General features: G+C 56.7%; 52 protein-coding genes (1 of these 52 cut by a window edge). 28 read left to right on the top strand and 24 right to left on the bottom strand.

Features of this window, described 5'->3' with window-relative positions; translation table 11 throughout:
* Together dnaG and rpsU are read right to left on the bottom strand one after the other, a co-directional pair.
* Positions 1-1,521, bottom strand: partial view of a DNA primase gene (gene dnaG / locus ACYASS_RS25760; RefSeq protein WP_463588181.1) — the 5' portion only. It extends 438 nt beyond the left edge of the window; the window shows 1,521 of its 1,959 coding nt (coding positions 1-1,521); its start codon is at positions 1,519-1,521; its stop codon lies off the left edge, out of view.
* 526 nt (positions 1,522-2,047) lie between these two features.
* The gene (rpsU, locus tag ACYASS_RS25755; protein ID WP_002551877.1) at positions 2,048-2,263 is read right to left on the bottom strand and encodes a 30S ribosomal protein S21; all 216 of its coding nucleotides are present in this window, start codon (positions 2,261-2,263) and stop codon (positions 2,048-2,050) included.
* A gap of 198 nt (positions 2,264-2,461) precedes the next feature.
* On the opposite strand from rpsU, the gene tsaD reads away from it, so the two are divergent.
* Complete coding sequence (tsaD, locus tag ACYASS_RS25750) at positions 2,462-3,487, top strand: tRNA (adenosine(37)-N6)-threonylcarbamoyltransferase complex transferase subunit TsaD (RefSeq protein ID WP_463588180.1); 1,026 nt, start codon at positions 2,462-2,464, stop codon at positions 3,485-3,487.
* A 32-nt stretch (positions 3,488-3,519) separates the two neighbouring features.
* Here tsaD and plsY read toward each other — a convergent pair whose 3' ends face one another.
* Positions 3,520-4,089: a glycerol-3-phosphate 1-O-acyltransferase PlsY gene (plsY, locus tag ACYASS_RS25745; RefSeq protein WP_463588179.1), complete on the bottom strand. Its 570-nt coding sequence runs from the start codon at positions 4,087-4,089 to the stop codon at positions 3,520-3,522.
* A 74-nt stretch (positions 4,090-4,163) separates the two neighbouring features.
* On the opposite strand from plsY, the gene folB reads away from it, so the two are divergent.
* Both folB and folK read left to right on the top strand, forming a co-directional pair.
* Positions 4,164-4,517: a dihydroneopterin aldolase gene (folB, locus tag ACYASS_RS25740; RefSeq protein ID WP_463588178.1), complete on the top strand. Its 354-nt coding sequence runs from the start codon at positions 4,164-4,166 to the stop codon at positions 4,515-4,517.
* Positions 4,508-5,035 carry a 2-amino-4-hydroxy-6-hydroxymethyldihydropteridine diphosphokinase gene (gene folK, locus ACYASS_RS25735; protein ID WP_463588177.1) on the top strand — a complete coding sequence of 176 codons (528 nt, stop codon included), beginning with the start codon at positions 4,508-4,510 and terminating at the stop codon, positions 5,033-5,035. The genes folB and folK overlap by 10 nt, the downstream gene beginning before the upstream one ends.
* A gap of 162 nt (positions 5,036-5,197) precedes the next feature.
* On the opposite strand, the gene ACYASS_RS25730 is transcribed toward folK, so the two are convergent.
* From ACYASS_RS25730 to ACYASS_RS25680, 11 genes are all read right to left on the bottom strand, one after another.
* Complete coding sequence (locus tag ACYASS_RS25730) at positions 5,198-6,427, bottom strand: multifunctional CCA addition/repair protein (protein WP_463588176.1); 1,230 nt, start codon at positions 6,425-6,427, stop codon at positions 5,198-5,200.
* 108 nt (positions 6,428-6,535) lie between these two features.
* Positions 6,536-8,098, bottom strand: a complete 1,563-nt coding sequence (locus ACYASS_RS25725; RefSeq protein ID WP_243244376.1) for a SpoVR family protein — start codon at positions 8,096-8,098, stop codon at positions 6,536-6,538.
* The gene (locus tag ACYASS_RS25720; protein WP_463588175.1) at positions 8,095-9,366 is read right to left on the bottom strand and encodes a YeaH/YhbH family protein; all 1,272 of its coding nucleotides are present in this window, start codon (positions 9,364-9,366) and stop codon (positions 8,095-8,097) included. The genes ACYASS_RS25725 and ACYASS_RS25720 overlap by 4 nt, the downstream gene beginning before the upstream one ends.
* Positions 9,367-9,484: 118 nt before the next feature.
* Positions 9,485-11,407, bottom strand: coding sequence for a PrkA family serine protein kinase (locus ACYASS_RS25715; RefSeq protein WP_122666914.1), 1,923 nt, complete (start codon positions 11,405-11,407; stop codon positions 9,485-9,487).
* A 286-nt stretch (positions 11,408-11,693) separates the two neighbouring features.
* Positions 11,694-12,014: a thiosulfate sulfurtransferase GlpE gene (gene glpE / locus ACYASS_RS25710; protein ID WP_122666913.1), complete on the bottom strand. Its 321-nt coding sequence runs from the start codon at positions 12,012-12,014 to the stop codon at positions 11,694-11,696.
* Positions 12,015-12,142: 128 nt separating this feature from the next.
* A complete protein-coding gene (locus tag ACYASS_RS25705) occupies positions 12,143-13,024 on the bottom strand; it encodes a symmetrical bis(5'-nucleosyl)-tetraphosphatase (protein WP_463588174.1) in 882 nt (293 codons plus the stop codon).
* Complete coding sequence (gene apaG / locus ACYASS_RS25700; protein ID WP_463588173.1) at positions 13,024-13,404, bottom strand: Co2+/Mg2+ efflux protein ApaG; 381 nt, start codon at positions 13,402-13,404, stop codon at positions 13,024-13,026. Before apaG ends, ACYASS_RS25705 begins: the two co-directional genes overlap by 1 nt.
* A 114-nt stretch (positions 13,405-13,518) precedes the next feature.
* Positions 13,519-14,325: a 16S rRNA (adenine(1518)-N(6)/adenine(1519)-N(6))-dimethyltransferase RsmA gene (gene rsmA, locus ACYASS_RS25695; RefSeq protein WP_463588172.1), complete on the bottom strand. Its 807-nt coding sequence runs from the start codon at positions 14,323-14,325 to the stop codon at positions 13,519-13,521.
* Entirely contained in the window at positions 14,322-15,311 is a 990-nt protein-coding gene (pdxA, locus tag ACYASS_RS25690; RefSeq protein WP_463588171.1) for a 4-hydroxythreonine-4-phosphate dehydrogenase PdxA, read from the bottom strand. Before pdxA ends, rsmA begins: the two co-directional genes overlap by 4 nt.
* Entirely contained in the window at positions 15,308-16,630 is a 1,323-nt protein-coding gene (gene surA / locus ACYASS_RS25685) for a peptidylprolyl isomerase SurA (RefSeq protein ID WP_162873895.1), read from the bottom strand. Before surA ends, pdxA begins: the two co-directional genes overlap by 4 nt.
* Positions 16,611-19,388, bottom strand: a complete 2,778-nt coding sequence (locus ACYASS_RS25680) for an LPS-assembly protein LptD (protein ID WP_463588170.1) — start codon at positions 19,386-19,388, stop codon at positions 16,611-16,613. Before ACYASS_RS25680 ends, surA begins: the two co-directional genes overlap by 20 nt.
* A 129-nt stretch (positions 19,389-19,517) precedes the next feature.
* Between ACYASS_RS25680 and ACYASS_RS25675 the strand changes: the two genes are divergently transcribed.
* From ACYASS_RS25675 to ACYASS_RS25665, 3 genes are all read left to right on the top strand, one after another.
* Positions 19,518-20,543 (top strand): aminoglycoside phosphotransferase family protein, encoded by a 1,026-nt coding sequence (locus ACYASS_RS25675; RefSeq protein WP_463588169.1) that lies wholly within the window; start codon positions 19,518-19,520, stop codon positions 20,541-20,543.
* Positions 20,544-20,606: 63 nt separating this feature from the next.
* On the top strand, positions 20,607-21,278 hold the full coding sequence (murU, locus tag ACYASS_RS25670; RefSeq protein WP_463588168.1) for an N-acetylmuramate alpha-1-phosphate uridylyltransferase MurU: 672 nt from the start codon (positions 20,607-20,609) through the stop codon (positions 21,276-21,278).
* Positions 21,279-22,043, top strand: coding sequence for a TerB family tellurite resistance protein (locus ACYASS_RS25665; RefSeq protein ID WP_463588167.1), 765 nt, complete (start codon positions 21,279-21,281; stop codon positions 22,041-22,043).
* Positions 22,044-22,186: 143 nt separating this feature from the next.
* Here the strand turns inward: ACYASS_RS25665 and ACYASS_RS25660 are convergent, their stop codons facing one another.
* On the bottom strand, positions 22,187-23,152 hold the full coding sequence (locus tag ACYASS_RS25660; protein WP_463588166.1) for an alpha/beta hydrolase family protein: 966 nt from the start codon (positions 23,150-23,152) through the stop codon (positions 22,187-22,189).
* Between the two features lie 120 nt (positions 23,153-23,272).
* Between ACYASS_RS25660 and ACYASS_RS25655 the strand changes: the two genes are divergently transcribed.
* The 13 genes from ACYASS_RS25655 (at position 23,273) to ACYASS_RS25595 (ending at position 39,283) form a co-directional block, all read left to right on the top strand.
* Entirely contained in the window at positions 23,273-25,282 is a 2,010-nt protein-coding gene (locus tag ACYASS_RS25655) for a PAS domain-containing sensor histidine kinase (RefSeq protein ID WP_463588165.1), read from the top strand.
* A complete protein-coding gene (locus ACYASS_RS25650) occupies positions 25,279-25,908 on the top strand; it encodes a response regulator (protein ID WP_463588164.1) in 630 nt (209 codons plus the stop codon). The genes ACYASS_RS25655 and ACYASS_RS25650 overlap by 4 nt, the downstream gene beginning before the upstream one ends.
* Before the next feature lie 258 nt (positions 25,909-26,166).
* A complete protein-coding gene (locus ACYASS_RS25645) occupies positions 26,167-27,291 on the top strand; it encodes an ABC transporter ATP-binding protein (protein ID WP_122666900.1) in 1,125 nt (374 codons plus the stop codon).
* Positions 27,292-27,375: 84 nt separating this feature from the next.
* On the top strand, positions 27,376-28,410 hold the full coding sequence (locus ACYASS_RS25640) for an ABC transporter substrate-binding protein (RefSeq protein WP_463588163.1): 1,035 nt from the start codon (positions 27,376-27,378) through the stop codon (positions 28,408-28,410).
* A gap of 80 nt (positions 28,411-28,490) precedes the next feature.
* A complete protein-coding gene (locus tag ACYASS_RS25635; RefSeq protein ID WP_463588162.1) occupies positions 28,491-29,738 on the top strand; it encodes an ABC transporter permease in 1,248 nt (415 codons plus the stop codon).
* A gap of 11 nt (positions 29,739-29,749) precedes the next feature.
* Positions 29,750-30,574, top strand: a complete 825-nt coding sequence (locus ACYASS_RS25630; RefSeq protein ID WP_122666897.1) for an ABC transporter permease — start codon at positions 29,750-29,752, stop codon at positions 30,572-30,574.
* A gap of 232 nt (positions 30,575-30,806) precedes the next feature.
* A complete protein-coding gene (locus tag ACYASS_RS25625; RefSeq protein WP_463588161.1) occupies positions 30,807-31,955 on the top strand; it encodes an iron-containing alcohol dehydrogenase in 1,149 nt (382 codons plus the stop codon).
* A gap of 167 nt (positions 31,956-32,122) precedes the next feature.
* Positions 32,123-32,797: a ribulose-phosphate 3-epimerase gene (gene rpe / locus ACYASS_RS25620; protein WP_463588160.1), complete on the top strand. Its 675-nt coding sequence runs from the start codon at positions 32,123-32,125 to the stop codon at positions 32,795-32,797.
* Positions 32,794-33,612, top strand: coding sequence for a phosphoglycolate phosphatase (locus ACYASS_RS25615; protein ID WP_463588159.1), 819 nt, complete (start codon positions 32,794-32,796; stop codon positions 33,610-33,612). Before rpe ends, ACYASS_RS25615 begins: the two co-directional genes overlap by 4 nt.
* A gap of 74 nt (positions 33,613-33,686) precedes the next feature.
* Positions 33,687-35,162 (top strand): anthranilate synthase component I, encoded by a 1,476-nt coding sequence (gene trpE / locus ACYASS_RS25610; protein WP_463588158.1) that lies wholly within the window; start codon positions 33,687-33,689, stop codon positions 35,160-35,162.
* A 126-nt stretch (positions 35,163-35,288) separates the two neighbouring features.
* Positions 35,289-35,789: a sigma-70 family RNA polymerase sigma factor gene (locus tag ACYASS_RS25605; RefSeq protein ID WP_463588157.1), complete on the top strand. Its 501-nt coding sequence runs from the start codon at positions 35,289-35,291 to the stop codon at positions 35,787-35,789.
* Positions 35,789-36,733, top strand: a complete 945-nt coding sequence (locus ACYASS_RS25600) for a FecR domain-containing protein (RefSeq protein ID WP_463588156.1) — start codon at positions 35,789-35,791, stop codon at positions 36,731-36,733. Before ACYASS_RS25605 ends, ACYASS_RS25600 begins: the two co-directional genes overlap by 1 nt.
* Before the next feature lie 111 nt (positions 36,734-36,844).
* Positions 36,845-39,283, top strand: coding sequence for a TonB-dependent siderophore receptor (locus ACYASS_RS25595; protein WP_463588155.1), 2,439 nt, complete (start codon positions 36,845-36,847; stop codon positions 39,281-39,283).
* Here ACYASS_RS25595 and estP read toward each other — a convergent pair.
* Positions 39,280-41,208: an esterase EstP gene (gene estP / locus ACYASS_RS25590; protein WP_463588154.1), complete on the bottom strand. Its 1,929-nt coding sequence runs from the start codon at positions 41,206-41,208 to the stop codon at positions 39,280-39,282. The genes ACYASS_RS25595 and estP overlap by 4 nt on opposite strands.
* 476 nt (positions 41,209-41,684) lie before the next feature.
* On the opposite strand from estP, the gene ACYASS_RS25585 reads away from it, so the two are divergent.
* From ACYASS_RS25585 to ACYASS_RS25570, 4 genes are read left to right on the top strand one after another with little or no spacing between them, the layout of a single operon-like run.
* Positions 41,685-42,284, top strand: coding sequence for an aminodeoxychorismate/anthranilate synthase component II (locus ACYASS_RS25585; protein WP_243244358.1), 600 nt, complete (start codon positions 41,685-41,687; stop codon positions 42,282-42,284).
* Positions 42,285-42,306: 22 nt separating this feature from the next.
* Positions 42,307-43,356 (top strand): anthranilate phosphoribosyltransferase, encoded by a 1,050-nt coding sequence (gene trpD, locus ACYASS_RS25580; RefSeq protein ID WP_463588284.1) that lies wholly within the window; start codon positions 42,307-42,309, stop codon positions 43,354-43,356.
* Positions 43,353-44,189, top strand: coding sequence for an indole-3-glycerol phosphate synthase TrpC (trpC, locus tag ACYASS_RS25575; protein ID WP_463588153.1), 837 nt, complete (start codon positions 43,353-43,355; stop codon positions 44,187-44,189). The genes trpD and trpC overlap by 4 nt, the downstream gene beginning before the upstream one ends.
* A 44-nt stretch (positions 44,190-44,233) precedes the next feature.
* On the top strand, positions 44,234-44,941 hold the full coding sequence (locus ACYASS_RS25570; protein ID WP_463588152.1) for a lipoate--protein ligase family protein: 708 nt from the start codon (positions 44,234-44,236) through the stop codon (positions 44,939-44,941).
* A 146-nt stretch (positions 44,942-45,087) separates the two neighbouring features.
* On the opposite strand, the gene crp is transcribed toward ACYASS_RS25570, so the two are convergent.
* A complete protein-coding gene (gene crp, locus ACYASS_RS25565; protein WP_463588151.1) occupies positions 45,088-45,732 on the bottom strand; it encodes a cAMP-activated global transcriptional regulator CRP in 645 nt (214 codons plus the stop codon).
* A 203-nt stretch (positions 45,733-45,935) separates the two neighbouring features.
* Between crp and ACYASS_RS25560 the strand changes: the two genes are divergently transcribed.
* Positions 45,936-46,358 (top strand): OsmC family protein, encoded by a 423-nt coding sequence (locus tag ACYASS_RS25560; RefSeq protein WP_122666888.1) that lies wholly within the window; start codon positions 45,936-45,938, stop codon positions 46,356-46,358.
* Positions 46,359-46,596: 238 nt separating this feature from the next.
* Positions 46,597-47,397, top strand: coding sequence for an adenosylmethionine decarboxylase (gene speD, locus ACYASS_RS25555; RefSeq protein WP_087268748.1), 801 nt, complete (start codon positions 46,597-46,599; stop codon positions 47,395-47,397).
* Between the two features lie 64 nt (positions 47,398-47,461).
* Here the strand turns inward: speD and coq7 are convergent, their stop codons facing one another.
* From coq7 to hemJ, 5 genes are all read right to left on the bottom strand, one after another.
* Entirely contained in the window at positions 47,462-48,109 is a 648-nt protein-coding gene (gene coq7 / locus ACYASS_RS25550; RefSeq protein WP_463588150.1) for a 2-polyprenyl-3-methyl-6-methoxy-1,4-benzoquinone monooxygenase, read from the bottom strand.
* A 123-nt stretch (positions 48,110-48,232) separates the two neighbouring features.
* A complete protein-coding gene (locus ACYASS_RS25545; RefSeq protein WP_027900662.1) occupies positions 48,233-48,571 on the bottom strand; it encodes a histidine triad nucleotide-binding protein in 339 nt (112 codons plus the stop codon).
* 92 nt (positions 48,572-48,663) lie between these two features.
* Complete coding sequence (locus ACYASS_RS25540; RefSeq protein WP_243244353.1) at positions 48,664-49,452, bottom strand: SDR family NAD(P)-dependent oxidoreductase; 789 nt, start codon at positions 49,450-49,452, stop codon at positions 48,664-48,666.
* Positions 49,453-49,512: 60 nt separating this feature from the next.
* On the bottom strand, positions 49,513-50,364 hold the full coding sequence (locus tag ACYASS_RS25535) for a DUF805 domain-containing protein (RefSeq protein ID WP_463588149.1): 852 nt from the start codon (positions 50,362-50,364) through the stop codon (positions 49,513-49,515).
* 69 nt (positions 50,365-50,433) lie between these two features.
* Positions 50,434-50,856, bottom strand: coding sequence for a protoporphyrinogen oxidase HemJ (gene hemJ / locus ACYASS_RS25530; protein WP_463588148.1), 423 nt, complete (start codon positions 50,854-50,856; stop codon positions 50,434-50,436).
* Positions 50,857-50,989: 133 nt separating this feature from the next.
* Here hemJ and argC point away from each other — a divergent pair, with 133 nt between their 5' ends.
* Positions 50,990-52,024: an N-acetyl-gamma-glutamyl-phosphate reductase gene (argC, locus tag ACYASS_RS25525; RefSeq protein ID WP_095101166.1), complete on the top strand. Its 1,035-nt coding sequence runs from the start codon at positions 50,990-50,992 to the stop codon at positions 52,022-52,024.
* A gap of 168 nt (positions 52,025-52,192) precedes the next feature.
* The gene (gene erpA / locus ACYASS_RS25520) at positions 52,193-52,543 is read left to right on the top strand and encodes an iron-sulfur cluster insertion protein ErpA (protein ID WP_027900658.1); all 351 of its coding nucleotides are present in this window, start codon (positions 52,193-52,195) and stop codon (positions 52,541-52,543) included.
* Between the two features lie 55 nt (positions 52,544-52,598).
* Here erpA and ACYASS_RS25515 read toward each other — a convergent pair whose 3' ends face one another.
* A complete protein-coding gene (locus ACYASS_RS25515; protein WP_463588147.1) occupies positions 52,599-53,693 on the bottom strand; it encodes an anhydro-N-acetylmuramic acid kinase in 1,095 nt (364 codons plus the stop codon).
* Between the two features lie 3 nt (positions 53,694-53,696).
* On the bottom strand, positions 53,697-55,121 hold the full coding sequence (locus tag ACYASS_RS25510; protein WP_463588146.1) for a peptidoglycan DD-metalloendopeptidase family protein: 1,425 nt from the start codon (positions 55,119-55,121) through the stop codon (positions 53,697-53,699).
* Between the two features lie 214 nt (positions 55,122-55,335).
* Between ACYASS_RS25510 and tyrS the strand changes: the two genes are divergently transcribed.
* Positions 55,336-56,535 (top strand): tyrosine--tRNA ligase, encoded by a 1,200-nt coding sequence (tyrS, locus tag ACYASS_RS25505; RefSeq protein ID WP_463588145.1) that lies wholly within the window; start codon positions 55,336-55,338, stop codon positions 56,533-56,535.
* The last annotated feature ends 244 nt before the right edge of the window (positions 56,536-56,779 follow it).

The raw sequence follows: 56,779 nt of genomic DNA, 5'->3' as shown, positions 1-56,779 counted from the left end.
CGGCGTGCGCGGGGCACGTGGTTCATCATCTCCGCGCTTACCTTTTTTGTCCCACGGCTTCTTTTCCCACTTTTTCTGGCCCTGACCACCGGATTTTTTCGGCGTCCATTCTTGCTGGGGCGCTTCGTATCCGCCCTGTGGCTGGTAGTCAGCGTAGTCGGGCATGGCGTCATAATCGAAACCGGGGTCGTAGCTCGGGGGCGCTTCTGCTGGTGCGTTTTGCACCAGCTGGCTGACGTTTTCGTTGGTCAGGCCGGTTATTTGTGTCAATCGTTGGCGCATCAGCGTGCGCAAGTTGGCGCCGGGTACCTTGTCGATCAGCGGTGCGGCGAGGGTGGCCATGTGGGCCTTGCCCTCCAGCGAGCGCGGGTCGGCTTCTTTGGTCAACTGCTCGAAGAAGTAGTCGGCCAGTGGCTGGGCATGCTGATGAATGCGTGCCTTGAACGCGTCAGTGCCTTCGGCGCGAACCAGGGTGTCCGGGTCTTCGCCTTCAGGCAGAAACAGAAATCGTGCGCGGCGCCCGTCCTGCAGGCTGGAAAGTGTTGCTTCCAGCGCGCGCCATGCTGCATTACGACCCGCTTGGTCTCCGTCGAAACAGAACAGTACGTTGGGTACGACCCTGAACAGGCGTTTCAAGTGCTCTTCGCTGGTCGCGGTGCCCAGTGTGGCGACGGCATTGCGCAGGCCTTGCTGAGCAAGGGCAATGACGTCCATATAGCCTTCAACAACGATGATTTCATCGAGGCTTCGATTGAATTTTCGCGCTTCAAAAAGACCGTAGAGCTCTTGGCCTTTATGGAAGACCGGTGTTTCCGGCGAGTTCAGGTACTTGGGTTTGTCGTCGCCCAGTACTCGTCCGCCAAAGGCGATGACGCGGCCACGGCTGTCACGGATCGGAAACATCACCCGATCACGGAAGCGGTCGTAGCGCTTGCCGGTTTCGGCGTTTTCGATCAGCAGCCCTGCATCAATCATCGCTTTCTGCTGGAGCGTGTCGCTGCTCAGATGTTTGTGCAGGTTGTCCCAGCCGGGTGGCGCAAAGCCAAGACCGAAGTCCCGGGCTATTTCGCCGGAAAGGCCGCGACCTTTCAGGTATTCCACTGCTGCTTTGCGCGTGGGATGGTTTTTCAATGCCAGGCGGTAAAACTCGGCGGCAGCGGTGAGCAGCGGGTAGAGTGGCGAATCCACAGGCTGTCGTGGCTTTTGCCCTTTTACACCCTGCTCTCGAGGGACTTCCATGCCCGCAGACTTCGCCAGATCCTCGACGGCCTGGACGAAGTCCAGATTGTCATGGTCCATGATGAAGCCGAGGGCATTGCCACCTGCGCCGCAGCCAAAGCAGTAATAGAACTGTTTATCGGGGCTGACGCTGAAGGACGGAGTTTTCTCTTTATGGAACGGGCAGCAGGCACTGAAGTTCTTCCCGGTTTTCTTCAGTTGCAGACGTGAGCTGACAACATCGACGATGTCGGTGCGGTTCAGTAGGTCGTCAATGAAGCCTTGGGGAATCAGCCCGGCCATATCGTTCTCATATCAAGCGTTCCGCCATGCAGATCGTGGCGAATCCAGAATGTAACGGCTGCCGCTGACCTTTCTGTAATGCCATTGAGGCATGCACAACCTAGTCTCAGCGCGGCTGCTTATCATCATCTGGAATGGTAGCTGCCAGCAATCTACCCGTGGCCTGCTGTAAACATCAGGCAATTGAAATCAGGCAGTGGCGGCTTTGAAGCGTGTTGCTGTTTGTAGCAAATCGAATACCGTTTTGCGGACTATTCGCGATGCTCAGCGTGTCGAGGGCGACGCAGCCTTGGCTGAACTTCTTGCGAAGATCATCAAGGCATACTCGTCATTCACCTTGATGCGTTCGTCATGATGACGTGATCAACGTGGCCTGAATCTCAGGCTGGACGTGCTTCGAGGAAGTGGCTGGTGCGCATGTGCGTGCCAGTGTTCTTCTTCAATGTAGCTTTATGCTTTGCCTTAACTGCCGCTAGCCCGGCTTTGAGGCCGGGCATTGCAGAAGCTTGCGACAGACGTCTGTAAATTAATACAGACGAACGGCGCGGCGCTGTTCGCGCTGTACTTTCTTGGCGTGACGCTTAACAGCGGCTGCTGCTTTACGCTTACGCTCAGAAGTAGGCTTCTCGTAAAATTCGCGGCTACGAACTTCAGCCAGAACACCGGCTTTTTCGCAGGAGCGCTTGAAACGACGCAGAGCTACGTCGAAGGGTTCGTTCTCTTTAACTTTGACGGCTGGCATCCAGAGCTACCTTCATTCATTACCGGGGTCAACGTCTCGTGCAAAGACTGCACATAAGTACGTCGGTTTTTAAGGGTTGCGGATGTTAACCCCTCATTGAGAGGAATGCAAAGCCTCTGATCGAAAACCGCTGGTCGGCATAGCGGGTGGCGACTATTATGCGCGCCTTCGAATTCAGCCTCTACAAGGCGCAAACCCATGCTAGTACTGGGATTAGAAACCTCTTGCGACGAAACCGGCGTCGCGCTCTACGACAGTGAGCGTGGGCTGCTGGCCGACGCTTTGTTCAGTCAGATCGACCTGCATCGCGCTTATGGCGGTGTGGTGCCGGAGCTTGCTTCGCGTGATCACGTCAAACGCATGCTGCCCCTGATCCGTCAGGTCATGACCGATGCGGGCACGGTGGCGACCGATATAGATGCCATTGCATACACAGCAGGGCCGGGCCTTGTAGGCGCATTGCTGGTCGGCGCGTCGTGCGCTCAGGCGTTGGCGTTTGCGTGGGACATTCCGGCACTGGGTGTGCATCATATGGAAGGCCACCTGTTGGCGCCGATGCTTGAAGCGCAGCCTCCCGAGTTCCCGTTCGTCGCTTTGTTGGTTTCTGGTGGTCATACGCAATTGGTCAGGGTCGACGGTATCGGCTTGTATGAGCTGTTGGGCGAGACACTGGATGACGCCGCTGGTGAGGCATTCGACAAAACCGCAAAAATGATGGGCATGCAGTATCCAGGCGGGCCTGAAATTGCGGCACGTGCAATCAAAGGTGTCGCGGGGCGTTTCGTGTTCCCGCGTCCCATGACTGACCGTCCCGGTCTGGATTTCAGCTTCAGTGGCTTGAAAACTTCCGCGCTGACGACCTGGCAGCAATGCCAGAGCGCTGGGGACGACGGCGAGCAGACTCGTTGCGACATCTCTCTGGCCTTCCAGCAGGCGGTGGTAGAGACTCTGACCATCAAGTGCAAGCGGGCATTGAAACAGACCGGGATGAAGCGTTTGGTGATTGCGGGCGGTGTGAGCGCCAACAAGTCCCTGCGCACCTCGCTGGAGAAGATGCTGGGCGAGCTAAACGGCCATGTTTTCTATGCTCGTCCCGAGTTCTGCACCGACAATGGCGCAATGATCGCTTTCGCGGGATGCCAGCGGTTGCAGGCAGGTCAGAAAGAGGACTTGAGCATCAGTGTCCAGGCGCGTTGGCCGATGGAGCTGTTGCAGGGTTTGTAGGCTGCAACGTGAGGTGGATTCACCTGTGTGATTCAAAAATGCCGTTCGCGCCCCGCAAACAGGTCGCGTAGATTGCCCCGGTGACGCCAGACGATCAGCAGTGTGAGCAGGGTCATCGGCAGTAATGCCCGAGGCTCTTGCCAGGCGAGCAGCGGCAGGGTCATCGGCGTTGCGATCAGCGCCGCGATCGAGCTGGTACGGGTCAGGTAGAACACCAGTGCCCAGACGCAGATTGCCAGAGCGGCTGCGGGGGGGTAAAGCCCAAGTAACATACCCGCAGCGGTGGCAACACCCTTGCCGCCCCGGAAGCGAAAGTAGAGCGGAAACAGATGGCCCAGTACCGCGCAGAGCCCGATCCAGGCCTGCTCCCGCGGGTCCATCCCTGCGAGACTGGCGATCAGTACGGGCAGCAAGCCTTTGCACAGGTCGCCAAGCAGAGTCAGGATCGCGAGCTTTTTGCCGGCCAGACGCAACATGTTGGTCGCGCCTGCATTGCCAGAGCCGCTGGCGCGCGGGTCCGGGCTGCCAGTGAGGCGGCTCAAGAGTATGGCGAAGGACAGTGAGCCAAGCAGGTAGGCGAAAATCGCCAGTAACCAAAACATGCTAACTATTCCGGGCTGGGAAGCCCTGATTCTAACGGCGCATCGCGCCCTTGTCGTGCAGTGGAGAGTGGTGCTTGGACAGAGTGTTCATTGAGGGTCTGGAAGTCGATACCGTTATCGGTGCTTACGACTGGGAGCGGGGCATTCGCCAGTGCCTGCGCCTGGACCTGAGTTTTGCCTGGGATAACCGGCCCGCTGCGGCAGGCGATGACCTGAGCAAGGCGCTCGACTACGCGAGCGTGTCCACGCGCATCCTGGACTTTGCCGACAAGGCGCAGTTTCAGTTGGTGGAAACCTTTGCTGAGCGTCTGGCTGAAGTCCTGATGAGCGAGTTTCAGATTCCCTGGCTGCACCTGAAACTGACCAAGCCCGGTGCCGTTGCGGCCGCCAAGGGTGTGGGTGTGGAGATCGAGCGCGGATGTCGCTGACACGGGTTTATCTCGGCCTGGGCAGCAACATAGAGCGCGAAAAGCATCTGGTTGCCGGGCTCGAAGCGCTGGACGGGTTTGTCAGTGAAATGACCTGCTCGGCGGTGTTCGAGAGCCAGCCGGTCGGGATCAAGAGTGGCCTGTTCTTCAATCTGGTGGTGACCGGTTTTACCGAGCTGCCGTTGATGGAACTGGACCGCCGACTGAAATTCATCGAGGCCGACAACGGTCGCTACGCACCGGACCGCAAGGGCTTGCCGCTGGATATCGACGTGCTGTTGTATGGCGATCAGGTGGGTAACTTCGACGGATTGATTCTGCCTCGCGCCGAAATTCTCAAAAACGCGTTTGTGCTTTGGCCGCTGTCGCTGATTGCGCCGGATCGTGTGCACCCTGAGGCTGGCGCTTCTTTCGAGCAGCTTTGGGCGCGCGCGCAGATTGAGCAACAGCTGTGGCCGGTTGCGTTTGAGTGGCGGGGCAACCAGCTGACCCCGCAGAGTTTGCTAGGCAAGAGCTGAGAAATTGCGGGAGCGACCGGGGTGGCGCCCCACCTTGTTCGCGAGAGAGCAATGACGCGGCTTGCCTGAGAGATCACATCGAACGCATTCGCGGGCACGCCTCGCTCCAACGGTTCACCAAAACCTGTGGGAGCGAATTCAATCCGGTTCAAGTCCTGCTGCTCAGTTGTTGTACTGCGCCTTGTAAACCTTCAACGCGTCCAGGCGCTCGGCTTTGAGTGCTTCGCCCAACTCCTGACCCTTGAAGCCCTTCTCGATCAGCGGTTGCACCGAGACCGCTCGCGCCGCTTCAGCCGCGCCGCGCAGGTACTCGGCTTGCGGGTAATCGCGCTGCTCAAAACCGAGTCGGCCTCGGGCGTCCATTTCGCACGCAATGATGAAGTCTTCAAAGCGCTGTGGCCGACGATATACATCGAAGCTTTGCAGCAGATCAAGCACGGTTGAAGGCTTCAGCTCCAGAGCCCGGTGGCCATGGGTGTGGTATTGGCCAACCAGCAGTGCCAGTTCCTGGCAGTCGCGTGGCACTTTAAAGCGGATATTTACGGCTTTGATCAGGCGCAGGCCAGTGTGTTCGTGGGCAATATGCTTTGGCCAGTCGGCCTCAGGCGTCAGGCCTTTTCCCAGGTCGTGTAACAGGCACGCCCAGCGTACGCTCAGTGGTTGCTCGTGAATGGCCGCTTGCTGCAGCACACTCAATACATGCTCGCCGGTGTCTATTTCCGGGTGGTGGGCAGCGGGTTGCGGAACGCCAAACAGCGCATCCACTTCCGGCAGAAGCTCCTTGAGGGCGCCGCAGTCGCGCAATGTGCGAATGAACACCTGCGGCTGCTTTTCCATGAGGGCCCGAGAAATTTCTTTCCAGCTGCGCTCCGGCGTCAGCGCATCCAGCTCGCCCGACTCACTGAGCTGGCGCATCAGCTCCAGCGTCTCAGGTGCGACGCTGAAACCATCCGGTGCGTATCGTGCGGCGAAGCGTGCAACACGCAGAACACGGAGTGGATCTTCGGCGAACGCGGGTGAAACATGGCGTAAAACCCGAGCTTCAAGGTCGTGCTGGCCACCGTAGGGGTCGGTCAGATTGCCTTCCTTGTCTTCGGCTATGGCGTTGATCGTCAGGTCGCGACGAATCAAGTCATCTTCGAGAGTAACGTCAGGGCTGGCATGAAAAACGAAGCCGCCGTAACCGCGTCCGCTTTTGCGTTCGGTACGGGCCAAAGCGTATTCCTCGCCCGTCAGCGGATGAAGGAAAACCGGGAAGTCCGTGCCGACCGGGCGATAGCCTTTGATCAGCATATCTTCAGTGGTCGCGCCGACCACTACCCAATCAACGTCGGTAACCGGTTTGCCCAGCAGACGGTCGCGCACGGCGCCACCGACTTTATAAATTTGCATAAAAAACCTCCGTAAGCGCGACAGGATAAACCTTGTGCCGCTCCTGCGGAGGTAAAACCGAATCAATAGTCATGGGGTGCTAAACAATTACCTCATGAGGCCATGCTGTTAAAGATGCACTACCGCCAGATCAAGCCTGGGATATTCACTGTCGGCATGCTCGCTTTTAGGGGGAACGTGATGAGTTTTCATTACCTGATCGCCTTGTAGCGTTTCCAGATGGATATCAAAGCCCCATAGCCTATGCAGATGCTTGAGGACTTCATCAGTGGAGTCGCCGAGAGGTTTGCGGTCGTGTTGTTGATGGCGCAGAGTCAGCGAGCGATCACCTCGGCGATCAATGCTGTAAATCTGCACGTTGGGTTCGCGATTACCCAGGTTGTACTGCGCCGCCAGGGTTTCGCGAATGATGCGGTAGCCGGGCTCATCGTGAATGGCAGGTACCAGCAGGTCGTCTTTCTGATCGTCGTCCATGATGCTGAACAGCTTCAGATCCCGAATGACTTTGGGTGACAGGTATTGCAGGATGAAACTCTCGTCTTTAAAGCTGCTCATGGCGAATTTCACCGCCGTCAGCCAGTCAGTGCCGGCCAGTTCGGGGAACCAGCGGTAATCTTCTTCCGTGGGTTCTTCGCACATCCGCCGGATATCGCGGTACATGGCGAAACCCAACGTATAAGGGTTGATGCCGCTGTAGTAGGGGCTATCGAAGCCCGGTTGATAAATGACGCTGGTGTGCGACGTCAGAAACTCCATCATGAAACCGTCAGTGACCAGGCCTTCGTCATACAGGTCGTTCATCAAGGTGTAATGCCAGAACGTTGCCCAGCCTTCGTTCATGACCTGAGTCTGGCGCTGAGGATAAAAGTACTGGGCAATCTTGCGCACGATGCGCACCACTTCTCGTTGCCATGGCTCCAGCAGCGGGGCATGTTTTTCAATGAAGTAAAGGATGTTCTCCTGCGGTTCAGCGGGGAAACGAGCGTTATCTTCCTTGCTGTTTTTGTCGGCGTTTTTCGGGATGGTGCGCCACAAGTCATTGATCTGTTTCTGCAGATGCTCTTCCCGGTCTTTCTGGCGACGACGTTCCTCTTCGGCAGAGATGGGGTAAGGGCGCTTGTAACGGTCGACGCCATAGTTCATCAGCGCGTGACAGGAGTCGAGCAGGTCTTCGACCGCATCGATACCATGGCGCTCTTCGCATTGCATGATGTACTGCTTGGCAAACACCAGGTAATCAATGATCGAGCTGGCGTCGGTCCAGGTGCGGAACAGGTAGTTACCTTTGAAAAAGCTGTTGTGCCCATAGCAAGCGTGGGCAACTACCAGTGCCTGCATACAGATGGTGTTCTCTTCCATCAGGTAAGCGATACAAGGATCGGAGTTGATGACGATCTCGTATGCCAGACCCATCTGGCCGCGAGTGTAGGATTTCTCGGTGCTCAGGAAGTGTTTACCGTAGGACCAATGGTGATAGCCCAGCGGCATCCCCACTGACGCATAGGCGTCCATCATCTGTTCAGCCGTGATCACTTCAATCTGGTTGGGATAGGTATCCAGCGCATAGCGCTCCGCGATACGGCTGATCTCGCGGTCGTAGGCCTGAATGAGTTCGAACGTCCACTCTGAACCCGTGGAGAGGGGTTGGCGCTTCTGCTCTCTAGCGGTCATGTCACTAACCTGCGCTGGAAGAGTTCACGGAATACCGGATAGATATCACCGGCAGAGACCAGCTGCTGCTGGGCAAACGTGTCGGCGAATGCTTCACCGATACGTTCGTATTCGAACCATAAGGCTTGATGTTCACGTGGGGTAATTTCCACGTACGTGTAGTACTGCACAAACGGCATGATCTGTTTGATCAGGATGTCGCGGCAGATGGGAGAGTCGTCATTCCAGTTGTCGCCGTCCGATGCCTGAGCGGCGTAGATATTCCATTCGTTAGTGGGGTAGCGCTCAGCCATGATTTCCTGCATCAACTTCAAGGCGCTGGACACGATGGTGCCGCCGGTTTCTCTTGAGTAGAAGAACTCTTCCTCGTCGACTTCCCGAGCACTGGTGTGGTGACGGATGAAGACCACTTCGATCTTGTCGTAGTTACGCTTGAGGAACAGGTACAACAGGATGAAGAAGCGTTTGGCGATGTCTTTGGTGGCTTGAGTCATGGAGCCCGACACGTCCATGAGGCAGAACATCACTGCTTTGGAGCTGGGGTTGGGCTGTTTGACCAGCAGGTTGTATTTGAGGTCGAAGGTGTCGAGATACGGCACTCGTCGGATGCGGGCTTTCAAGCGATCGACTTCGACTTCCAGCTCCTGAATATCGCCGAAGTTATCCGGCTCCTCACGTTTGAGGCGATCCAGCTCGCGGATCGCTTCTTTGAGTTTGGCGCGGCTGCTGCCGGACAGGGCAATGCGACGCGCGTGAGCGGAACGCAGGGTGCGGATGATATTGATGCGCGAGGGGTTGCCCTCGTTGCTGATGCCCGCGCGTACGGTTTTGAAGGTGTCTGTGCCGGTCAGGTTGCGTTTGACCAGATTGGGGAGTTCGAGGTCTTCGAACATGAATTCCAGAAACTCTTCCTGAGTGATCTGAAATACGAACTCATCCATGCCTTCGCCGGAGTTACTGGCTTTGCCCGGCCCTTTGCCCCCGCCGCCACCTTGTGGTCGGGCGATGTGCTCCCCCGAGGTGAATTCTTTATTGCCGGGATGGACCACGGTCTGTTTGCCGCCCCGACCATGGTGAAGCACCGGTTCGTCTATATCGCGACCGGGAATGCTGATTTGTTCGCCGTGTTCCATGTCGGTAATGGAGCGGCGGCTGACCGCTTCTTCGACTGCTTTTTTGATGTGATCACGGTAACGCCGTAAAAACCGCTGGCGGTTTACCGTGCTCTTGTTCTTGCCATTGAGACGTCGGTCGATCACATAGCTCATAGGCCCCTCCGGGGAGCTTCAAGTTGTGAGCTGCAAGCTGCAAGTAGAAGCGATTACCCGGATGTCAGATGTCACGTGCTTCGTTCTTGCAGCTTGTAGCTTGACGCTTGCAGCTGCCTTACTGCGACTTGCGGACCCGTAGGTACCATTCGGAAAGAAGCCGTACCTGTTTGTCGGTGTAGCCCCGCTCGACCATTCTGGTAACGAAGTCGTTGTGTTTCTGTTGATCCTCTTTGCTGGCTTTTGCGTTGAAGCTGATGACAGGAAGCAGGTCCTCGGTGTTGGAGAACATTTTCTTCTCGATCACCACGCGCAGCTTCTCGTAGCTGAGCCAGGTCGGGTTCTTGCCGTTGTTGTTGGCGCGGGCACGCAATACGAAATTGACGATCTCGTTACGGAAATCCTTCGGATTGCTGATGCCTGCAGGTTTTTCGATCTTCTCCAGTTCTTCATTCAAGGCTACGCGGTTGAGGATTTCTCCTGTTTCCGGGTCGCGGTATTCCTGATCCTGAATCCAGAAGTCTGCGTACAGCACGTAGCGGTCGAAGATGTTTTGCCCGTATTCGCTGTAGGACTCCAGATACGCGGTCTGGATTTCCTTGCCAATGAACTCGATGTAGCGCGGCGCCAAGTACTCTTTGATGAACCGCAGGTAACGCTCGCGGGTTTCAGCCTGGAACTGCTCCTGTTCGATCTGCTGTTCCAGCACGTAGAGCAAGTGCACCGGGTTGGCGGCGATTTCGTGTGGATCGAAGTTGAACACCTTGGAAAGAATCTTGAACGCGAAACGTGTCGAAAGACCATTCATGCCTTCATCGACGCCCGCGCTGTCGCGGTATTCCTGAATCGACTTCGCCTTTGGATCGGTATCCTTGAGGTTTTCGCCGTCATAGACGCGCATCTTGGAATAGATGTTGGAGTTTTCCGGCTCTTTCAGGCGAGAGAGAGTGGTGAACTGCGCCAGCATTTTCAGGGTGTCGGGCGCGCAATGGGCCTTGGACAGAGAGCTGTTGAACAGCAGTTTGTCGTAGATCTTGATCTCATCGCTGATGCGCAGGCAATACGGCACTTTGACGATATAGATCCGGTCGATGAAAGCTTCGTTGTTCTTGTTGTTACGGAAGCTGTGCCATTCCGACTCGTTGGAGTGGGCCAGCAAAATACCGGTAAAGGGAATCGCGCCCAGGCCTTCGGTACTGTTGTAGTTACCTTCCTGGGTGGCGGTGAGCAATGGGTGCAGCACCTTGATAGGTGCCTTGAACATCTCGACGAATTCCATCAGGCCCTGGTTGGCCCGGCACAGCGCGCCAGAATAGCTGTAAGCGTCGGCGTCGTTCTGTGGGTACTCCTCAAGTTTGCGGATATCGACCTTACCGACCAGTGCTGAAATGTCCTGGTTGTTTTCGTCGCCAGGCTCGGTTTTGGCCACAGCAATCTGGTTAAGGATCGATGGATAGAGTTTGACTACTTTGAACTGGCTGATGTCGCCCCCGAACTCAGCCAGACGTTTGGTCGCCCAAGGCGACATGATGGTGCTCAGATAACGACGCGGGATACCGAAGTCTTCTTCGAGAATTGCACCGTCTTCGGTTGCATTGAACAAACCGAGCGGAGACTCGAAAACCGGCGAACCCTTGATCGCGTAAAACGGGACTTTTTCGATCAGTTGTTTGAGTTTTTCAGCCAGCGATGACTTACCGCCACCAACCGGGCCGAGCAGGTAAAGGATCTGTTTCTTCTCTTCCAGGCCCTGAGCGGCATGGCGGAAGTACGAGACGATCTGATCAATGCATTCTTCCATCCCATGGAAGTCGGCAAAGGCTGGGTAGCGGCGGATGACCTTGTTGGAAAAGATCCTCGATAGCCTGGAGTTGGTTGAGGTATCAACCAGCTCTGGCTCGCCAATAGCAAGCAACAGTCTTTCTGCCGCAGACGCATAAGCGCTGCGATCCTGCTTACAGAGCTCTAGATACTCCTGTAAGGAGAGCTCCTCCTGCCGTGTCGATTCAAAGCGTTGTTGGAAGTGGCTAAAAATACTCATGACGTCACCTCGCTCGATACGTAGAGCCGGCGGCGGATCGTCAGTCGATGTTGGCAGCAGCTGAGAATCCAGATGCCGTTTACCCCCCAAACACCATAAAAGTAGCTACCGATGACCCGCGCGCCGGTGTACCGGCTCTCCCCTGATTACGGATGGCCTGAGGCTAAGGATAGTTCGGAATCGGAAAGATAAAGAAGGGATGAACAGAAAGACTGCCTGACCGTCCGTCAGTTAGGACGCGAACCCGCGCAGGACGCGGGATCAACTGAAATAAAAATATTTTCTGTCAGCTCTGAGCGGTTTCAGCAGGAAAGGTACTGCGCCATAGCTCGAATCCGCCATCCAGGCTGTAGACGTCGGAAAAACCCTGGTTCACCAGATAGGCTGCTGCACTCTGGCTAGAGTTGCCGTGGTAGCAGACTACGACTACTGGTTTATCCAGATCGGCATTGCGAATGAAATCGGCAATGGAGTGGTTATCCAGATGCTGGGAGTCGGGAATGTGGTTGCTGGCGAAAGTCTGTGGATCACGAACATCTACCAGCACTGCGCCTTGCTCGCGCAGCGCTTGAGCCTGTTCTGGCGGGATGCGTTTGAACTCGGTCATGGTTGGCTCCTTTGAATTTATCCGGGATTGATTCTGTAGGAGCTGCCGAAGGCTGCAAATAAAGGCGTAGTAGATATACCCTTCGCAGCCTTCGGCAGCTCCTACAGTTGCATTGTATTGTGCTGAGTTTAACGCCTGATCACGCCTGCCGGGTCATGCAGGATTGTCCGGGTCGCCCCTGATTCGGCATTGCCATGGTCATCGCAGTCGCACAGATACCGCTCAAAGGTATCAACGTTGAGCATGGTCATCGCCGAACCCCATACGCAGCCGGTGTCTAGCGCGTAGACGTCTGGTTCATCGCAGCGGCCCTCCAGCGCAGCCCAGTGACCGAAGATGATTTTCACATCGCGGGTTTTTCTCTCAGGATGTTTGAACCATGGCTGATAACCGGGCAGGGCGGTGTCGACACCTTCCTTGCCCTTCAGGTCCAGCTTGCCCTCGCTCGTGCAGAAACGCATGCGCGTGAAGTAGTTGGTGATCACCCGTAGCCGCGTGACGCCCTGCAGGTCGCTGTCCCACTTGCTGGGTTCGTTGCCGTACATGCCTTCCAGATAAGACTGATACAAGCCGTCGTCCTGCAAGGCGGTTTCTACTTCTGCGGCGCACTTGATCGCTTTTTTCAGTGACCATTGCGGTGGTATGCCTGCATGGACCATGGCAACGTTGCGGCCAGCGTCGTAATGCAGCAGCTTTTGTCGACGAACCCATTGCAACAGGTTGTCGCGGTCCGGTGCCTCAAGGATCTCGCGCAGGGTGTCGCCTTTCTTCAGGCGTTCCATATTGCGCGAGGCGGCGAGCAAATGCAGGTCATGGTTGCCCAATACGCAAGTGACCGAATCGCGGATGCTGTAGAGAAAACGCAGCGTTTCAAGGGACTGAGGGCCGCGGTTCACCAGATCGCCCACCAGCCAGAGCTGGTCTCTGGCCGGGTCGAAGTTCACATGTTCCAGGAGGCATTGCAGCGGTTCGAGGCAGCCTTGGAGGTCGCCGACGGCATACACCGGCATCAGTGCAGGGACCCGGGTACCGCCAGGCGAAACGGCGCGATTACTGCGTCGAAGCGCTTGCCGTCCTGGGCGAGCATTTGATAGGTGCCCTGCATATTGCCCACTTTGGTGGTCATGACGGTGCCACTGCTGTAGGTGTGGCTTTGCCCTGCATCGATGAGAGGTTGTTGTCCCACAACCCCTTCACCGCGAACTTCTTCGACTTGACCGTCACCATCGGTGATCACCCAATGCCGGGACAGCAGCTTTGCGGGCAACTCGCCGCTGTTGTGGACGGTAACCGTGTAGGCAAAGGCAAAGCGATTGTGTTCGGGTTGGGACTGCTCTGCCAGGAAACGTGTGACGACGCTGACGTCGACCTGGTATCGGGAATCGGGCATGCGGTAGGCCTTGGAAGCGAATGCGGATAGAACCGGAAAGCCGGTGGAATCAGTCTAGGACATGTAAACGATAAATGACCAATCAGTCTTCGATCATCTACATGCCCTGTACGCTCAAGCCTGAGCTGATTTCTCGCTCAGCTTGTCCGCGAGACGAACGAACGCAGCCAGATCCAACTGCTCGGGGCGCAAGCTGCCATCTACGCCAGCGGCGGTAATGTCATCACTGCTGAGCAGTAGTTTGAGCGTGTTGCGCAGTGTCTTGCGGCGCTGGTTGAACGCCTCACGCACCACGCGCTCCAGCAGGCGATGATCCTTGGCTGGATGTGGCAGGGTTTCATGAGGCACCAGACGCACGATCGCTGAGTCGACTTTCGGTGGCGGGTTGAAAGCGCCTGGACCTACGTTGAACAGGTGTTCAACCCGGCAGTGGTATTGGACCATGATCGAGAGGCGACCGTAATCACCGCCACCAGGAACCGCCGCCATCCGCTCAACCACTTCCTTCTGCAACATGAAGTGCATATCGCGGATCAGATTGGCGTTGTTCAGCAGATGGAAAATCAACGGCGTGGAGATGTTGTAAGGCAGGTTGCCGACCACCCGCAGGCTGTTGTCTGGGGCGTTGAGGCTGGTAAAGTCAAACTTCAGTGCATCGCCCTGATGCAGGTTGAAGTTGGGCTTATTGCCAAACTGATGCATCAGGATAGGAATCAGATCCTTGTCCAGCTCGACTACATCCAACTGAGCGCCGCTGCCGAGTATGCCTTGGGTCAAGGCTCCCTGGCCGGGCCCGATTTCGAGCAGACGCTCTTGCGGGCGCGCGTGGATGGCTCGCAGGATCTTGTCGATCACGCCTGCGTCATGCAGGAAGTTTTGTCCGAAGCGCTTGCGCGCCTTGTGTTGGAATTGCTCGGTCATGAATGGGTCTCGGCCATCTGATAGGCGGTTTCCAGGGCGACTTGCAGGCTGCCAGTGTCGACATTACCGGTGCCTGCAAGATCCAGCGCGGTGCCGTGGTCGACAGAGGTCCGAATAATCGGCAGCCCCAGCGTCACGTTGACGGCAGCCCCGAAGCCTTTGTACTTGAGTACAGGCAAGCCTTGGTCGTGGTACATCGCCAGCACTGCGTCGCAGTGCTTCAGATATTTGGGGGTAAACAGAGTGTCGGCTGGCAGTGGCCCGTGTAGATCCAGGCCCTCGCTGCGCAGACGCTCCAAAGCAGGTTCTATGATGTCGATCTCTTCGCGGCCCAGATGCCCGCTCTCACCCGCATGAGGGTTAAGCCCGCACACCAGAATGCGAGGCTGGGCGATGCCAAACTTGTTCACCAGGTCGGCGTGCAGGATGCGTGTGACGCGTTCCAGGCGCTCGGGGGTGATCGCGTCGGCCACATCGCGCAACGGTAGGTGTGTGGTGACCAGTGCTACACGCAAGTCACCCGTTGCCAGCATCATCACAACTTGTTCAGTTTGGGTCAGCTCAGCCAGAAACTCGGTGTGGCCCGAAAAGGCGATACCGCTTTCGTTGATCACGCCCTTGTGCACAGGGGCCGTGATCATGCCGACGAAATAGCCATCCACGCAGCCTTGCCCGGCACGGGTGAGGGTCTGCAGGACGAATGCGCCGTTGGCCTTGTTCAGTTGACCGGCCACCACTGGCTCTTGCAGTGGCGTATCCCAGACGTAAAGGCTGCCAGCAGGCGCCGGGGTGTCCGGGAAAGCTTCTGGTGTCACGCTGATGAGATCAACAACCACGCCCAGTTGCGCGGCCCGCTCGGTAAGCAGGTCGCGGCTGGTAATGGCAATAAGGGGGTGAGGCTGGAGCTGCGTGGCGAGCAGCAGGCAAAGGTCAGGACCAATGCCGGCCGGCTCGCCGGGTGTCAGTGCGAAACGCTTGGGTTTCACTGTGCAGCCTGGGCTGCGCCAGGGAGTTTGATCTCAACGTAGGCTTCGTCACGGATCTGACGCAGCCAGGTTTGCAGCTCTTCGTCATACTTGCGGTTACGCAGAACTGTCAGCGCTTGCTGATCGCGAGCCTGGTTGGTTGCGTCCGTGGCACGACGGCCCAGCACTTCCAGCACATGCCAGCCATAGGCTGTCTTGAACGGTTTGGACAACGTGCCTTGCGGCGTGTCGTTCATGACCTGGCGGAACTCGGGGACCAGCGAGTTAGGATCAACCCAGTTCAAATCACCACCGTTGAGCGCCGAACCCGGATCTTCCGAGAAGCTTTTCGCAAGATCGGCGAAGTTATCACCGCTCTCGATACGGTCGTAAATTTTCTGCGCCAGACGGCGGGTCTCTTCTTCACTGCGGATCTCGCTTGGCTTGATCAGGATATGACGCACGTGAACTTCGTCGCGCATCTGTGCCTGGCCTTGGCCGCCACGTTTTTCCAGCAATTTGAGGATGATGAAACCACCTGGGGTGCGAGCTGGAGGCGTTACATCGCCAACAGGCATTGAACCCAGCATGTCACCGAACGGAGGCGGTAGTTGAGCCGCTTTACGCCAGCCCATGTCGCCGCCTTCGAGGGCGCTTTCGCTTGCCGAGTTGGCAATGGCTGCCTGACCGAAATCGGCGCCTTGCTTGAGCTTGCTGTACAGGTCCTGAGCTTTACGGGCAGCAGCCTGAATCTGGTCCGACGATGCACTGTCAGGCGTAGGGATCAGGATGTTTGCCAGGTGGAACTCTTCAGAGAGCTGCGCCTTGCCAAGGTCGGATGCGAGAAAGTTTTTCACTTCCTGTTCCGAAACCTGAATACGCTCGGCCACGCGGCGTTGACGCACCCGGCTGATGATCATTTCCCGACGAACCTGCTCGCGAGCATCGTTGTAGGAAAGACCGTCATGGGCCAACGCGGCGCGGAATTGTTCCACGCTCATGTTGTTGCGTTCAGCAATGGTGCCGATTGCCTGGTTCAGCTCTTCGTCAGTGATGCGAATGCCGGAGCGATCACCCATCTGCAGTTGCAGGTTTTCCAGAATCAGACGTTCCAGAACCTGCGGCTGCAGTGCCTCGGCGGGTGGTACGCCCGAGCCGCGCTTGGCGATGGTCTGTTGAACTTCACGGACACGCTGGTCCACTTGGCTCTTCATGATCACATCGTTATCGACGATGGCTGCCACGCTGTCCAGTTGTTGAACTGCAGCATTCGCTGCAGTCCCCAGGAACAATGCGCCCAGCAACAGCGGGCGCAGACAATCAGAAAGCTTGGTCTTCACGTTCACGATAACCTTCGATGCCTTTGTCGAGGAAGCTCTCTACTTTGGCGCCGGTAACGCCACCAAGTCCCTTCAACACAATTTGTAGGAATACGCCGTGGTCGCCTTTCTCATTCTGAGGGGCATCCTGGCTGTACTCGTCATAGTCGATCCAGTAACGGCTGATCAGACGCAGTTTCCAGCAGCAGTTGTCGTACTCGAAACCACCGAACGCATCGATCGTGCGATTGCGGTTGTAGTCGTACTGCCAGCGGCTGATTGCGTTCCATTGCGGCACGATCGGCCAGATGACCGAGAAGTCGTGCTGCTGGATTTTGTAGTAGTCCTTCACGTAGCCCGGTTGCCCAGGTGTGCCGTAGTCACCACCACCGACACTCCACCGACCGGTGCTCTGGTCGTAGCGGACCAGGTCATTGCGGTAGCGGTAGCCGAAGTTGACAACTTTGTTGACGTTGTCTTCTGGCTGATAGTGGAACATGGCACTGCCGGAACGGGTGCTGTGGCTATCCGGATCCCAGTTGAAGTCCGAATTGAAGCGCCAGTCGCGGTTGAAGCGGTACAAGTACTCCAGCGCATAAGGCGAGACGTTGGCCTGCGCGTCGTCACGCGTTCTCCAGTCGATGCCTGGAAGCTGAACCTTACGGTCCTCGAAGTAAAGTGCCTGACCGATGCTGAAGCGTTGACGCTCGAAACCGTCGTCTTCAATCCAGCGATTGGTCACGCCCAACGACAACTTGTTCTCATCGCCGATGCGGTCGGAACCGACAAAACGGTTATCGCGGAACAGCGAGTTGTAATTGAACGTGGTTTCAGCTGTGTCGAAAACCGGTATGTCGGTCTGGTCTTTCTCCGGGACATTCAGATAGAACAGGCGTGGCTCCAGGGTCTGGCGGTAATTCGTGCCAAACCACTGGGTTTGACGATCAAAATACAGGCCGCTGTCCACGCTGAAGACCGGAACGCTTCTGCTTTGGCTGCTGCTGTACTCTTCGCCAGCCAGCAAGGTTTGCTTGCCTCTGCCGTCCAGGTCCAGATCGTACTGGGTATAAACGTATTTCAGTTTCGGTGTCAGGTAACCGTAGGACCAGTTCATCGGCAGGCTGACAGCTGGAGCAAGGTTCAACCGATCGCCATTGGCTCGCGCAAGACCTGCAACGTTCTGGTCCAGACGACGCTCGATATTTCCGTCCTTGTCGACGAAATTACCGGTCTCAAGGTCCCGGTCAAAACGTACGGCTTCAGCGTCGTAATCAAACTGCAAGCCGGATGGGCGGTATGGCAGAGAACCGCTCAAGGTGATCTGAGGCAGACGGTTGTAAGGGGTGATATCCGAAATGGTCGCCAGCTTGTAAGCCTGAGCGTTCAGTTGTGCCGTGAAGGTCTCTCCACGGTAGGTCAGGGAACCCTGCTGGTTCAGAAACTCGTGTGACTCCACGCCAATCTGACTGGTTTCCAGATCCTGGAAATAATACGGGTCACTGATGTCGGTGTAGTCAACCTGGGTCAGCCAGCGCGAATCCAGTCCGCCCTTGTGCTGCCAGTTGATCATCCAGCGAGTGTCTTCGTAATCCGTTTGCAGCTTACGATCATCATCATCGTCATTCAGGTAGGCGCCGCCGAACTGACCTTCGCTTGTTTTGGTCAGGTAGCGGAATTCGCCTTCCATCAACATGCCGCGTTTGGACATGTAACGAGGATAGAGCGTGGCATCGTAGTTCGGTGCCAGGTTGAAGTAGTACGGCGTGACCAGCATGAGGCCGGTATCGCTGCTTGTGCCAATGGATGGCGGCAGGAAACCGGACTGGCGACGGTCATCGATCGGGAAGTAGATATACGGGGTGTAGAACACCGGTATGTCTTTGACCCGAAGGGTGGCGTTGGTCGCGGTACCGAAGCCGGTGGCCGGGTTCAGCGTGATGTTGTTGCCTTTAATCGTCCAGGCGTTGCTGCTTGGTTCGCACGTCGTGTACGTACCGTCCTTGAGGCGAATGATCGCGTTCTCGGCACGCTTGGCGTACAGCGCGTTACCGCGCACGTTCGACTTGTGCAGCACGTACTCGGCGTTGTCGATCTGGGCTTCACCGGTATCGAGTTGCAACTCGGCACGGTCACCCACGATAAGAGCACCGTTGTCGCGCATACGCACGTCGCCGCTCAACTCGCCGCGGTTTTCTGCCTGGTACAGGTTGGCCTCCTGGGCCTGGACCTGCATGCTGCCCTGGCGCATGACGACGTCACCGGCCAGCGAAGCAATCTGTTCTTCTTGCTGATAACGCGAGGCCTTGGCACCGATAAACATCGGCGCATCTTTCATTGGCGTCTTGTCATCCATGCCAGGACGTATCGGCTCGACGTAGGCCCCGGAACAGTAAGGTCCGGTTTCCGCCAGTTGTGCCGGTGTCAGGCTTTCGCGAGGAACCCAGTCCAGGTGGCTGTAGTCAGCACTACGCGATTTGAGACCGCGTCCTTTGGCTTCGGTCACCAACTGGGTCTTGGCCACGGCTGGTTCGCTGGTTGAGCTACTGTCCGAGGTGACCGTGCCGTTGGAGCTGACCGACGTAGTGCTATGCACTGGACGTGGAGGCAGCTCGACCGCATTGGTCTTCGGCGCACAATTCCAGGCGCCCGCAGCAGACACTGAACAGTCATACTGTTCCGCTGCGACCGCGAACTGGGTGGCAAGAGGTTGCATCGCCAGCAAACTGCCGGTTACGAGCAACGGAAATTTTTTACGAAACGCGGGGGATTTCAATGCCATCTTATTAATCCGGGCTTCCTGCGCGCCATCTGCCCGCGGGGGGGCCGCACGCCTCTCGATGGGCTGAAAAAGATGTCGGATAATAAAGCATGACCCGCTTGACGGCTAGCGCCGTCGGAGACCCTTGCAATGCCAGATCAAGATGTACGCCTGCAACACCTGAAAACTTGGCTCGATGAGCAGCTTCCAGCGCTTTTCTCTGCGCAAGGTTGGGGCGCGATACCCCCGGCCACGTTGACTGCGGCCAGTAGTGATGCCAGTTTTCGACGTTATTTCCGTTGGGAGGGTGGTGAGCAAACTTTTATTGTGATGGACGCTCCACCTCCCCAGGAAAACTGCAAACCGTTCGTAGATATCGCTCATTTGTTAAGAAAGTCAGGGATTAATGTTCCTGAAATTTATGCTGAAGATCTTGCTCAGGGCTTTTTGCTGCTGAACGATCTGGGGCGAAAAACCTATCTCGACGTAATTGACGAACAGAACGCCGATGCATTGTTTGCCGATGCGATCGATGCGCTGCTGGCTTATCAGCAATTGCCAATGGATGCACCGTTGCCAAGCTACGATGTCGCTTTGCTGCGTCGCGAGCTGGAGCTGTTCCCCGAGTGGTATGTGCGCAAGCACTTGGGTATCGAGATGGATCACCAGCAACTGGCAAAATGGCAGCGGGCCAGTGATTTGTTGATCGAGAGTGCGCTGGCACAGCCGAAGGTGTTGGTACACCGCGACTTCATGCCTCGCAATTTGATGCAAAGCGAACCTAATCCTGGGGTGCTGGACTTTCAGGATGCAGTGTACGGACCGGTTACTTACGACGTGACGTGCTTGTTCAAGGACGCCTTCCTGAGTTGGCCTGAGCCGCGAGTGCATGGCTGGCTGAAAAACTATTGGGATAAGGCGCGTGATCTGGGTATCCCCGTGCAGGATGATTTCCACACATTTATGCGAGCCAGTGATCTGATGGGGGTGCAACGGCACTTGAAAGTCATCGGAATATTCGCCCGTATTTGCCACCGTGACGGCAAACCCCGTTACCTGGCCGATGTCCCACGCTTTTTCGCCTATATCGAGACGGTGTTGGCACGGCGTCCGGAGTTGGCTGAACTGGCCGATTTACTGAGCAGCTTGCAGCAACCGGCGGGCGGGTCGGTTTGAATCGCTTCCGGATATGAAGGTCATTACTAAAACAAGGTCATTGATTGTGTTGACGAGGCTGGCATGAAAGCGATGATTCTCGCAGCAGGAAAAGGCGAACGTATGCGCCCGTTGACCCTGCATACACCCAAGCCACTGGTTCGTGCAGGCGGCGTGCCGCTAATTGAGTACCATCTGCGTGCCTTGCATGACTCAGGGTTCCATGACGTGGTGATCAATCACGCCTGGCTCGGGCAACAGATCGAAGACTATCTGGGCGACGGTGAGCGTCTGGGGCTACGCATTACGTATTCTCCCGAGGGTGAACCTCTAGAGACTGGCGGCGGTATTTTTCGTGCTTTGCCGCTGCTGAGTGATCAACCTTTTGTCGTCGTCAATGGTGATATCTGGACCGATTACGACTTCAGAGCGCTGCGCGTACCTTTAGCCGGTCTGGCTCATCTCGTGCTGATCGACAACCCGGCGCATCACCCCGAAGGTGACTTTTCGTTGGTCGACGGGCAGGTTCGCGTCGACCACGATGCGGGCACCCGGCTCACCTACAGTGGTATCGCCATTCTGCATCCACGGTTATTCGCGGGCTGCCAGGACGGCGCTTTCAAGCTTGCGCCTTTATTGCGTGCGGCAATGGATCAGGGACAGGTAACAGGTGAGCATTTCGCGGGGCGCTGGGTTGATGTAGGGACCCACGAGCGCCTCGCGGCAGTTGAGCAATTGCTCGCGGCGGGTCGCTGAATGCTCTGGCCGACCACATTGCTGGGTGCCGGAGCTGGGTTTGCCATTGCCAGTATTCCCGGGGCCTTGCTGGGTGCGCTGTTGGGACAGGCATTGGATCGGCGTCTGGCGCTGCAAAGCTGGGCGCATCTGCGTGAGCGCATGGGTGGTCCCGTGGCGCTGCGTGAGGATGAGCTGTTGTTCGTATTGCTGGGGCGGCTTGCGAAAAAGGACGGGCGGGTTGTAGAGCAACATATCCAGCAGGCGCGAGCTGAAATGCAACGTATGGGCATGGGGGACTCTGCTCAGCGTCGGGCTATCGCAGCCTTCAATCGGGGCAAGGATGGGGGGGATAATCTTCGCGGTTACCTGCGTCGGCTCGCGTCCCAGCCCCATACGGCTGAGGGGTTGTTGCGTGCTTGCTGGCGCATGGCATGGGCCAACGGTAGCCCTTCACGTGGCGAGCGAGAGCTAATCGTCTGGTGGGGCAAGTGGCTCGGCTGGTCTGCAACCAGAGTCGCGTCTTTAGCCGCTGAGCATGAGGTTCCCCGAAAGCCGCTGGCTAACGACAGTAGCGATTATCAGGCAGCGTTGAAGTTACTGGGGGTGCAGACCGATACCGAACCGGCGCATGTGAAGCGAGCTTATCGCCGTCTGCTCAGTCGGCACCATCCGGACAAGGTGGCCGGTTCAGGCGCGAGCCAGTTGCAGGTGCGCGACGCAACGGACCGCACCCAGGATTTGCATAACGCCTATAAGGTGATCAAGGCGCGGCGCGGGTTTTGATCGAGACTGAAGTTCATCTCGTGGGCCGGCTTTAGCCGGGAAGAGGTCGGTACACCCAGCAAATCTCTATCGTCAGGCATGCAGCCTTCCCGGCTAAAGCGGAACGCCGCCCGGCCGGTCCCACGACGTTATCAGTCAGATGATCACTGGGCCTCAACCCACCCGCGAACTCTGCGGAACATCTGTTCCTGTTCGGCGGCGAAGTTACCCGGAATTGCGGTCAGGGGAATCTGGCTATAACCCGGTCCTTTTGTGCGCTTGCTGACTTGCAGGCGTTCAACCGCTGCTCGTTGGGTCGCGTCTTTATAGATAAAGTCAGAGGTTTTCACCTTGAGGCCCGGTATCAGTTCGGTGAGCAGCGGTTTTGCGTCTTGCGGTTCCCGCGCTGTGACCATGGCGAATTTTTGCACCAACGGTGCCGGGCGCTCGCTCAGGTACCGCGCGGCCCAATAGGCGCCGTTGCCGTGACCGAGCAGGACAATGCTGCGAGCCTTGTTCTGTTGTGCGAAGCTGATGCCGCTTTCGATTCGAGCAAAAATGCGTTCAGCCTGGGCCTTGGCTTGCTCTTCGGTTGCGGCAGCGCGCGCGGTTTCTGCTGCGGCCTGCTTTTCTGCTGCTGCGGTTTTATCGGCGTCGCTGGGAGCGGCATCTTTAGGCTTTTCAGCGTTACCTGCTTCGGCTGGCGCCTCTGCTTCTCTGGCCTGGCTGTAATCAGCGAGTTGGTCGGGCATGGTCAGGCTCAGGCTGGCCCACCCAATATCTGGAAACTTGCGACGCAGGGGGCCTACTGTGTCTGGCGAATCGGCTGATTCGTCGGCTCCCGGAATAATGATCACCGCGCCTTTAGGGTCGTCAGTGTTTGCAGGTTTCCAGAGTGCGAGAAAGTTGTCTTCGCCAGCCTGCAATTGCTGCTGATCAGCAACCGGCAAGCGCCCCTCCAGGGCCAGCGCGTCTTCCTGGGTGCGGGGTAGCAATGGTGCGCGTTCGACGGCGGGTTCGGTTGCCGGGTCTTTTGCAGGGGCAGGATCAGCCGCCAGAACAGGTAACGCGCAGGGTAGTATCAGCGCCAGACAGAGCGAAGGAAGCGTTGCGCGAAATGTGTAGGACATTGGATATTCCAGGCCAGAAACTATCCCGGCAGCCTAATGGGTTGGTAAAGATTTGTCAGGCTCATGCTTGAGCGGCGCATCAATTCAAGGGGCTACATCGAACACATGGGAACGGCCTTTATGATGGTTCTGCAGCGCACTGGAGTTATCGGCTGTCTGGCCTTGCTCTTGATGAGTTTCAATACTACGGCCCGCGCTGACTCGGAACCTGCCGTGTGGACACCGCTGTCGACCGAGCAGCGAGCGTGGCTTGCGCAGCGTGGGCCCTTGCGTGTTGGCCTGGTCATGCAAGCGCCTTATGCACAGCTGGATCGTCGTCAGCAGCAGCTTTCCGGTGCCAACGTTGACCTGATGAATTTACTTGCGAAGAGCCTGCAAACCGAATTGCTATGGCGCAACTTCCCTGATCAGGCCGCTCTCGAAGAGGCGCTGGCACAGGGTATGGTGGATATCGCCCCGGGCTTGACGCAAACCCCGGCAGGGTTGCGGCTCTGGCTGTTTTCCGACCCCTACATGCGGGTTTCGCAACTGGTGGTGGGTGAGCGCGATGGTTCTGGCGTCGTGGATCTCGAGAAACTCGACAGCCGCACGCGTGTGGTGATTCGCATGCCCAGCGTGACTGCCGACTACCTGCGCAGTACTTATCCACACATCAATTTGCAAGGCGTGCCACTGGATCGACAAGCGCTGCAATTGTTGCTCAGCCAGCAGGCACGCTATGCCGTGCTGGATGAGGCGCAGCTCAGCCGGTTGTCCCGGGAACCGGAGTTTGCCGGGCTGAGTATTGTCGGCGATATCGGTTATCCCCAACTGCTGCGTGTTGCCTCCCGACGGGATGTGCCGCAGTTGGCGGAAATTATCAGTGTTGCCCTGCACGCCATTCCCGCCAAGGAACTTGACCAGCTACATGCGCGCTGGTTGCCGCTTAACGCGGTCAAAGCCAGCGAGTCACCGGGCTTCTGGCAGAACATCTGCCTTTTGCTTCTGGTATTGCTACTGGCCAGTTTCGCCATCGTGATCTGGCAGCGGCGCCAGCAGCAGTCGCTGGAGCGCGATGTATTAGTGGCTCGCGAAGACCTGGCCCGGCGCGAGGCGGGCGAAGAAGCGTTGAGGTTGGCCCAGTTTTCCATTGATCAAAGCACGGTAGGCATTCTCTGGGTCAACTGGGACAGTCGGGTGCGCTACGCCAACCATGCGGCAGAAGCCATGCTGGGCTATGCGTCGGGCGGTGTGGTGGACCGGCCGTTGATTGATTTCGAGCCCACCCTGCACATGGATCGCTGGTTAGGCTTGTGGAAAAGTGCTCGCTCCCGCGAGGGCATCGCCCAGACATTCGAAACCAATTGCGTGCGCGCCGACGGCAGTATTCTGCCCGCCGACGTTTCTCTGAGTTTTCTACGCTTCGAGGCGTCCGAGTATCTGGTGGTGTTCCTCACCGACGTCACCGAGCGGCGTCGTTACCATGAGCAATTGCGCGAGCTGTCCGCACACCTCGAAAGCGTGCGTGAGGAGGAGAAGGCGCGTATCGCCCGCGAGGTTCATGACGAGCTGGGACAGATGTTGACGGTGCTGAAGCTGGAAACCTCCATGTGTGAGTTGGCCTATGCCGATCTTGATCCAGGCTTGCGCGATCGGCTCAACAGCATGAAACGCCTGATATCGCAGCTGTTCCAGTTGGTGCGCGATGTGGCCACCGCGCTTCGCCCGCCGATCCTCGATGCCGGTATCGCCTCCGCCATCGAATGGCAGGCGCAACGCTTTGAAGCGCGCACTCAGATACCGTGCCTGGTGGACGTGCCGGATAATCTGCCTGCGTTGAGCGATGCGCGGGCGATCGGCATGTTCCGCATACTTCAGGAGGCGTTGACCAATGTCATGCGTCACGCCCAGGCGCATACCGTTGAGGTGAGTCTTACTCTTGATGAGGGTGTGATGTGTCTGACCATTGCCGATGACGGCGTGGGCTTTGTCCAACCGCAGGGCAAGGTTGTTTCGTTTGGCCTGGTCGGTATGCGTGAACGGGTATTGATGCTCGGTGGCAGATTGGAACTGGACAGCGAGTCAGGTGAGGGCACAACCTTGCGGGCGTACATTCCGCTGTATCAAGTCGGGCAGGAGCAACAGAAGTGATTCGTGTACTGGTAGCCGAAGATCACACCATTGTGCGTGAGGGCATCAAGCAACTGATTGGCCTGGCCAAGGACTTGCTCGTGGTGGGTGAGGCCAGCAATGGCGAGCAGTTGCTGGAAACCCTGCGCCAGGTGGAGTGTGAGGTGGTGCTACTGGACATTTCGATGCCGGGCGTCAATGGTCTGGAGGCGATTCCCCGTATCCGTGCGTTGAGCAATCCACCCGCGATCCTCGTTCTGTCGATGCATGATGAAGCGCAGATGGCAGCGAGGGCATTAAAGGTCGGTGCTGCCGGGTATGCCACCAAAGACAGCGACCCGGCGTTGTTGTTGACCGCGATTCGGAGAGTGGCGTCTGGCGGTCGGTACATTGACCCGGACCTGGCAGACCGGATGGTTTTCGAAGTGGGGCTGACCGATAACCGCCCGTTGCATTCACAGCTGTCGGAGCGCGAGTTCTCGGTATTCGAGCGACTGGCGCAGGGGGCGAACGTTAACGATATTGCCCAGCAATTGAACCTGAGCAGCAAAACCATCAGCACGCATAAAGCGCGGCTGATGCAAAAGATGAATCTCCATTCTCTGGCTGATCTTGTGAAATATGCGATGGAGCATAAGTTGTTGTGATCTGAAAACGACATCTTTGTCGCCTGAAAAGTAGCCATCGCGAGCAAGCTCACTCCTACAGGAGGCCGCGATCCCTTGTAGGAGTGAGCTTGCTCGCGATAGCGTCATCCCAGACAACAAAAAAACTTAAGCTGCACATACCTATCCCCGCCATCTCTGTAGGGCAATCCCTACCCCAATCTCTCCTACCCCCCGATTTGCGCGGCCTGCGGCCTAAACTAGGCTTGCTCTCACGCAGACAAAACAAAGGTGTGGGTAATGAGCAACGTCGAATCAAGCGCTGGGGCTAATGATGTTCTGGTCAGCTTCCGTGGTGTGCAGAAGAGCTACGACGGCGAAGCCCTTATCGTCAAAGACCTTAACCTGGATATTCGCAAAGGCGAGTTCCTGACCTTGCTAGGCCCGTCCGGCTCCGGCAAGACCACCAGCCTGATGATGCTGGCCGGTTTCGAAACACCAACGGCCGGTGAAATCCTGTTGGCGGGTCGCGCCATCAACAACGTGCCGCCGCACAAGCGCGATATCGGCATGGTGTTCCAGAACTACGCGCTGTTCCCGCACATGACCGTCGCTGAGAACCTGGCTTTCCCGCTGACTGTGCGTGGCATGAGCAAGACCGATGTCACTGAAAAGGTCAAACGTGCACTGGACATGGTTCAGCTCGGCACGTTCGCTCATCGCTATCCGGCCCAACTGTCCGGCGGTCAGCAGCAGCGCGTGGCATTGGCTCGCGCACTGGTCTTCGAACCGCAACTGGTGCTGATGGATGAACCGCTGGGCGCGCTGGACAAGCAACTGCGTGAGCACATGCAGATGGAAATCAAGCATTTGCACCAGCGTCTGGGCGTGACCGTGGTCTACGTGACTCACGACCAAGGCGAAGCGCTGACCATGTCCGACCGCGTGGCCGTTTTTCACCAAGGCGAAATCCAGCAAATCGCACCACCGCGCAATCTTTATGAAGAGCCGAAAAATACTTTCGTTGCCAACTTCATCGGCGAAAACAATCGCCTCAACGGCAAGCTTTTCAGCCACAACGGCGAGCGTTGTGTGGTTGAGCTGGAACGTGGCGAAAAAGTCGAGGCGCTGGCCGTCAATGTCGGCCAGGTCGGCGACGCCGTGACATTGTCGATTCGCCCGGAACGCATCAGTTTGAATGGCAACAGCGAGAGCTGCGTGAACCGTTTCTCCGGTCGCGTCGCAGAATTTGTGTATTTGGGCGACCACGTTCGTGTGCGCCTAGAGGTGGCAGGCAAAACCGACTTCTTCGTCAAACAACCCATCGCCGAGCTGGATCCGGCGTTGAGTGTTGGCGATGTTGTGCCAATTGGATGGCAAATCGAGCACGTTCGCGCACTCGATCCCTTGCAGCACGTGCATTGATCTATCAATAAAAAGGCATCAGCCAGAGGCGAATTCATCGCCCACAACGCATATACCAACACTGCTCGTGGAGAAAACAACCAAATGCTCAAATCTTTGAAACTCACCGCAATTACGCTGGGCATGATGTGCGCTGCGCAAGCCATGGCCGCCACTGACCTGACCGTGATTTCGTTTGGTGGTGCCAACAAGGCAGCCCAGGAAAAAGCCTTCTACGCCCCGTGGGAAAAGGCGGGCAACGGTAAGATCATCGCTGGCGAGTACAACGGCGAAATGGCCAAAGTCAAAGCCATGGTCGACACCAAAAGCGTTAACTGGGACCTCGTAGAAGTTGAATCGCCTGAGCTGGCCCGCGGCTGCGACGAAGACATGTTCGAAGAGCTCGATCCGGCCTTGTTTGGCGACAAGTCCAAGTACGTGCCGGGCGCCATTTCTCATTGCGGTGCAGGCTTCTTCGTCTGGTCTACCGTGCTGGCTTACAACGCCGACAAACTGGCTTCGGCTCCAACCGGCTGGGCTGATTTCTGGAACACCGAAAAATTCCCGGGCAAGCGTGGCCTGCGTAAAGGCGCCAAGTACACCCTGGAATTCGCATTGATGGCTGATGGTGTTGCGCCAAAAGACGTCTACAAAGTCTTGGCCAGCAAAGACGGTCAGGACCGCGCCTTCAAGATGCTCGACAAACTCAAGCCGAGCATTCAGTGGTGGGAAGCGGGCGCACAGCCGCCGCAGTTCCTGCAATCGGGTGACGTGGTCATGAGCTCTGCCTACAACGGTCGCATCGCCGCGGTCGCCAAAGAAAGCAAACTCAAAGTGGTATGGACCGGCGGCGTTTACGACTTCGACGCATGGGCCATTCCAAAGGGTTCAAAAAATGCCGAGGCGGCGAAGAAGTTCATCGCTTACAGCCTTCAGCCTGAGCAGCAGAAGACCTTCTCGGAAAACATCGCTTACGGTCCGGCAAACACCGACGCCGTCAAACTGTTGAGCGCTGAAACCCTGCAGAACATGCCGACTACCCCTGAGAACATCAAGGATCAGGTGCAGATCGACGTGGCGTTCTGGAATGACAACGGTGAGCAGCTGGAGCAGCGCTTTAACTCTTGGGCTGCCAAGTAAGCGCATCTGGTTGAGTTAGATCCGGGCGCGTTCCCTAGAGTAGGGAATGCGCCCTTCGTTCAAAGATTTCGGAGTTCGCTATGGCCATCGCCGTGCCCCTGACTGAAGGCGCCAGCCCTACCTTGAAGCAACGTCTGGCTCGTGCCGAGCGGGTTAACCGCTGGAAGGCCCAGGCATTGATCGCGCCGTTGGTGATCTTCCTGTTGCTGGTATTTCTGGTACCGATTGTGGCGTTGCTCTACAAGAGCGTCGGCAACCCGGAAGTGGTTAATGCTCTACCGACTACCGTGATCGAAGTTGCCAAATGGGACGGTAAGGGCTTGCCCTCGGAGCCTGTTTACAAGGCGCTGAGTATGGACCTGGCGGAAACCCGCAAAAATTCAACCCTTGGTGATCTGTCCAAGCGTCTGAACATGGAGCTGGCCGGTTATCGCAGCCTCCTGACGAGCACCGCACGTGCGCTGCCGTTCAAAGAAGAACCAGCCTCTTATAAAGATGCACTCGAAGGACTGGATGAGCGGTGGGGAGATCCGGCCTATTGGCAGGTGATCCGTCGCAATACCAGCAACGTCACCCCCTATTATTTGCTGGCCGCAGTTGACCACCGGATCGATGATCTTGGTGAAGTCGCACCTGCGACCCCTGATCAAGCGATCTACCTGGATATTTTTGCGCGCACCTTCTGGATGGGGTTTGTGATTACCCTGATCTGTCTGGTCCTGGCTTATCCGCTCGCCTATCTGTTGGCCAATCTTCCAGCGCGACAAAGCAACCTGCTGATGATTCTCGTGTTGCTGCCGTTCTGGACGTCCATTCTGGTTCGGGTCGCGGCGTGGATTGTGTTGTTGCAATCCAGCGGGCTAATCAATGGCGCGTTAATGGCCATGGGCATCATCGATAAGCCGCTGGAGCTGGTATTCAATCGGGTGGGCGTTTACATCTCGATGGTGCACATCATGCTGCCGTTCATGATTTTGCCGATTTACAGCGTCATGAAAGGCATCTCGCCGACTTATATGCGAGCGGCGATTTCACTGGGCTGCAATCCGTTTGCCAGTTTCTGGCGGGTGTACTTCCCGCAGACTTATGCCGGGATCGGCGCGGGTTGTCTGTTGGTGTTCATTCTGGCGATTGGTTACTACATCACCCCGGCATTGCTGGGCAGCCCGAACGACCAGATGGTCAGCTACTTTGTCGCTTTCTACACCAATACCAGCATCAACTGGGGCATGGCCACGGCATTGGGCGGTTTGCTGCTGTTGGCGACCATCGTGCTTTATCTGATCTATAGCTGGCTGGTCGGCGCCAGCCGCCTGCGTTTGAGCTGAGGAGCATTGCCATGTTGAGTTCTTATTCCTCGCCGCTGGAACGCGTTTGGTATTACGCGCTGCGTATCCTGTGCGGCCTGATTCTGTTGTTTCTGGTGCTTCCGGTGTTGGTGATCATCCCGTTGTCGTTCAACTCCGGCAGCTTTCTGGTTTACCCGTTGCAAGGTTTCTCGCTGCACTGGTATCAGGACTTTTTCAACTCCAATGAGTGGATGCGCGCGCTGAAGAACAGTCTGCTCATCGCTCCCGCTGCGACAGTGCTGGCCATGGTTTTCGGCACGCTGGCGGCGATTGGCCTGACCCGCGGCAACTTCCCCGGCAAGGCGCTGGTCATGGCCTTGGTGATTTCGCCGATGGTGGTGCCGGTGGTGATCATTGGCGTGGCGAGCTATCTGTTCTTTGCCCCGCTGGGACTGGGAAACAGCTTCCTGTCGTTGATTCTTGTTCACGCGGTGCTGGGTGTGCCGTTCGTGATTATTACTGTGTCGGCGACGTTGCAAGGCTTCAACTACAACCTGGTCAGGGCTGCTGCCAGCCTGGGGGCGTCGCCGCTGACCGCATTTCGTCGGGTGACGTTGCCGCTGATTGCGCCGGGGGTGATTTCCGGCGCGCTGTTCGCTTTCGCCACTTCTTTCGATGAAGTGGTCGTGACGCTGTTCCTTGCCGGGCCGGAGCAGGCAACTCTGCCAAGGCAGATGTTCAGTGGCATCCGGGAAAACCTCAGCCCGACCATCGCCGCTGCCGCGACCCTGCTGATTGGCTTCTCGGTGGTATTGCTACTGGTGCTGGAGTGGCTGCGTGGCCGCAGCGAGAAGCTGCGTACTGCGGTGGAATAAACACACTCCCCTCTGTAGGAGTGAGCTTGCTCGCGATAGCGTCAGCGCAGGCGACATATACATCGACTGACAGACCGAATCGCGAGCAAGCTCGCTCCTACAGAGGGCGTGTTCACTTCGCGACAGCGTGGTGTCAGAAACACCGGGGCCACTCCTGCAGGGCCATCATCACCATTTGATCTATCCTTCTGCTCGTCCTCCCTCGCCAAAACAATTCCAAAGGGCCGAGCTGATGAGTATTGCTGCATTCAAAATCGCCAATAAGCTGGTCACCGGCGCCGCTGCCATTGAGCAATTGGCAGCCGAACTGAGCCGACTGAATATCAACAAACCTCTGATTGTCACCGATGTGATTCTGGTCAAGAGCGGCACGGTCGACCTTGTGCTGGCGCAATTGGGCGGGCGGGCGTATGGGACCTTCGATCAGGTCAAACCCGAACCGGAAATCTCCATCGTCGAAGACTGCACCGCAGCTTATCGCCGAGGTGCTCATGACGGTTTAATTGGTCTGGGCGGCGGCAGCGCGATTGATATCGCCAAGGGCGTGGCTGCGTTTGTTGGCCATGACGGGCCGCTTGCGGACCTGTTTGGTGTGGATCAGGTCAAGCGTAAAGGTCCGCCGCTTATCGCGATCCCGACTACGGCGGGCACTGGATCCGAAGTCACCAACGTCGCGATCTTCTCCGATAAACAAGCACAACTGAAAAAGGGCATTGTCAGCGATTACTTGCTGCCGGACGTCGCACTGGTCAGCCCGGTCATGACGCTGACTTGCCCCCGTAGCGTTACCGCCGCCAGTGGTGTGGACGCATTGGTGCATGCCATCGAGTCCTATCTGTCAGTCAATCGCTCGTTGATCACCGACTCGCTGGCGCTTGGGGCTATCAAGCTGATCGTCAAGGCGTTGCCCAAGGCTTACGCCAACCCTGCTGATCTGCTCGCTCGTGAACATATGGCGACTGCCAGCCTGATGGCCGGGATGGCGTTTGGTAATGCCGGAGTGGGCGCGGTGCATGCGTTGGCTTATCCGCTGGGAGGGCGCTTCAATATTGCCCATGGCGTCAGTAATGCGTTGTTGCTGCCGTATGTGATGGCCTGGAACAAAATGGCGTGTGTCGAGCGTTTTCGCGACATCGCCGAGGCCATGGGGTTGAAGGTTGCGCATCTCAGCGATGAGGACGCAGCCAACCATGCAGTGCAAGCCATGGCGGAGTTATGCGAAGCGGTAGACATCCCCAAAGGCATGCGCAGCTTCGGCGTGCCCGAAGACGCGATCCCGGCGATGGCGGAGGAGGCCAGCAAGATCGACCGCCTCATGCGCAACAACCCGCGCAAGCTGACGGCCGCAGATATCGAAAAAATCTACCGCGCGGCATATTGAGGTCCTCTGAGCTGATGCACTTCTGTAGGAGCTGCCGAATGCTGCGAATAGCGGTGCATCAGGCACACCGGCTTCGCAGCCTTCGGCAGCTCCTACAGGGTTGGAGTTTTCCAGAAAGTCTTGGAGTACAATGCGCGCCACCGTGATTCTGCTCAAAAAGGTGCGTCATGCAGCCCTTCCTTATTGCTCCATCGATTCTTTCCGCCGATTTCGCCCGCCTGGGCCAGGAAGTCGACTCTGTGCTGGCCGCTGGCGCCGACATTGTTCACTTCGATGTGATGGACAACCACTACGTGCCGAACCTGACTATCGGTCCGATGGTGTGCGCGGCGTTGCGTAAATACGGCGTGACAGCACCGATTGATGTGCACTTGATGGTCAGCCCGGTGGATCGCATCATCGGCGACTTCATCGACGCCGGTGCCAGCTACATCACTTTCCATCCGGAAGCGACGCAGCACATTGATCGTTCGCTGCAATTGATCAAGGAAGGCGGTTGCAAGGCGGGCCTGGTGTTCAACCCGGCGACTCCGCTGAACCTGCTGGAGTACGTGATGGACAAGGTCGACATGATCCTGCTCATGAGCGTCAACCCTGGCTTTGGCGGTCAGAAATTCATTCCGGGTACGCTGAACAAACTGCGTGAAGCGCGTGCCTTGATTGATGCCTCGGGCCTGGACATCCGTCTGGAAATCGACGGCGGCGTGAACGTCAACAACATCCGCGAGATCGCGGCCGCCGGTGCAGACACTTTTGTCGCCGGTTCCGCCATCTTCAATACCCCGGACTACAAGCAAGTCATCGACAAGATGCGCGCAGAACTGGCGTTGTCTCGCGCATGAGCGGCTTCGAGCAACTGTTTCCAGGGCGACTGCCCAAACTGATCATGTTTGATCTGGACGGCACACTGGTGGACTCGGTACCCGATCTGGCCGTTGCTGTGGACAAAATGCTGCTCGAACTGGGCCGTCCCTCGGCCGGATTGGCGCAGGTCCGGAACTGGATTGGCAACGGTGCGCCCGTTCTGGTGCGCCGTGCTCTGGCCAATGATCTGGACCACAGCGGTGTTGATGATGCTGAGGCCGAGCAGGCGCTGGAGATCTTCATGAAGTTCTATGCCGAAAAGCATGAGTTCACGGCGGTCTACCCCGGTGTTCGCGAAACCCTGAAATGGTTGCAGAAGATGGGCGTCGAGATGGCGCTGATCACTAACAAGCCGGAGCGCTTTGTTGCGCCTCTGCTGGATGAGATGAAGCTGGGCCGCTTTTTCCGTCTGATCATTGGTGGCGACACCATGCCAACGAAGAAGCCTGATCCTGCGGCGCTGTTTTTTGTCATGAAGATGACCAATATTCCAGCCTCGCAGTCACTGTTCGTCGGCGATTCACGCAGTGATGTACAGGCCGCCAAGGCTGCGGGCGTGTCCTGCGTCGCCATGAGCTACGGCTACAACCATGGTCGACCGATTGAAGAAGAGTCCCCGGCGCTGGTCATTGATGACCTGCGACGTCTTATTCCCGGTTGCCTGGATCTGGACGCTGGGATACTGTTGCCGGAAATCAAAGATCCCTCCTTTAGAGATTCCATCGTGGTGGTCACTCGCAAACTCTGGATGAAAGTCATCAAGGCCTTGGCCCGCTGGCGTTGGCGCGCCTGACTTGAATTCGGCCGGATACGTTTACCGGCACTGTTTGCTTACCTGACTGCTAACCCTCACCCACGAGGCTGATGATGAATCGCGAAGAATTCCTGCGTTTGGCTGCTGCTGGCTATAACCGCATCCCGCTTGCCTACGAAACCCTGGCCGACTTCGACACGCCGCTGTCGATCTACCTCAAGCTTGCCGACCAACCGAACTCCTATCTGCTGGAGTCGGTGCAGGGCGGCGAGAAATGGGGCCGTTACTCGATCATTGGTTTGCCGTGCCGCACGGTCTTGCGCGTTCACGATCACGATGTTCGGGTCACTCACGACGGCGTCGAGATCGAGCAGCTTGAGACCGAAGACCCGCTGGCGTTCGTTGAAACCTTCAAGGCTCGCTACAACGTGCCGACCATTCCTGGCCTGCCACGTTTCAACGGCGGGCTGGTGGGTTACTTCGGTTATGACTGTGTTCGCTATGTCGAGAAACGTCTCGGCAAATGCCCGAATCCTGATCCGCTGGGCGTGCCAGATATCCTGCTGATGGTTTCGGATGCCGTCGTCGTGTTCGATAACTTGGCGGGCAAGATGCACGCTATCGTGTTGGTCGACCCGGCCCAGCAGAACGCATACGAAAACGGCCTGGCCCGTCTCGACGAATTGATGGAACAACTGCGTCAGCCCATCACTCCGCGTCGTGGCCTGGACCTGACCCGGCCGCAAGCGGCTGATCCGGTATTCCGCTCAAGTTTTACCCAGGATGACTACGAGCGGGCAGTCGATACCATCAAGGAATACATCCTGGCGGGCGACGTGATGCAGGTGGTTCCGTCGCAGCGTATGTCCATCGACTTCAAGGCTGCACCGATTGATCTGTATCGGGCACTGCGCTGCTTCAACCCGACGCCTTACATGTACTTCTTCAACTTTGGCGACTTCCATGTGGTCGGCAGTTCTCCGGAAGTGCTGGTGCGTGTTGAAGACAACCTGATCACCGTTCGCCCGATTGCCGGCACCCGCCCTCGCGGTGCGAACGAAGAAGCTGATCTGGCGCTGGAAGAAGACCTGCTTTCCGATGACAAGGAGATCGCCGAGCACTTGATGCTGATCGATCTGGGGCGCAACGACACCGGTCGTGTTTCGGAAATCGGTTCTGTCCGGCTCACGGAAAAAATGGTCATCGAACGTTACTCGAACGTGATGCACATCGTGTCCAACGTCACTGGCCAACTGAAGAGCGGGCTGACCGCGATGGATGCCCTGCGGGCGATTCTGCCAGCAGGTACTTTGTCCGGTGCACCAAAGATCCGCGCCATGGAAATCATCGACGAGCTTGAGCCCGTGAAGCGTGGCGTCTACGGCGGCGCGGTGGGTTATCTGGCCTGGAACGGCAACATGGACACCGCGATTGCGATTCGTACCGCTGTGATCAAGAACGGCGAACTGCACGTCCAGGCCGGTGGCGGCATCGTGGCTGACTCGGTGCCAGCGCTGGAATGGGAAGAAACCCTGAACAAACGCCGCGCCATGTTCCGCGCTGTGGCGCTGGCTGAGCAGGAGCAGTGAGGCACTGCTCCCACAGGTCAGCTTTTCAGGAACCCCGGCGCACTGGAGATTTCATCCCTTGCGTTACGATCAGACATTAACGAATAATGCGAGTCATTATCATTAACTGCTCTGGTCGTATCTTCCATGCCTGCATCGGATCATTGCGCGCTCGGTTCCCTTTATAGCGAACACAACGGCTGGCTCAAGGGCTGGCTGAGGGTTCGACTGGGTTGTGCCAACGAGGCCGCGGACCTTGCCCAGGACACATTCCTGCGGGTACTGACAGCACGTAATGTCGATGCGATTCGTGAGCCGCGCACTTATTTGAGCTCCGTCGCTCGGGCGCTGATGATTGACAAGTTCCGTCGTCGAGCGGTGGAGCAGGCCTATCTGGCTGCCTTGGCCATGCGCCCGGAACCGTTGGATATTTCTCCTGAAACCCGTCTGCTAATTCTGGAAACCCTGACAGCGGTTGATCTGATGCTGGATGGACTAGGTGAGCGTACCCGGCAGTTATTTCTCGCGGTGCAGCTTGAAGGTTTGTCCTACGTTGCTGCCGCCGAGCGCCATGGTGTTTCGGTCACGACCGTGAAGAATCATATGATTCGAGCGATGACCCACTGTCTTGCGCTAACGGACGACTGATGACTGTCCTTGACCACAAGACGCTGGAAGCAGCTGCCACCTGGTATGTGCAGCTCAACTCTTCGGTACCAAACGCTGCACAACGTCAGGCATGGAGCGATTGGGTTGCGGCGAATCCGGCGCATGCCCAGGCCTGGGCGCGCGTCGAAAGACTACAAAGTCAGTTCTCAAGCCTGCCTCAGGAAGTTGCCTTGCCGACTCTGGTGGGTGTACGTGCCCGTCGTCGTGCAGTGCTCAAAACCCTCGCGCTACTACTGGCCGCCGGAACAGCGGGCTGGACCCTTAAGGATTCAAGCGCGATACAAGGCGCCCTGGCGCAATACCACACCAGCAAGGGACAACGGCGGGAACTGCGCTTGAGCGATGGCAGTACCCTGAATATGAATACCGACAGCGCTGTGGATATCAGCTATGACTCGGGTTTGCGGCTGATTCGCCTGCGTCGCGGGGAAATCCTCATCCAGACCGCGAGCGATCCTGCCAATAGACCCTTCGTGGTGCACACCCCCGAAGGGCGGGTGCGTGCCTTGGGAACTCGCTTCAGCGTGCGCAGCGATGGATCGACCTCTGAAGTGAGCGTGATGGAGCACGCTGTAGAGGTGCGTGCCAGTAGCAATCCGTCGGTACCATTTCGCCTTGAGGCGGGTCAGCGCGTGGAATTTACTCGTGACAAGATCACTAAGGCCATGCCCGTGCCTCTGGGGGCGGGCGCGTGGACCCAAGGCATGCTCACTGTGATCGAGTGGCGTCTGGGGGATTTCATTACCGAACTGTCGCGGTATCGCCACGGCTTCGTACGCTGTGCCGACAGCATTGCGGACTTGCGGCTGTCCGGTGCATTTCGCGTAGACGACACCGACACGATACTGGAAAACCTCGGGGTATCTCTGCCTGTGAAGGTGAAGTTCCTGACGCGTTATTGGGTCAGCATTGAGGCGGTGTAAACCGCTGTAAATAAATCATCCGGTCGGGTTGCCGATTTTCATTCTCATACGGCCAATCACTTGAAGCGGCGAACAAGGCCGCATATTTGCCAGCCGACGGAATGTAAATCCATGACCCGATTGCCCCTCAAGACAGCCAGTGCATTTGCCCGTATGACACCTTTGGCGTTGTATGGCCTGACCTTGATGCCTTTGCCCTTGGCGCTGCTTTTACCAGCCCAGGCCACGGCGCAAAGCCAGAGCATTACCTATCAGATCGCTGCCGGTCCGTTGGGTACGGCGCTCAGTCTGTTCGCCACTGCGGCCAACGTCACTCTGTCATTTGACGCGGCACACACTCAGGGTCTGAAGTCCCAGGGGTTGGTGGGTACTTATTCTGTAGAGGACGGGTTGGCGCGGCTTTTGGCAGGCAGCGGCCTGCAAGCTCAGCGTCAGGCCAATGGTGGTTACGTGCTGGTGCCGGCTGCAACGGGTTCGGCATTGGAGTTGGGGTCTACAAGCATTCGCGGTCTGGGCTTGGGCAGCACTACCGAGGACTCGGGTTCCTACAGCACCGGTGCAATGCAGACAGCAACCAAATTACCTTTGACCATGCGCGAGACGCCGCAATCGGTCACGGTCATCACCCGCCAGCGCATGGATGATCAGGCGATGGTCAACCTGGAAGATGCACTGAAGAACACCCCCGGCGTTACGGTGCAGAAATTCAGCGCGGTGCGCCCGTTGATTTACTCCCGTGGCTTTCAGGTGGAAAACCTGATGTACGACGGTCTTGCCACGGCTTATGACGGCGACTTCGTGCCGTCACCTGATCTGGCGATGTACGACCGGGTAGAGATCGTGCGTGGTGCAACGGGCTTGATGCAAGGTGCCGGTACACCGTCGGCAGCGATAAACCTGGTCAGAAAACGTCCGACTCGAGAAACCAAAGTCAGCGTCAGTGGTAGCGTCGGCAGTTGGGACAACTACCGTACCGAACTGGATGCCTCGGGAGCGCTTAATGACGAAGGTACAGTGCGGGGGCGGGTAGTCGGCAGCTACAACGACAAGAACAGTTTTCGGGATGTTGAGTCAAACGAGCTGGGCCTTTTCTACGCTATTGGCGAGGCCGACCTTAACGACAATACGACGCTCACCTTTGGTAGCTCGTATCAGAACGACAATAACAACACCACTTGGGGCGGTATTCCGGTGGACGCTGATGGCGGCGACCTTCATCTGTCACGTTCTTCCTATTTCGGCAATGACTGGGAATATTGGGACAAGGACACCAGAAGCGTCTTTACCGAGCTGGACCATCGTTTCGATAACGGCTGGAACTTGCGTCTGGCGGCGATCAAGAACTGGACTGACTCAGACATTCTCGCTTCGTTCCTGCGGCCTGTCGGCAATACCTGGCAACAGCGTATCGTTGAGCAAAACTCCGAATACGAACAGACCAGCTATGACGCGTTTGCCAGCGGTCCCTTCCAGATGCTGGGGCGCGAACATGAGTTGGTGCTGGGCAGCAGTTGGCGTAAGTCGCTCAAGGAAACCAATGGAGGGTACGCGCCAAACGTGAACGGCATCGTCCTTGGTCAGTGGGATCCCAGCGCCAATCCTCGGCCCAGTGTGACTCACACCTATGGCACGCTCACCGATATCGAACAGAAAAGCGTCTATGTCACCACTCGCTGGAGCCTGGCCGACCCGCTCAAGCTAATCCTTGGGGGGCGCCTTGACTGGTATGACTACAACCAGGACATCCTCAATAACCCAAGCACCGACTTTAAGGTCACTCGGAATGTGACCCGTTATGCCGGGTTGATCTACGACCTCAATGCCAACCACTCGGTGTATGTCAGCTACACGGATATCTTCCAGCCGCAAACCTCGCAAGACACCAGTGGCAAGATATTGGAGCCCATCACGGGCAAGAACTATGAGGTCGGCATCAAGGGTGAATACTTCGACGGCACGTTGAACGCCAGCGCTGCGGTATTCCAGATCGATCAAATGAACCGCGCACGGGAAGTCGGCAACCCTGCGCTGACCTGTCCGACGTATCCGGGCATTTCGTGTTACGAGGCTTCCGGAAAAGTACGCAGCAAGGGCATTGATCTGGAGATCAATGGTGCACTCACGCCGAATTGGCAGGTGGGTGCCGGTTACACATTTACCGAAGCCAAGTACAAGAGCGATTCCGATCCGGCCAATGTGGGGCGTCTGTTCGACACCGACCTGCCTCGCCACTTGTTCAAGCTTTCAACCAACTACCGGCTGCCGGGCGATCTGAACAAATGGCATGTTGGAGGTGCGGTCTATAGCCAGACACGTACCTACAACGTCGGTACTTATCTGAACCAGCCGACTACAGTCGAGCAGGATGCATTCACGTTGGTTGACCTGATGACTCGCTATCAGGTCAATCCGAATCTTTCGACCCAACTGAGTCTCAACAACGTGTTCGACAAGGTTTACTACGAAGGCCTGGCCAGCGCGCCATTTGGTGGCCGAAGCGTGTATGGCGCGCCGCGTAACTTTACCTTGTCGGCCAAGTACGAGTTTTAAAAGTCCAGACTCACCGCCAGATTCACCCCTTGCTGCGTCACGTCGTCATTCTTGCGCCAGTTGTAATTGGCCCGCAGGCTCAGGTCTTGGGTCAGTTTCTGGCTGACGCCAAGAGTGGCGCGGTTGAGATCTCGCTGCGGCGTGTAGCCTTCAAGGGTGAAGTCATTGAACGGCAGGCTGTTCAAGGCAATGGTCACTTCCTGTTGATCAGTTTCAAACTCCCGCTCATGCGCTACTTCGGCGAACAGCTGAGTTGTGGGGGTGACCTGAAACTTGCCCTGCAAGCCAGCACCCAGACGCCGTGACTTGCGAGTCTGGTCATCAAAGGTCAGCGCCGTTGAGCGGCTGCCCTTCTCCGAGTAGCCGTTTACCTTCACATGCGCGTAATCGGCACTGATAAACGGTGACAAATGCCAACTGCTGCTGGCACCCGCAATATCAAACCCTAGCCGCGCACTGGCGCCCCAGACCTCGCCATCGGTGTCGCCTTTCTCGTTGCCCTGGCTGACGCCCAGTGCGAACTTGCGTTCGGCATTGTTGTAATCCAGATAGCCACCTGATGCCGTGAGATCACCCCACCAGTGGTTGGCTTGATACTGAACAAATGCAGTTGCCAGATAGCTGTTGAGTTTGTAATTCGAGTCCAGCTCCCCGGCCTCCAGCGTCTGCCGATAAGCGCCACCGACCATGCCGACTCGCCAGTGATCAGCGAGTCGATAACTGCCGCCGAGGGTCATGTTGTAGCCGTTGCCGTCAGCCTCTGCTGAGTTGCCTTGCGCATCGAAGTCTATTTTTTGCCCTCCTGCCGCTACAATGGCGCGCCAGTCGCCGACGCTTTGCCAGTTCCCCCAATCCGCCAGCCATTGGCCGCGCAGTTCATCCTGTTGCGCGCGTAATGTGCCGCTGGCCATTTCTGGCAACAGGCTGATTTCCCAAGGCGCGGCCAGCAACGAGTAGGCGTAGTCGGCGATCAGCCGCTGGCCGGTGACGGTGGGGTGCACTCCATCGTTGAACAGTAATTTGCTCGGGTCCGGCGTAGCGCTGCTGATCCCGTAGGTGCTGTTCTCGTCGCAGTTGTCACCGTTGAAGCAAGTGCCCACTAGATTCTGATCCGCAGCGAGACCAAAGCGAGCCGGATCATCCAGAGTTTCCGAAACGAAGCGTGGAATATTCAGCGGAATTATCTGCGCATCTATCTGCGCCAGGCGGCTTATCAGTTGGGCGTTGAAGACGCCGCTCAGTATTGAAGTGACGGGTGCCAGAATGGTGCCGGACACGGCTGGCGTCTGACCGATGTCGGGCAACAGCCAGACCATGATGTATCGCGCGCCCGCTTGTTGCAGGACCTGGGCACTGTCGGCCAGGCGATCTGCGGCCTCTCGGGACTGCGACAGACTCAGCACACGGCCCTGCAGGAAATCATTGCCGCCTCCGGTCAAGTAGTACAGGGCGTCAGGGTCTGCCTGAAAGTTGTTAGCGATCAGGTAACCAGGTCGGCTGCGCAGAACCGTGCCGTCATCCGGATTGATGACGTTGGACTGCGAGGTAATCGCGTCATAAATCTGATCGGTACGATCTCCACCGACCGCCCAGTTGTTGCCGTCTGCCAAACCTGATGCGGCGTTCACTGGCGACGTAGAGGCTGCGAGGTCGGCCGGAGCAACATTAAGTTTCAGACCTAGCAAGGTCGATGAATTCAGGCCGAAAACCTCGCCGCTGCCGTCCTGATAAGTTGGCCCGGTGCGGTTGGTGAAGCGTAGCGTCGCTCCGATTGGGCCATCCGCATCGGGAAACTGCCCGGCATCGGCCAGGCTGTCACCGAACACCACCATGGTTGAATAAGGCGAAGAGGCTGCCCAGCTGTCAGGGCAGGCTGAAACCAGCAAGCAAGCGGCAAGCGCCGCAAACCGTCGGGGTTTGAGCATGGTCAGTTTCCTTTTTTATTTTTTTAATGATTAAGGAAAAGTAGCTAGCTGAACCCTGCGCGCCCGCTTAATTGGTCATTAACCGCCCGGCGGTTGGCGTTATGGCTGATGTGTATCCGCTGCTTTACAGATTCGATTGTTTAGTGACTCGAAAAGTAGATTTTGATCGTATTGCACAGGTTATGTGATATTGCACGCCATCCCCCGGTACGCTAATGTGCCGGGACGTAGAAACGAGACCTCCCCTGTGTTGATCGTCAGCAAACTCTTGATGCGCGTTATCAAGGCTCACGCCCGCTGGCGTTGGCGCGCCTGACTTATTCTCTTCCGGCCTGTCCGGACCTCCTGATACGCCTTTAAAACTCCGCCCTGCCGCTTTTCCGGGTCAACCCCCGGTCGTTACACTAGCGGGCACTCAATCGGCAGCGATTTTGAAGGTTGAAAAAATAGTCAGTAATTCAATGGGTTTAAGCCAAATGCTGCTGATGATCGATAACTATGATTCCTTTACCTACAACGTTGTGCAGTACTTCGGTGAGTTGGGTGCCGACGTCAAGGTAATCCGCAACGACGAATTGACCGTCGCCGAGATCGAAGCCCTTAAGCCTGAGCGCATCGTCGTATCGCCCGGCCCTTGCACCCCGAATGAAGCAGGCGTCTCGCTGGAAGTGATCAAACACTTCGCGGGCAAACTGCCGATTCTCGGTGTATGCCTTGGGCATCAGTCAATTGGTCAGGCGTTCGGCGGTGACGTTGTGCGCGCCCGTCAGGTCATGCACGGCAAGACCAGCCCAGTGGTTCATGAAGATGATGGCGTGTTTGAAGGCCTCAACCATCCGCTGACCGTCACTCGCTACCATTCGCTGGTGGTCAAGCTGGATACCTTGCCGGACTGCCTGGAAGTAACGGCGTGGACTGCGCTTGAAGACGGCTCAGTGGACGAAATCATGGGGCTGCGCCACAAGACACTGAACGTCGAGGGGATTCAGTTCCACCCCGAGTCGATTCTGACCGAGCAGGGTCATGAGCTGTTCGCCAACTTCCTCAAGCAAACCGGCGGCACCCGTCAGGGTTAAGGATTCGTTTATGACTAAGCCAATGGACATCAAAACCGCGCTGGGGCGTGTTGTCGATAATCTGGATTTGAGCACTGCCGAGATGAGCGACGTTATGCGCGCCATCATGACCGGGCAGTGCACGGAAGCGCAGATTGGCGCTTTCATGATGGGCATGCGCATGAAGAGCGAAAGCATCGACGAAATCGTCGGTGCGGTCTCGGTCATGCGTGAGCTGGCTGACAAGGTTGAACTGAAAACACTGGACGGTGTGGTCGACGTCGTCGGTACCGGCGGTGATGGCGCAAATATTTTCAACGTGTCGACAGCTTCTTCTTTTGTAGTTGCCGCAGCCGGTTGTACCGTCGCCAAGCACGGCAATCGCGCAGTTTCGGGCAAAAGCGGCAGCGCCGATTTGCTGGAAGCTGCGGGTGTGTATCTCAATCTCACACCCGTACAAGTAGCGCGCTGCATTGACAGCGTTGGCATTGGTTTCATGTTCGCCCAGGCTCACCATGGCGCAATGAAGCACGCTGCCGGTCCGCGTCGCGATCTTGGCCTGCGGACCCTGTTCAACATGCTCGGCCCGCTTACGAATCCGGCCGGTGTCCGCCATCAGGTGGTCGGTGTATTCAGTCAGGCCTTGTGCCGCCCGCTGGCCGAAGTTCTGCTTCGTCTGGGCAGCAAGCATGTGTTGGTTGTGCATTCGCAGGATGGCCTGGATGAGTTCAGTCTGGCTGCACCGACGTTTGTGGCTGAACTGAAAAACGGCGAAGTCACCGAATATTGGGTGCAGCCTGAAGATCTGGGCATGAAAAGCCAGAGCCTGTTTGGTTTGAGCGTGGACGGCCCTGAAGCTTCCCTGGTGCTGATTCGCGATGCGTTGGGTCGTCGCAAAACGGAAAACGGGCAGAAAGCGGCTGAAATGATTGTGCTCAATGCGGGCGCAGCGCTCTATGCTGCTGATCATGCCTACACGCTCAAAGAGGGTGTTGAACTGGCTCACGACGCGCTTCACACCGGCTTGGCCCGGGAGAAGCTGGAGGAGTTGGGCGCCTTTACCGCAGTATTCAAGCAGGAGAATGAAGGATGAGCGTGCCGACAGTTCTGGAAAACATCCTCGCCCGCAAGGCCGAGGAAGTGGCTGCTCGCCGCTCTGCAGTGAGTCTGGCTGAAGTCGAGAAGCTTGCCGCAGAAGCTGATCCGGTTCGCGGCTTTGCCAAAGCTCTGATTGAGCAAGCCAAAAGCAAGCAACCGGCCGTCATTGCCGAAATTAAAAAAGCATCCCCCAGCAAAGGTGTTATTCGCGAGAATTTCTTACCTGCCGATATCGCCAAGAGCTACGAGAAGGGTGGCGCGACCTGCCTCTCGGTGCTGACCGATATCGATTACTTTCAGGGGGCCGACGCTTATCTGCAGCAAGCCCGCGCCGCGTGCAAACTGCCGGTGATACGCAAGGACTTCATGATTGATCCTTATCAGATCATCGAAGCCCGAGCCCTGGGCGCTGATTGTGTGCTGCTGATTGTCTCTGCACTGGATGACGTGAAGATGGCCGAGTTGGCCTCGGTCGCGAAAAGCGTCGGGCTGGATGTGCTGGTTGAGGTTCACGACGGCGAAGAGCTGGAGCGCGCCTTGAAAACCCTCGATACCCCACTGGTCGGCGTTAACAACCGCAACCTGCATACTTTCGAAGTGAGTCTGGAAACCACTCTGGATTTGCTGCCGCGCATACCTCGTGATCGCCTGGTTATCACCGAAAGCGGCATCCTCAACCGTGCGGATGTGGAACTGATGGAAATCAGCGATGTGTACTCTTTCCTGGTAGGCGAAGCGTTCATGCGCGCTGAACACCCAGGTGATGAGTTGCAACGCTTGTTCTTCCCCGAGCGCGGCACGCCTCCCCGTGGCTCCACCCTCGACTGATCAGCTGTTGAGTGCTGCTTCGACGGTCGTAACAGAGGATCAACATGTCTGATTCAGTCATTGATATCTGCGTCGAAGCGGGCCTCAGAGCCGAGCTGGATCTGCTCGCCTCTGTGTGTGCAGGTGATGCCGACTTCGCCTTGCTGCTGTGGCGCCCGAATGATCGGGCGCTGGTTATGCCTCGGCGTATGAGCCGACTACCCGGCTTTGTCGAAGCCAGCGAAACCCTTGCTGACAGTGGTTGGCCAATCCTGTTGCGTGAGACGGGTGGCGAACCGGTGCCGCAATCTTCGGCAACGGTGAATATCGCCCTGGTTTACGCCCAGCCCAAAAGCGACCCTGATCGTGACCGTATCGAAATTGCCTACCGACGTTTGTGTCAGCCGATTCTGGATGTCTTGAATGAATTGGGAGGCGCGGCTTCGTTAGGCGAAGTAGAAGGCGCGTTCTGCGATGGACGCTTCAACGTCAATCTTGATGGGCGCAAGATGGTGGGTACTGCTCAGCGCTGGCGTCAGAGTCAGGGTGGGTTGAGGCCGGTGGTATTGGTCCACGGTGCGCTGCTGGTCGACAACGAGCGACATGACATGGTCGCCGCCGTTAACCGTTTCAACGAAATCTGTGAAGTTGAGCAGCGGGTGCGCGCCGATAGCCATATCGCGTTACGTGAGGCGTTTGCGGCTGAAGGGGTGTTGGAGCGGTTGGCGAGTGCTTACCAGATCGGCTTGTCCGGTTTGGGGCTTTGCCTCTAACGCTAACCCCCGATAAGCGAGTGCTGTGGGAGCCGAGCTTGCTCGCGATAATGACACTGCGCATTGGAGTCATACCGCGTCATGGTTTATCGCGAGCAAGCTCGGCTCCCACAGTGGGTCGTCTTATAGCTACTGCGTCAGAACTCTCAACGCGTGCCAAACACCACCATTGTCTTGCCTTTGACATGAACCAGCTTCTGTTCTTCCAGAGCCTTCAGCACGCGGCCGACCATTTCCCTTGAGCAACCGACAATGCGACCGATCTCCTGTCGGGTGATCTTGATCTGCATGCCGTCAGGGTGAGTCATGGCGTCGGGCTGCTTGCACAAATCCAGCAATGTTCGCGCTACCCGGCCGGTCACATCAAGGAAAGCCAGGTCGCGTACTTTGCGTGTTGTATTACGCAGACGTTCGGCCATCTGCCCACCCAGGGCGTAAAGAATTTCCGGCTCTTGATGGGAGATTTCACGGAATTTGCTGTAGCTGATTTCAGCTATTTCGCATTCTGTTTTGGCTCGTACCCAGGCGCTGCGCTGGTTCTCCTGTCCTGGCTGTTCGAACAGCCCCAACTCGCCGCAGAAATCTCCGGAGTTGAGGTAGGCCACGATCATTTCCCGGCCTTCGTCGTCTTCAATCAAGACCGTGACCGATCCCTTGAGAATGTAAAGCAAGGACTCGGATCGATCGCCGGCACAGATGATGTTTGACTTTGCCGAGTAGCGACGACGCTGGGCATGAGCCAGAAACTTTTCCAGGTGCTTGGTCTTGGATGACAGGGGAATAGCTAGCATTCTTGTGTCCTGAAAAAGTACTTCGCCTAGGGCATTGTTAGCGTTATCGGCAGCAGATTGCATTTAGCCAGCTTTTTAGCCCCTATTTGAATCCATTTCAGAAATTTCCTACAGGTTAGTCGTGAAATCGAATTTATCGCGCGGTCAGAGCGTGACGAGCGCTGTGCTAAGCTGGCCGCCTTTTTATAGTGGAGACCCTGGCGATGAAGGCACGTATTCAATGGGCTGGTGAAGCCATGTTTCTCGGCGAATCCGGCAGTGGTCATGTGGTCGTGATGGACGGTCCGCCGGAGAGCGGCGGTCGCAATCTGGGTGTCCGTCCGATGGAAATGGTCTTGATTGGCCTCGGCGGGTGCAGCAACTTCGATGTGGTCAGTATTCTGAAGAAATCTCGCCAGCCGGTAGAAAGCTGCGAGGCGTTTCTGGAAGCCGAGCGCGCCACCGAAGACCCGAAGGTGTTCACCAAGATCCATCTGCATTTTGTGGTCAAGGGCCGAGGCTTGAAAGAGGCTCAGGTCAAACGTGCCATTGAGCTTTCGGCTGAGAAATATTGTTCTGCATCGATCATGCTCGGCAACGCTGGCGTCGAGATTACTCACGACTACGAAATCGTGGAATTGGGCTAACGACACCCAATTATCATAAAAGCGGCGCACACTCTGGCAGACAGCTCCTGACGTCTGCATAATGCGCCCCTTTTTCAGGGTGCAGGTTGCTCAGGTTGTTTGCGACCGCTCCCGAACAGACAACCAAAATCGCCAACGCGAAGAGGTGTTAACCGTCCTACGCAGCTGAGCGTTGCTCAACTGACGGGCATGCTTGATCACGTGGCCTGGGCCACACACATATAGAGAGTTTTTAACGGTGAAAAGCAAACTCAAGCTCCACGGGTTCAATAACCTGACAAAGACCTTGAGCTTCAACATCTATGACATCTGCTATGCGGAAACTCCGCAGGACCAGCAGGCCTACGTCGAGTACATCAACAGTGTGTACGACGCCGAACGCCTGACGCGGATTCTGACTGATGTCGTCGATATCATTGGCGCCAACATCCTCAACATCGCCCGCCAGGATTACGATCCTCAAGGCGCCAGCGTGACTATTCTGATTTCCGAGCAGCCGGTAACACCTACCGAAAGCCAGATCGAAGAGTCGCCGGGCCCACTGCCGGAAACTATTCTGGCACACCTCGACAAGAGCCACATCACCGTTCATACCTATCCGGAAATTCATCCGGTGGATGGCATCGCGACCTTCCGTGTGGACATTGACGTGTCAACCTGCGGGGTGATTTCACCGCTTAAAGCGCTGAACTACCTTATCCACAAGTTCGAATCGGACATCGTGACGGTCGACTATCGCGTGCGCGGCTTTACCCGTGACGTTGAAGGCAAGAAGCACTTCATCGACCACGAGATCAATTCGATTCAGAACTACCTCTCTGAAGACACGCGCGACAGCTACCAGATGACTGACGTGAACGTGTACCAGGAAAATCTGTTCCACACCAAAATGTTGCTCAAGAACTTCGAACTGGATAATTACCTGTTCGGTGATGCGACCAGCAACCTGTCCCCTGTACAACGCGATCAGGTGACCTCCAAGGTCAAGCACGAGATGCTGGAAATCTTTTACGGCCGTAACGTTAACGTCGCCGTCTGATTTTTACGCATAAAAAGAAAGGCGCTTGATAAAGGCGCCTTTTTTATGTCCGCGATGAACCGGTTCAGATCCGGTAAGTGCTCTTGGTCATGACTTTGGCCAACACACTCATGCCAAATTTGACCGGAGTCGGGAAGCGGAAACCGCCTGCATCCAGTGCGCTCTGTGCGTGGTGCTCTTCGTCAGCCCGCATTTGTTCAAGGATTGCGCGAGACTTCTCGTCCTCGGCCGGTATTTGTTCCAGGTGTTCATTCAAATGCTTGCAGACCTGATCCTCGGTTGCTGCGACAAAGCCCAGGCTGACCTTATCGCTGATCAGCCCGGCTGCTGCGCCGATACCGAATGACAGCCCGTAAAACAGCGGGTTGAGCACACTGGTGTGGCTGCCCAGCTGGTGAATGCGCTGCTCGCACCAGACCAGATGATCGATCTCTTCTTCAGCGGCATGTTCCATGGCTGCGCGTATGTTGGGCAGTTTGGCGGTCAGTGCCTGGCCCTGGTACAGCGCCTGGGCGCAGACTTCACCGGTGTGATTGATGCGCATCAGGCCTGCGACGTGCCTTGTTTCTTCATCGCTCATCTTGACTTCAGGTTGAACGAGGGCAGGCGAGGGGCGTTGCGAGTATCCCTTGGACGGCAGAAGCGTGCGTATCGCAGCGTCGGCCTGCAAGAGAATACGGTCGATAGGGGAGTAGTGACGTTCGGTAGCCATGGGCACCTCCGGAAGAACCATGGGTGCCAGTCTACCCCAATCAGCCACGTGAGGCTTGAGCTGGATCAGCTGGCTAGAGCCCTGGCGGACTCCAGCCCTGCTGCAAGTGATTGAATATCTGGATTAACCCGGTGGCCAGTTCATTTGACGCTGACCCAGAACGTGCATGTGAATGTGATAGACGGTCTGCCCGCCTAGCTCGTTGCAGTTCATGACCACGCGAAACCCATCCTCGCAACCCAGTTCTTTAGCCAGGCGCTGGGCGGTGAATAGAATGTGACCGGCGAGGCCTTTATCTTCTTCTGTCAGGTCGTTAAGCGTACGGATAGGCTTTTTCGGAATGACCAGAAAGTGGACCGGTGCTTGTGGGGCGATGTCGTGGAACGCCAGCACTTGATCATCTTCATAGATAATCTTGGCCGGTATCTCGCGGTTAATGATCTTGGTGAACAAAGTATCCACAGCCAGTTGCTCCTTGTGGTGGATGGAACGTGCAGATGAATGGACCGCACCGAGTGTACTGAGGGGATTGGCCTGCGCCCAGTGTTTGTCGGTTAGCGGGGGCAGACGGATTTATTGATCAGGCCAGCAATCGTGCGACTTGCCCAGCGCGAAACCAGTCGAGGGCTGAACGCAATCAACCGGTTGCGCCAGCCTGGGATGATCACAGCTTTATTCTTTGCCAGCGCCCTTACCGTATACAGGGCCACTTCCTCGGGACTCATCATTTTCTGGTTGCCGCGTTGACCTACTTGAAGTAGGGCGGTGCGAAAAAAACCGGTACGCGTTGGGCCAGGGCACAGGACTGATACTTTGATCCCGTTTTTCTTGACCTCTTCGCGCAGCCCTTCCGAAAAGTGCAGCACGTAGGCCTTACTGGCGTAATAGGCGCTCATCCACGGGCCTGGGCTGAACGCAGCCACAGACGCAACGTTTAGAATCTGCCCGCCACCCTGCAGTGCCATCAAGTTGCCGACGGTATGGCACAGGCGTGTGAGGGCCAGAATGTTCAGGTCGATCAGGTCCTGCTCCAGTCCCCAGTCCTGAGCCAGAAACGGGCCGGATGTACCGATCCCGGCGCAATTGACCAGCAGGTCGATCTGGTGCGCACCTTCCTCTTCCAGCTCCAGCAGAAAGCCCGAAAGGCGCAGGGGCTCGCCCAGATCGCAAGCGCGAATCAGTACCTCTACGCCGAAGCGCTGGGTCAGTTCAATGGCGATCGTCTCCAACTGGTCGCGCTGACGGGCGACCAGTAACAGGCTCCGTCCTCTGCGTGCCAAGGCTTCGGCCATGGCCAGGCCAATTCCGCTAGTTGCCCCGGTGATCAAGGCGTAACGGGTCATGCGCTTCTCCGTTGAGCGTAGTGCGAGCCGCGACGTTTTGTTCGGGGCATAGGCAACAGACTATTGATCGTCATCAGGCAGTGACTGCTCATATTGAGTGGTGACGTCCGACAGTTCATTTTTCAGGGAGTGGATCCCGCCAGTTAACGCAGAAATGATGGATAGGCCAATGAAGAATATCCACATGCAGGCTAGCAGAATGACCCAGCGGTTATTCGGAGGCGGCGGCGGGCCATAGCGGTTAGCGATTTTATTGCCCGGAGCCAGAACCAGGAGCAGAGGCAGTACGAAACCTATGTAAGGCACCACGTACAGACACAGCAGCCAGGCCGACCATCCTGCGTCGTGCAGTCTTTGTGCACCTATCTGGAGGCCGACCAAAAAGAACGCTGCGCCGACTATCGCCAACAACAGGCCGCCGCCGACCAGCGAGGCGCTCATGATCACTGAGCATATGCCGGCAGCAATAAAGCCTGTAACGACGAGCACGGATATCCATGCCAGATAGCGCACACGACCTATCCGCCCCTGAAAGCTGAAGACCTTCAGGTCCGAATGCTCTGTCTCAGCATCGATAACACTTGCGCGGGGAGGCGCGTATGGGGAAGCCGGTGGTGTCTGAGCAGAGTTGGGCGTCGGTGAGCTTTCTTCAACCTCCTCGATATTCAGGATGATGATGTGGTCATTTTCGATGCGTGCCTCGACACCTGCATCATTGAGCGCACTCAGGTAGATCTGAGCGTCAGCTTGAGACAGTCCGCGTTTGAGTGCGACGGGTTTGCCGTTGAACAGCTTATCCACCGCGGTGACTTCACTTTTGAACAATCGAGCAAGATTGAGTTTGGCAGTTTGCAACTCGACACCGTTGCGCAACTGCCCTTCGAACACAATCTTGAACAGCGGAGTGGACATGCTTGGCTTCCTTGTCGGACCAAAAGCGATATGAACCGCCTGCTCAAGAGCAAGCGGTCACGTCATGAGTTAGAAAGGTTTGACGACCACCAGAATGACGATTGTGAGGAGGATCAAAACAGGGATTTCGTTGAACCAGCGATAAAACACGTGGCTGCGACCATTCTCACCGCGCGCGAAACGTTTGACCTGTGCGCCGCAGACATGGTGATAGCCGATCAGCAGAATGACCAGCGTGAGTTTCGCATGCATCCAGCCTTGGCTCATGTATCCCGGAACCAGAGCTACCAGCCAGATACCGAAAACCAGCGTTGCTATCATCGCCGGACCCATGATGCCCCGGTACAGCTTGCGCTCCATGACGCAGAAGCGCTCACGGCTGACGGTGTCCTCGCTCATGGAGTGGTAAACGAAAAGTCTCGGCAGGTAGAACAACGCTGCAAACCAACAGACCATTGAAACGATATGAAAAGCTTTGATCCATAAAAGCATTTTTAGTTATTCCCAGGTTCACGGTGTGCAAATAGTAGTGGCTTGAGCGTCCATACGTCACGTTGTCGGTTGTCGCAGACGCGTTAGGCCCATATTATCGACGGCTTTCCAGTTGGCACGTAGAGGGCAGGTTATGGTCAAGGTCGGTATCGTCGGCGGCACGGGTTACACCGGTGTCGAGTTGCTGCGTCTGTTGGCACAGCATCCGCAAGCTGAAGTGGTTGTTATTACTTCGCGATCCGAGGCAGGGCTGCCTGTTGCTGATATGTACCCTAATCTGCGCGGTCATTACGATGGCCTGGCTTTCAGCGTGCCTGACATTGCGACCCTAGGTGCATGTGACGTCGTGTTCTTTGCGACACCCCATGGCGTTGCGCACTCGCTTGCAGGCGAACTGCTGAACGCGGGTACGCGGGTCATCGACCTCTCGGCAGACTTCCGTCTACAGGACTCGGTAGAGTGGGCGAAGTGGTACGGCCAACCCCACGGTGCGCCAGAGCTGCTCAAGGATGCAGTTTATGGTTTGCCTGAAGTGAACCGTGAGCAAATCAAGCAGGCTCGCCTGATTGCTGTGCCGGGTTGCTACCCAACCGCTACTCAATTGGGTTTCCTGCCGTTGCTGGAAGCCGGTCTTGCCGACAACACGCGTTTGATTGCTGACTGTAAGTCCGGTGTCAGCGGTGCGGGTCGTGGCTTGAGCATTGGTTCGCTGTATTCCGAGGCCAACGAAAGCTTCAAGGCTTATGCGGTCAAAGGCCATCGTCACCTCCCGGAAATTACCCAGGGCCTGCGTCGCGCTGCCGGTGGCGATGTCGGTTTGACCTTCGTCCCGCACCTGACGCCAATGATCCGCGGTATTCACTCCACGCTGTACGCAACAGTCGTCGACAAATCGGTCGATCTGCAGGCCCTGTTCGAGAAGCGTTATGCCAACGAACCATTCGTCGATGTGATGCCCGCTGGCAGCCACCCGGAAACTCGCAGTGTGCGCGGTGCCAACGTATGCCGTATTGCGGTCCATCGCCCGCAAGGTGGTGATCTGGTGGTTGTGCTTTCGGTTATCGACAATCTGGTCAAGGGCGCGTCGGGTCAGGCGGTACAGAACATGAACATCATGTTCGGGCTGGACGAGAAGCTGGGCCTGTCCCATGCCGGGATGATGCCTTAGAAGCAGCTTCGGGTTTTAAGCTACAAGCTGCAAGATTGCCTGGCGATTCTTGCAGCTTGTGGCTTGCCGCTTATCGCTGCACCTCTAATAGTTGACCAATTTTCTAGGAGAAGCGGATAATGCCGGTCATTACGCATTATGACGGCTTATCGCCGGGAGATATTTAACATGAGCGTCGAGTCCTTCACTCCAACGGCTTTGCAATTCACCCATGGTGCTGCGCACAAAGTGAAGACCCTGGTCGATGAAGAGGGTAACGATCGCCTGAAGCTGCGTGTGTTTGTGACTGGCGGCGGTTGTTCAGGTTTTCAGTATGGTTTTACTTTCGATGAAGACGTGGCTGACGATGACACCATCGTTGAGCGCGAAGGCGTGAGCCTGGTGGTCGATCCAATGAGCTTCCAGTACCTTGCGGGCGCAGAAGTTGATTACCAGGAAGGCCTTGAGGGTTCTCGTTTTGTGATCAAGAACCCTAACGCGTCTACTACTTGCGGTTGCGGTTCTTCATTTTCCATCTGATTGTTCCGCACATAAAAACGCCGCGCATTTGCGCGGCGTTTTTGTTCGTCTAGAGTCAGGCTGGGTAGATGGCGCCCAGTACTCGCAGACCTTGTGCGCCCGTCACGGTTGGGCGGTTAGCGGGTACGCCTTCCAGGCAGCAATGTGCCAGCCAGGCGAAGGCCATCGCTTCAACCCAGTCAGGATCAACGCCGAATGCTGCTGTGCTGCTGACTTTTGTATTGGGCAGCAACTCGGCAAGGCGCTTGGTCAGGGCAACGTTATGTGCTCCGCCGCCACAGATGAGCAGCTCTTTGGTTTCGGATTGGGCTGATTGCAACGACTCGGTAATCGCGAGAGCAGTCAGCTCCATGAGAGTTGCTTGTACGTTTTCAGCTGACAGCGTCGGCAGCTGGAAAAGATGGTGGTGCAGCCAGCCAAGGTTGAACACTTCACGGCCTGTACTCTTCGGGCCCTTGGTCAGGAAAAACGGGTCGCTGAGTAATGCTGACAGGAGTGCAGGGTCAACTTTGCCGCTTGCGCCCCAGGCGCCGTCACGGTCAAAGCTCTCGCCTCGCTGGGATTGAATCCATGCGTCCAGCAAGACGTTGCCAGGACCGCAATCGAAACCGGTCACCGGGCTATCCAGTTCGATCAGGCTCAGGTTACTGAAGCCACCGATATTGAGCACCGCACGACGGTCTTTATTGTCGTCGAACAGTGCCTCGTGAAACGCAGGAACCAGTGGGGCGCCTTGGCCGCCCGCAGCAATGTCGCGACGACGGAAGTCGCTGACTACGGTGATCTCTGTCAGCTCGGCGAGCAGAGCCGGATTACCGATCTGAATGCTGAAGCCGCGAGCGGGTTCATGGCGAATAGTCTGACCATGGCTGCCGATAGCGCGAATCTGGCCAGCAACCATGCCCTGTTGAGTCAGAAGCGTCAGCACGCCTTCAGCTGCCAGACGAACCCACTTCTGTTCAGCGATCGCTGCACGAGCCAGCTCGTCGGGCCCGCTGGAGCAAAGCCCTAACAGCTCTGCCCGCAGATCTTCCGGCATCGGGATGTAGTGGGTTGCCAGCAATCTTGGCCGGTCATCCTGCTCAACGAGGGCAATATCGATCCCATCGAGACTGCTGCCGGACATCACACCTATATAAAAGAAGGCCATGGCTTATCGTTTGCTCGAGGCCAGCATGGTGGCCTTTTCCTGATCCATGCGAGCCATCAGTGGCTGGCTCTGCTGCATGAACCGCTGTTTTTCGGATTTGGCGATAGGATCCGCCATCGGCAATTTGCGACCCAGCGGGTCGACGTGCACGCCATTGACCTGGAACTCATAGTGCAAGTGCGGCCCTGTCGACAGCCCGGTGGTACCAATATAGCCGATGACCTGACCTTGTTTGACCGTACCGCCAGTCTGGATACCTTTCGCGAAGCCCTGCATGTGACCGTACAGCGTGCGGTAAGTCTCGCCGTGCTGGATGATCACGGTGTTGCCGTATCCGCCACGACGGCCAGCAAGTAGCACCTTGCCGTCACCGGTAGCCTTGATAGGTGTGCCCCGAGGTGCTGCGTAATCGACGCCCTTGTGCGCGCGAATCTTGTTCAGAATCGGGTGCTTGCGGCCCATGGAGAACATTGAGCTGATGCGGGCGAAGTCCACGGGCGTGCGGATGAACGCCTTGCGCATGCTGTTCCCGTCGGCCGTGTAGTAATTGGTGTTGCCTTGTTTGTTCGTGTAGCGAATAGCGGAGTAGGACTTGCCCTGATTAGTGAAACGGGCAGAAAGGATATTGCCGGTACCTACAGTCTTTCCGTTGATGACCTTCTGCTCATAGATAACGTCGAATTCGTCACCTTTGCGGATGTCTTGAGCGAAGTCGATGTCGTAGCCAAAGATGTTGGCCATATCCATGGTCATGCTGTGCGACAGGCCCGCGCGCTGGGCAGACTGCGACAAGGAGTTAGTGATCACGCCGTGTATATAGGCTGTGCGCACGTCAGGCTTGCTGATTTCGCGATTGAACGTGTAGCCGCTGTCTGTTTTGGAAAGGCTGATAGTTTCGAGCTGACTCAGCTTGGTGTGCAGCTGCTTGAGCTGGCCTTCAGACGTCAGTTCAAATTGCAAAACCTGGCCGTTCTGCAATCGGCTGAACTGCTTGGCTTCTTTATTACTGGCCATGACTTCGTGCACGGTCGCAGCCGGCAGGCCCACCTTTTCAAACAAAGTGGACAGGGTGTCACCTTTTGCAACGGTGACCTCGCGATGATTCGGGTCTTTGCTTGCCACTGCTGGAGCTGCAGTGTTTTCGGTGGTTGCAGCGTTGCTTTGAGTCTCGTCGTCGCCGTTGTCTATCTGTGCAAACGGAGAATCTGTTGCCGATTGTGTGGCTTCGGCCGCTTCCAGAGCGTCTTGGTTAGGTGCGCTTTGATCAGCAGGCGCTTCCATATCCAGATTCAAGACGGTTTTTTTGGCTTCAACTTCGCTTGAGGGAAACACCAGGAGCGCCAGGCTTAACAGGGCGGCAATGCCGCTGGCTGCGAGCAGATGGGTCTTGGGATAAAGCGGTGGCGCTTTAGGCGGCGTGTCTATCATAGGTAATTTGACTTTGAAAAAAGATGAATTGGAAAAGATGAATGACATGATGAAGATGAAATAACTGTATAAAATATAACCAAAACCTGTGCGAAGCAACCCTGCGGATGAATCGGCTTTCGATTCGTCCCGTGGTGCTGGGCAAAACTTGTAATTGGGCGCTGATCTTGTATGGTTGGCCCCTTTTGAAAATGGCTATTAATAGGGGACGGGTATGAGGTCGGTTGAAGAGCAGCTAGCGCTGATCAAGCGTGGGGCGGATGAGCTTTTGGTTGAGGCCGAGCTTGTTGCCAAGCTCAAGCGTGGCCAGCCACTGCGTATTAAAGCCGGGTTCGATCCTACGGCGCCTGACCTTCACCTGGGTCACACCGTGCTTATTAATAAGCTGCGTCAATTTCAAGAGCTCGGTCATCACGTCATATTCCTGATCGGCGACTTCACCGGCATGATCGGTGATCCGAGCGGCAAGAGTGCTACGCGTCCTCCGTTGACCCGTGAGCAGGTTCTCGACTACGCCGAAACCTACAAGTCTCAGGTATTCAAGATTCTCGATCCTGCCAAGACCGAGGTCGCATTCAATTCCACCTGGATGGACAAGCTGAGCCCAGCTGACTTCATTCGCCTGTCATCGCAGTACACCGTGGCGCGAATGCTGGAGCGGGACGATTTCGACAAGCGCTATAAAAGCAGTCAGCCAATCGCTATCCATGAGTTCCTTTATCCGCTGGTGCAGGGTTATGACTCTGTTGCTTTGCGTTCAGATGTCGAGCTGGGCGGTACTGATCAGAAATTCAATCTTCTGATGGGGCGCGAGCTGCAGCGTGCCTATGGGCAGGAAGCTCAATGCATTCTCACCATGCCTTTGCTGGAAGGATTGGATGGTGTGAAGAAGATGTCCAAGTCGCTGGGCAACTATGTAGGTATCCAGGAAGCACCCGGCATCATGTATAGCAAGCTGGTTTCGATTCCGGATGCATTGATGTGGCGCTACTTCGAGCTATTGAGCTTCCGGTCCATGGAAGAGATCAATGGCTTTAAGGCGGATTGTGAGAAGGGTGCGAATCCGCGTGACATCAAGATCAAGCTGGCTGAAGAGATTGTTGCGCGCTTCCATGGCGAAGAGGCTGCGGCCAATGCCCATCGTTCGGCGGGTAACCGCATGAAAGATGGTGAGCTGCCGGACGATCTGCCGGAGATTTCTGTAGGCGCTCCTGAAGATATGCCGATCTCAGCCGTCCTTAATAAGGCAGGCCTTGTTAAGAACTCTGCGGTGGCCAGGGATCTGCTTGCTTCTGGTGGTGTGCGTATAGATGGTGAAGTTGTTGATCGCTCGTTCGTCTTTAAGGTAGGAGCGACTCATGTTTGTCAGGCGGGCAAGAAGGCATTCGGGCGTATTACGCTGGTTTTGGAATAAACCTGAAATTAGCTATTGACGGCCTCTCGAATCTCTCTATAATTCGCACCTCTTCTGGCGCAGACGGAACGAAAAACTCCTTGTTAATCAATGAGTTGGACAGTTTAGTTAGCTCGGAAGGGGTTTCGATGAAGTTGATCGAAAGCGGTGAAAAAGGTAGTTGACAGCAGGTTGTAACGCTGTAGAATTCGCCTCCCGCTAACGAGCAACGTGATGTTGATCGAAGCGCAAGTGGTTGAAGTTG

The sequence above is a fragment of the Pseudomonas sp. HP_14 genome (genome assembly GCF_055283875.1).
The sequence above is the reverse complement of the archived record's forward strand: the minus strand, read 5'-3'. Positions and strand labels throughout refer to the sequence as shown.

What these genes read in the sequence shown, in the direction of transcription:
- rpsU (WP_002551877.1), bottom strand. Translation starts at nt 2,263, where the DNA reads ATGCCAGCCGTCAAAGTTAAAGAGAACGAACCCTTCGACGTAGCTCTG.
- tsaD (WP_463588180.1), top strand. Translation starts at nt 2,462, where the DNA reads ATGCTAGTACTGGGATTAGAAACCTCTTGCGACGAAACCGGCGTCGCG.
- plsY (WP_463588179.1), bottom strand. Translation starts at nt 4,089, where the DNA reads ATGTTTTGGTTACTGGCGATTTTCGCCTACCTGCTTGGCTCACTGTCC.
- folK (WP_463588177.1), top strand. Translation starts at nt 4,508, where the DNA reads ATGTCGCTGACACGGGTTTATCTCGGCCTGGGCAGCAACATAGAGCGC.
- ACYASS_RS25730 (WP_463588176.1), bottom strand. Translation starts at nt 6,427, where the DNA reads ATGCAAATTTATAAAGTCGGTGGCGCCGTGCGCGACCGTCTGCTGGGC.
- ACYASS_RS25725 (WP_243244376.1), bottom strand. Translation starts at nt 8,098, where the DNA reads ATGACCGCTAGAGAGCAGAAGCGCCAACCCCTCTCCACGGGTTCAGAG.
- ACYASS_RS25720 (WP_463588175.1), bottom strand. Translation starts at nt 9,366, where the DNA reads ATGAGCTATGTGATCGACCGACGTCTCAATGGCAAGAACAAGAGCACG.
- ACYASS_RS25715 (WP_122666914.1), bottom strand. Translation starts at nt 11,407, where the DNA reads ATGAGTATTTTTAGCCACTTCCAACAACGCTTTGAATCGACACGGCAG.
- glpE (WP_122666913.1), bottom strand. Translation starts at nt 12,014, where the DNA reads ATGACCGAGTTCAAACGCATCCCGCCAGAACAGGCTCAAGCGCTGCGC.
- ACYASS_RS25705 (WP_463588174.1), bottom strand. Translation starts at nt 13,024, where the DNA reads ATGCCGGTGTATGCCGTCGGCGACCTCCAAGGCTGCCTCGAACCGCTG.
- apaG (WP_463588173.1), bottom strand. Translation starts at nt 13,404, where the DNA reads ATGCCCGATTCCCGATACCAGGTCGACGTCAGCGTCGTCACACGTTTC.
- rsmA (WP_463588172.1), bottom strand. Translation starts at nt 14,325, where the DNA reads ATGACCGAGCAATTCCAACACAAGGCGCGCAAGCGCTTCGGACAAAAC.
- ACYASS_RS25680 (WP_463588170.1), bottom strand. Translation starts at nt 19,388, where the DNA reads ATGGCATTGAAATCCCCCGCGTTTCGTAAAAAATTTCCGTTGCTCGTA.
- ACYASS_RS25675 (WP_463588169.1), top strand. Translation starts at nt 19,518, where the DNA reads ATGCCAGATCAAGATGTACGCCTGCAACACCTGAAAACTTGGCTCGAT.
- murU (WP_463588168.1), top strand. Translation starts at nt 20,607, where the DNA reads ATGAAAGCGATGATTCTCGCAGCAGGAAAAGGCGAACGTATGCGCCCG.
- ACYASS_RS25665 (WP_463588167.1), top strand. Translation starts at nt 21,279, where the DNA reads ATGCTCTGGCCGACCACATTGCTGGGTGCCGGAGCTGGGTTTGCCATT.
- ACYASS_RS25660 (WP_463588166.1), bottom strand. Translation starts at nt 23,152, where the DNA reads ATGTCCTACACATTTCGCGCAACGCTTCCTTCGCTCTGTCTGGCGCTG.
- ACYASS_RS25655 (WP_463588165.1), top strand. Translation starts at nt 23,273, where the DNA reads ATGATGGTTCTGCAGCGCACTGGAGTTATCGGCTGTCTGGCCTTGCTC.
- ACYASS_RS25645 (WP_122666900.1), top strand. Translation starts at nt 26,167, where the DNA reads ATGAGCAACGTCGAATCAAGCGCTGGGGCTAATGATGTTCTGGTCAGC.
- ACYASS_RS25640 (WP_463588163.1), top strand. Translation starts at nt 27,376, where the DNA reads ATGCTCAAATCTTTGAAACTCACCGCAATTACGCTGGGCATGATGTGC.
- ACYASS_RS25635 (WP_463588162.1), top strand. Translation starts at nt 28,491, where the DNA reads ATGGCCATCGCCGTGCCCCTGACTGAAGGCGCCAGCCCTACCTTGAAG.
- ACYASS_RS25630 (WP_122666897.1), top strand. Translation starts at nt 29,750, where the DNA reads ATGTTGAGTTCTTATTCCTCGCCGCTGGAACGCGTTTGGTATTACGCG.
- ACYASS_RS25625 (WP_463588161.1), top strand. Translation starts at nt 30,807, where the DNA reads ATGAGTATTGCTGCATTCAAAATCGCCAATAAGCTGGTCACCGGCGCC.
- rpe (WP_463588160.1), top strand. Translation starts at nt 32,123, where the DNA reads ATGCAGCCCTTCCTTATTGCTCCATCGATTCTTTCCGCCGATTTCGCC.
- ACYASS_RS25615 (WP_463588159.1), top strand. Translation starts at nt 32,794, where the DNA reads ATGAGCGGCTTCGAGCAACTGTTTCCAGGGCGACTGCCCAAACTGATC.
- trpE (WP_463588158.1), top strand. Translation starts at nt 33,687, where the DNA reads ATGAATCGCGAAGAATTCCTGCGTTTGGCTGCTGCTGGCTATAACCGC.
- ACYASS_RS25605 (WP_463588157.1), top strand. Translation starts at nt 35,289, where the DNA reads ATGCCTGCATCGGATCATTGCGCGCTCGGTTCCCTTTATAGCGAACAC.
- ACYASS_RS25600 (WP_463588156.1), top strand. Translation starts at nt 35,789, where the DNA reads ATGACTGTCCTTGACCACAAGACGCTGGAAGCAGCTGCCACCTGGTAT.
- ACYASS_RS25595 (WP_463588155.1), top strand. Translation starts at nt 36,845, where the DNA reads ATGACCCGATTGCCCCTCAAGACAGCCAGTGCATTTGCCCGTATGACA.
- estP (WP_463588154.1), bottom strand. Translation starts at nt 41,208, where the DNA reads ATGCTCAAACCCCGACGGTTTGCGGCGCTTGCCGCTTGCTTGCTGGTT.
- ACYASS_RS25585 (WP_243244358.1), top strand. Translation starts at nt 41,685, where the DNA reads ATGCTGCTGATGATCGATAACTATGATTCCTTTACCTACAACGTTGTG.
- trpD (WP_463588284.1), top strand. Translation starts at nt 42,307, where the DNA reads ATGGACATCAAAACCGCGCTGGGGCGTGTTGTCGATAATCTGGATTTG.
- trpC (WP_463588153.1), top strand. Translation starts at nt 43,353, where the DNA reads ATGAGCGTGCCGACAGTTCTGGAAAACATCCTCGCCCGCAAGGCCGAG.
- ACYASS_RS25570 (WP_463588152.1), top strand. Translation starts at nt 44,234, where the DNA reads ATGTCTGATTCAGTCATTGATATCTGCGTCGAAGCGGGCCTCAGAGCC.
- crp (WP_463588151.1), bottom strand. Translation starts at nt 45,732, where the DNA reads ATGCTAGCTATTCCCCTGTCATCCAAGACCAAGCACCTGGAAAAGTTT.
- ACYASS_RS25560 (WP_122666888.1), top strand. Translation starts at nt 45,936, where the DNA reads ATGAAGGCACGTATTCAATGGGCTGGTGAAGCCATGTTTCTCGGCGAA.
- coq7 (WP_463588150.1), bottom strand. Translation starts at nt 48,109, where the DNA reads ATGGCTACCGAACGTCACTACTCCCCTATCGACCGTATTCTCTTGCAG.
- ACYASS_RS25540 (WP_243244353.1), bottom strand. Translation starts at nt 49,452, where the DNA reads ATGACCCGTTACGCCTTGATCACCGGGGCAACTAGCGGAATTGGCCTG.
- ACYASS_RS25535 (WP_463588149.1), bottom strand. Translation starts at nt 50,364, where the DNA reads ATGTCCACTCCGCTGTTCAAGATTGTGTTCGAAGGGCAGTTGCGCAAC.
- hemJ (WP_463588148.1), bottom strand. Translation starts at nt 50,856, where the DNA reads ATGCTTTTATGGATCAAAGCTTTTCATATCGTTTCAATGGTCTGTTGG.
- argC (WP_095101166.1), top strand. Translation starts at nt 50,990, where the DNA reads ATGGTCAAGGTCGGTATCGTCGGCGGCACGGGTTACACCGGTGTCGAG.
- erpA (WP_027900658.1), top strand. Translation starts at nt 52,193, where the DNA reads ATGAGCGTCGAGTCCTTCACTCCAACGGCTTTGCAATTCACCCATGGT.
- ACYASS_RS25515 (WP_463588147.1), bottom strand. Translation starts at nt 53,693, where the DNA reads ATGGCCTTCTTTTATATAGGTGTGATGTCCGGCAGCAGTCTCGATGGG.
- ACYASS_RS25510 (WP_463588146.1), bottom strand. Translation starts at nt 55,121, where the DNA reads ATGATAGACACGCCGCCTAAAGCGCCACCGCTTTATCCCAAGACCCAT.
- tyrS (WP_463588145.1), top strand. Translation starts at nt 55,336, where the DNA reads ATGAGGTCGGTTGAAGAGCAGCTAGCGCTGATCAAGCGTGGGGCGGAT.